Raw genomic sequence first — 57,671 nt, 5'->3', positions numbered from 1 at the left:
AGGAAAACAAATATCTGCAGCAGCCTGTTACCTGCCATTATCCGAGAATCCGTTTATCAGTAAGGAATTGGGAACGCGCCATCGTGCGGCAATCGGAATAACGGAGGTGGCCGATGCAATCTGTCTGGTTGTTTCGGAGGAGACAGGGCAAGTTTCTCTGGCGATGAATGGACAGGTAGTTCGTGATATTAAGGAAGAGTCGCTGATTGCCAAGCTGTATGAGGAATTGCGTCCGACCTCCAATCTGAGCAAAAAGAATGCATGGTCAACCTTCTGGAAACGGAAGGGGGGACGTAACAATGGATAAATGGTTTAACAACAATAACTTTGCGAAAATACTTGCACTGGCGGTAAGCCTGCTTCTCTGGTTCATGATTCATCTGGATGAGGTACCCACTACGCCAACCATCACAACGGGGATATCGAGCAAGGTTGTGGAGCGTACTGTGCCTGTTCAGCCATATGGGCTGGATAGTAATGCTTATGTTCTTACTTCACTTAGCACAGATGAGGTGCGGCTGGAGATCAAAGGACAACGTTCGATGCTGACGTCCATTTTTACCAATGATGATTATAAGGTTCTGGTTGATTTGAGTCAGGTTAAGGATGGTTCGAATACACTGCCGCTTGTCCCTGATCTGCCTTCAGGCGTTGAAGTCGTCAGTATGGAACCGTCCATGGTGACAGTGAATGTAGAGAAGTTGGGCACCAAATCGTTTAACGTGAATATTGTACCCGAAGGAGAGCCTTCGGCTGGATATACGGCTGGAACGCCTGTGGTCGAACCATCCGCTCCAGTTAAGGTAACTCTGCCGGAAGGACAGCTTGATGCCGTAGCGAGTGTTCAGGGCAGCGTCAGTATGAAAGATGCGAAGGAAGATGTCATCCAGAAAAAAGTGAAGCTTCAGGCATATGATGCTGAGGGTAAAGTGATCGAAAATGCAACCATATCACCTCAAACGGTCGAAGTTCGAGTACCAGTCAATCAGCCCTACACAAAAGTTCCCTTGAGGATCAAATATTCAGGACAGTTACCAGAGGGCCTGGTGCTCTCCTCGGTCGAGCCTAGCGTGAAAGAAGTCTCGATTTATGGGAGTGAGGGAGCACTTGCAGGTATACAGTCCTACGACCAAGCTACTCTTGATCTTGCGCAATTCACGGAGTCTGGTACCTCTACAGTTAACGTGGACTTGACGCCGCCCTCTGGTTCTGAGAAAATCGAGCCTAGTTCGATTCAGATCAAGGTAACGGTGTCCACATATGATGAGGTCGAAACAACGACCAAAGTCTTTCCCAACGTGCCGATTCATTTAACTGGTGCGGGGAACGGGCTGGAAGGTGAGTTGGTTACTCCTAAAAGTGGTGGACAGAACATTACACTAAGTGGGTCAAGAACCATGCTTGAAGGTCTCAGTGGTGATGACATCAAACTTACAGCCAATCTCCAGGGACTTGGTGTGGGCACACATGAGATTAAACTGGAAGCTGATTTGCCCAGGTTTGCCAAGCTGGATGAGGCGTCGAATAATTTAAGTGCCACGGTGAAAATCAGTGAAAAAGCCGAGGATGCGACTACTCCTCCAGAGCAAAACTCTGGTGAGGATAATCCATCGGGACCAGATCCATCACCAGCTGAAGTTGAGAATGGGCAACCCAACGCGGATCCTGTAGAAGAGCAAAACGAATCGAATACGGAACAGCAGGATCAAAGCCAGCAGGGAAGTCCTGCAACAAATCGCGGTAGTGTAAACAACGGTGCAAATAATAACAACAACGGGAGTAAATCAGGCTCTAATCCGTAATGAAGCCATTTTTTTATCTATTTTAAATTTTAAAATTATACTGATGTGCTCATATATGATGCAAATAGAAGGAGTTAGATCATGGGTAAATATTTTGGTACAGATGGTGTAAGAGGGGTTGCGAATAAAGAGTTGACGGCGGAGCTGGCGTACAGCATCGGACGCTTTGGTGGTTACGTGCTTGCAGGTGGTGTAGAAAGACCCAAAGTAGTTATTGGCATGGATACACGCATCTCCGGGCTTATGCTGGAATCAGCGCTTGTAGCGGGTCTGTTGTCTATTGGAGCGGACGTGATTCGTTTGGGTGTCGTGTCTACTCCAGGTGTCGCTTATATTACTCGTTTGCTCAAAGCGGACGCGGGTGTAATGATCTCGGCATCCCACAATCCTGTTGAGGATAACGGTATCAAATTTTTCGGTGGAGATGGCTTCAAGCTATCGGATGAGACGGAGAACCGGATCGAAGAACTGATGGATGCGGTAAAAGATGAATTGCCACGCCCCGTTGGTGCAGGTCTTGGAACCGTGACGATGGATGAGCAATCTCGCTATCGTTATCTGGATTATCTGAAAACAACTGTGTCTGAATCGTTCTCTGGTCTCAAAATTGTACTCGACTGTGCCAATGGTGCGGCATATGAACTGGCGCCAAAATTATTCCGTGAGCTTGGGGCTGAAGTTATTGCCATTGGCGCTGAGCCCAACGGTCTGAACATTAACGAACAGTGCGGTTCGACTCATCCGGAGCATCTAAAGCAAGAGGTGCTGAAACATCAAGCGGATCTTGGTCTTGCTTTTGACGGGGATGCCGATCGTCTGATTGCTATTGATGAAACGGGTGCTGAAGTCGATGGTGACTTTATTCTATGTATTTGCGGAGACGCGATGAATCGGGCAGGCAAGCTGAAAGATAGCACGGTGGTGTCTACCGTTATGAGTAATATTGGCTTCTACAAAGCAACAGAGAAACTGGCGCTGAAAACAGCCAAAACGGCTGTTGGTGACCGCTACGTAATGGAAGAAATGCGTCGTGGTGGATATAATCTGGGCGGCGAGCAGTCGGGTCACGTTATTTTCCTGGACTACAATACAACGGGAGATGGCATGCTAACGGCAATTCAACTCGTCGACACACTGAAAGCTTTAGGTAAAAAGCTGAGTGAGTTGAAAGCAATCATGACACAGTATCCGCAAGTGCTGGTTAACGTTCGCGTTGAAGACAAGAGCAAATACGAAGGCAATGTTGCCATCGGAGAGGCGATCGCCGCAGTAGAAGAAAAACTGGGGGATAATGGTCGTGTGCTTGTTCGTGCATCGGGCACCGAGTCCCTGATCCGTGTTATGGCTGAAGGGCCAGATAAGGATGAGCTGGAGCAGTTTGTATCCCAGATTGCTGATGTTGTGCAGAAAGAACTGGTATAGTCTCCGGAGAAAAGCTTGTTGTCATGCGATTTGAGTGTTATTTTTCACAAAATTGATTTCTTGGCATATGGTTATACAGAGACTGCTTTAATTCCATATATTAACGATTCATTCATTGTTCCTGCGTCCTGGCCAGATAAGACTATGGGTCTGATTATTTGGCCAGGAGCGTGGGTAAATATGCTGAAATGGTTACAGGTACTTTGCTCCATTGCAAAATGGACTTAAGGTGCATATAATGAGTGGAGTCGTCATTCAGACACGGAAAGTGAGGATTGTAAGGTTACAGTTACACAAGCGCCAGAGCTTGGAGTTGCGCGGGACGCATGTTGCTTAATGTCTCTTTTGCTAATCAGGAGAGAATATGGTCAACATGGACGGCAATCAAGCTGACGAGGTGGAGGTGTTCGGATTGTTCGGCGGGGACCTCCCGGTGATGCACCAGAGCCGTAAACCGGATTGCGGAAAATGGATGGGTGACTGTCCACACAACGCGCCGGTAGGTGCAGAGGATCAGATAAAATTAAAAATGAATGTGCGCGAAGGGCGTAAACAGTGCGCGGACGGGAAAATGATGTACATTCATGATTGCATTCGTAATAGAGCATGAACACAGCAGGGCGGCAGAAGGCCGTTCTGATCATTGATAACTGAATAGGAAATGATATTCATGATACGGTAAGCAATCTATCATTTTCCAATACGTCCACCTCTGCCTGTTTCTCTTCCAGACACAGTATTCATATACAAACGGAGGAACTAAATTATGTGCGGTATTGTTGGATATATTGGTAATAAGAACACTCAATCGGTATTGGTCGAGGGATTGAAAAAGCTCGAGTATCGTGGTTATGACTCTGCAGGGATCGCTGTATTTACACCGCAAGGTCTGCAAATTACGAAAGCTCTTGGACGTTTGGCGAACCTTGAAGCAAAGCTGGATGGTGCTCCGCTGGTAGGTAATGCCGGAATCGGACACACTCGCTGGGCTACGCATGGTAAACCATCGGACGAGAATTCCCATCCACATACGGATGGAAGCCAGAAGTTCTCCGTTGTGCATAACGGGATTATCGAGAATTATCTGGAGCTGAAGGATGAACTGATCTCCCAAGGTCACACGTTTACTTCCGAGACGGATACTGAAGTCATTTCTCACCTGGTTGCACGTGAATACAATGGTGACATTGTTAAAACTGTGCAAAAAGTGATTACGTTGTTGCGTGGTGCATTCGCACTGGGTGTATTGACAGAGCATGAGCCTGAGAAACTCGTTGCTGTGCGTCAAGCTAGCCCATTGATTATTGGTGTTGGTGAAGGCGAGAACTTCATTGGTTCCGATATCCCGGCAATTCTGGAACATACACGTAATGTGTACATTCTGAATGATGGTGAAATGGCTGTATTGACACATGATGCTGTCGAATTGATGACGATTGAGGGCAATTTTATTTCTCGGGAAATGATTCGTGTCGATTGGGACGCGGTAACCGCGGAAAAAGGCGGATTTGAGCACTTTATGTTGAAAGAGATTCATGAGCAACCAAAAGCATATCGTGATACAATGCTGGGCCGCATCGACAATGAAGGCAAGAAAGTGCAACTTCCTGAGCTCAAAATGACAGAAGAGCAAATTAAAAATATTCGTAACATTCAGATTATTGCATGTGGTACGGCGTACCATGCAGGTCTGGTTGGACGTACAGTGATTGAGCAATTGGTACGTATTCCGGTTGAAACGGATGTAGCCTCCGAGTATCGTTACCGTTCACCAATTGTAAACAAAGATACACTTGTTATTGTCGTGAGCCAATCCGGTGAAACAGCAGATACGCTGGCAGCACTGCGTGAAGCTCAATCTAACGGTGCGCATGTACTGGCGATTACAAATGTTGTGGGTAGCTCGATCGCACGTGACGCAGACGATGTAATTGCTACATTGGCTGGACCAGAGATCGCAGTGGCTTCCACTAAGGCTTACACTTCCCAGTTGATCGCGTTCAACCTGCTTGGTCTGTACCTTGCACAAGTACGTGGTACACAAACACAGGATGAGATTGCACATACTTTGGCAGCGATGCAAGCACTGCCTGAGCAAGTGGAATCCATGCTGAAGCAAGCAGATGCCATTAAAGGATATGCAGAGCAAATCTCCAAACATCAACATCTCTTCTTTATCGGTCGTGGTCTGGATTATGCGGTAGCTCAAGAAGGGTCGTTGAAACTGAAAGAGATTTCTTATATTCACTCTGAAGCATATGCTGCAGGTGAGTTGAAACACGGTACACTCGCGTTGATCGAGGACGGTATCCCTGTTATTGCCTTGGCAACACAGGAGAACGTACTGGAGAAAACGGTAAGTAACATCAAAGAAGTAAAAGCACGTGGCGCAGACGTACTGGCGATTACGTACGAAGAGCACGTAGCTCCATTGCTGAAATCCGTGGACCAAGCGTTTGCGATTCCTAAGACATTGCCACTTCTAAGCCCAGCTCTGTCTGTTGTTGCGTTGCAATTGCTGGCATATTACGCTTCCCTCGCTTTGGGTCACGATGTCGATAAACCGCGTAACTTGGCGAAAAGTGTAACGGTTGAGTAACATCCTGGCTAGAATGAACAAACAAGAGTGTCAGGATCGAAAGGTATGAACCGGTAAAAGAGATTTGATTCGTATAGTATGATAAATGGTTTTAATATCGAAAAGGGAGCCCGAGAGATTGACTCGTGGCTTCCTTTTTTAGTTCTCAAAAATACACTATACAGCCTTGATCATTCGTTGTAATGAAAATGAAAAAAGGAGACAAAGCCAGACGAAGAAGAAGCCTTCCACGTATGGAAATCGCAAGTAAATGCACTTCGTAAAATAGTTGTTAAAGCGACATCAATGTAATTTTTAAATCTGCTAATCTTTACAAAACATAAGCAAATTAAAATGAAAAGTATAACTTCTTATATTCTTCTGTTTACATAAGGTAACGAGATCAGTTTAGGACAATCATGTTAAATTTTTGTAAAGTGAAAGGATTCGGAGTTTTGATAGAGAAAATGTAGGTAATATATACCATTATTACCATTCGCGAAATTGGAAGATGACTCCTGCTTAATTCCTCGATTGATGACAAACACTACTTATTATTCCTCCTAATTGTGTTAATTTAAGGCGAAATATTAACACTTTATACTTCAAAGATCTAATTTAACCAAAATTTTACTATACATTCTTTGGAAATTTGATATAATTCTACGCAGGTCGACCTTCCAATTATGCAAAAAAATAGAATTGGTGGGTTTTTATACATACCTAGGCTATGTGCGAGAAACCAGTCCACTGGATACCCAGCAAGCCGGCATGCGAGGACCGACAATTGTAGAAAATGACAGCCGAGAATGTTTTGCTCGATGACGCCAGAAGGTTCAGAAAGAATGAAGCTAACCTTATCCCAATTACGATGGAGGATGAAGCGCGTGAGCATTTTTGAAAAGCTGGAATCTAACGTAAGATCTTACTGCAGAAGCTTTCCGGTAGTATTCGACCGGGCCAAGGAAGACCTGTTATATGCTGAGGATGGAAGAGCATATATTGACTTTTTTGCAGGTGCTGGAGCACTGAACTATGGCCATAACAACGATTATATTAAGGGTCAGATTCTCGATTACCTGACCTCTGATCGTATTATGCATGGTTTAGATATGTACACAATGGCCAAGCGCGAATTCATCCAGAGTTTCTCGGAACGGATCCTGGAGCCAAAGAAGCTGAATTACAAGCTTCAATTCTGCGGTCCGACGGGCACAAATGCGGTGGAAGCGGCACTCAAGCTTGCACGCAAGGCGAAGAAAAGAACCGGTATCTTTGCATTCATGGGCGGTTTCCACGGCATGTCACTTGGCAGCCTCTCGGCAACAAGCTCCAAGTCGATGAGGGAAGGAGCGGGGCTTCCTCTGGATGGAGTTACATTCATACCACATCCGAGTGGGGCTTTCGCAGATATAGATACACTTGGTTATATTGAAAATATTCTAACGGATTCCCACTCCGGAGTTGATAAACCGGCTGCCATTCTGCTGGAAACTGTTCAAGCTGAAGGTGGCATTCATGTCGCTGAAGCACAGTGGCTACGTGGATTGCAACAGATTTGCCGCAAGCACGATATCCTGCTCATTACCGATGAGATTCAAGTCGGTTGCGGCCGAACTGGAGAATTCTTCTCCTTTGAACGTGCGGGGATTGAGCCGGATCTGATTACACTGTCAAAGTCGATCAGCGGGTACGGCCTGCCAATGTCCCTCCTGCTCCTGAAGCCTGAACTGGATCTCTGGACGCCAGGGGAACACAATGGTACCTTCCGCGGCAACCAGCTTGCTTTTGTGGCTGCCAAGGCTGCTCTTGAGTTCCGGGATAGAACATCTTTGGAAGAACAAGTGAAGCAGAAGGAAGAGTTCGTGCGCTCTTTCCTTGATAAAGAAATCAAACCTCTACATCCATCCATCACTATCCGCGGAATCGGCCTGATCTGGGGCATTGACGTTTCGGGCTTTACGGATGAAGCAGGGGCGAAGCGGATGTCGGAGATCAGTTTCGAGAACGGACTGATTATTGAAAGGGCTGGCAGAGGGGACCTCGTCCTGAAGATTATGCCTCCGCTGACGGTTTCTATGGAGAATCTGGCTGCTGGTTGCGATATTATCAAATCTAGTATTCAGCAGGTGATCTCACAAGAGACCCAGCGTTTGCTGGTAACGACCTAAGCTTAATCAGACTGACAGCTACCCTGGCAAAGGAATAGTACTTCTGCCGGGGGCGGCGCTTAATCTCGTGTTGAAGATGAATTTTGTTCCCATAGGAATATTTCAATCGAAAATTCCTTGGCACCGTCAGGTAACAGGCGAATTCACTGCTGATTCTAGAGCTAACCCATTCATCTAATACAAAGCATTTTTGAGAGCAACATGAAACACCATCTTCACATGTAATCGCCCGGGAAAAGATCACTACCCCGCAGCCTGATCTTGACTTATCCACATTAGGACTGCGGGGAATGCACTAATCGTACATAGAGTGTATCCATGCCCTTAAACATAGGTTTCAATCAAGGCAACTCCGTTGCAAAATGCGAAGGTACGGCTGAATTCTTACTGGCCTACTGGAATCCTGCAGCACGTCTTACATCAATGGGAGGAGCCTCCCTTGTCCACCTCTAATCCCAATTCCGAATCCAAGGTTAAATTCAAGGTCCGTTTTCGGGCATCTGTATTCACAGTAAAGTTGTCACATTTTGAAAAGGCGGGGAGCATTGCTGCGGCATAGGCTCTGCCGGATTGCTTTTACCGATGAAGAGAGGGGAACGATCCAGGTGGCTTTTGAAAAAGAAACGTTGTTTTGGAACGAAAAACTCGGTAGTGATGATGATATTTTGACGCGCTTGCCTTACAGCAAAACTCAAAACCCTTTAAGTCCCATAATGACAACCGTTAGTGGTTCGCTTTCAGAGAAAGCGTCGCAACGTATCCTTCAAATGAGTAAGGGAGCTCCGCTGGCGACGTTTATGATTATGCTTGCTGGTGTTCAGTCACTTTTATATAAATATACAGGCGCTTCCGACATTTTGGTTGGTATGCCAATCGTACCGAAAAAGACGGAACAGCGCCGATCCATTAATCATACTGTCATATTAAAAAACTCGTTTTCGGCGTGCACGACTTTTAAAACACTACTGAGTGAACTCAGGACTTCCTTACCGAAAGCGATTCAGAATCAACATATTCCGTTCTCGAAAATGACGGAGAAGCTGGATCTACAATATGCGGACGGGAAGCCCATCATTCATACATCAGTCTCTCTCAAGGAGCTACATACGGATGAAATCGCACAATATGCGGTCACGGATTGTTCTTTTGAGTTCAGCATAACCGGCGGGAACATACAGCTAGACCTGTTATACAACGAGCATTTATATGATTCTAAATTCATGACTCGGGTTGTTGGTCATCTCAACAGCCTGCTAAATGTAGGTCTTCACGAGCTGGAACTGGACATCGTGAAGATTGATATGTTGTCTGAAGAAGAGAGATTTCAATTGCTCCAAAGCTTTAACGATACCAAGCGGGACTATGCCCTGGAATGGACAATTCATCAACTCGTAGAAGAACAGGTACAGCGGGTGCCAGAAGCGACGGCAGTTGTTTTTGAGAATCAGCAACTTTCCTACGCGGAGTTGAATGAACGGGCCAACCGGCTGGCGAGAACGCTACGATCCGTCGGTGTGTTACCCAATCAATTGGTCGGATTGATGGTAAGGAGATCCCTGGAGACGGTAGTTGGTATTCTGGCGGTTCTAAAAGCTGGCGGTGCTTACGTGCCCATTGATCCCGAATACCCCGAAGAACGAATCCGTTACATTCTGGAGGACTCTAACGCGCAGCTGCTGCTGACTCAAAGGGAACTGATGCACCAAGTACCTTTTAAAGGGACTGTTCTTGCACTGGATGACGAGAACTCCTATGACAACGATGGGGCGGATCTAGAGCTCGCTAGTGGCCCGAATGACCTCGCTTATGTCATCTATACGTCAGGTACAACAGGCAAACCCAAAGGGGTCATGCTGGAGCATCGGGGCTTGGTAAGCTTGAAATTGATGTTTGCGGACAGGCTTGGTATTACGGAGCGAGACCGAATTGTTCAATTCGCCAGCCTGTCATTCGATGCATCCTGCTGGGAAATGTTCAAAGCGCTTTACTTTGGTGCGACTTTGTACATTCCCACAGCCGAAACGATTCTCGACACTCGTTTGTTCGAGAATTATATGAATGAGCATGCAATTACAGCGGCGATTTTGCCGCCAACGTATAGCGCTTATTTGCAACCGGAACGGCTCCCTAGTTTAACGAAACTCGTAACGGGAGGCTCGGCGGTATCAGCCGAATTCGTGCAACAGTGGAAAACGAAGGTTCACTATTTCAATGCTTATGGCCCTACTGAAGCATCCATTGTTACGACGCTTTGGGATGCAAATGAGGAGCAACCGGAACACAGAGTGATTCCGATCGGGCGGCCACTGGCGAATCACCAGATTTTTATTTTGGATGCTCAACTGCAACTTGTACCTCCAGGAGTGGACGGCGAGTTGTGCGTGGCAGGAGTCGGGCTTGCGAGAGGTTATCTGAACCAACCAGAGCTAACGGCAGAGAAGTTCGTGGAACATCCGTTTGCACCAGGAGAACGCCTTTACCGGACGGGAGATCTGGCCCGCTGGCTTCCAGACGGAAATATGGAGTATTTGGGGCGGATCGACCATCAGGTGAAAATACGTGGATTCCGAATTGAAATTGGGGAGATTGAAGATCAACTTCTGAAGATTGACTCCGTGCAGGAGACAATCGTGATAGCTCGGGAAGGTAAAAGTGGCCAAGAACTGTGCGCATACCTGGTCGCAAGCCAACCGCTTACATTAGGTGAATTGAGAAGCACGCTGGCGCAAAACTTGCCGAATTACATGATTCCTGCACATTTCGTTCAGCTTCCACGGATGCCTCTTACACCGAACGACAAAATTGACCGCAAGGCTTTGCCTGCCCCAGAAGGAAATGCACTGATTGGAGGCGAGTACGTAGCTCCCCGAAATGAAGTGGAGCGGACTCTTGCTGATGTATGGCAGGCCGTATTGAACGCTGATCGCGTTGGGGTAACGGATCACTTCTTTGAGCTTGGTGGAGACTCGATTAAGTCCATTCAAGTATCTTCGCGTCTTCATCAAGCCGGGTACAAGCTGGAAATCCGGGATTTGTTCAAATATCCGACGATCTCACAGCTCAGTCTGCATGTGAAACCGATTGGACGTACCATCGATCAAGGAGAAGTTACGGGTGAAACAGTACTGACGCCGATCCAGCAATGGTTTTTCGAGAGCTCCTTTGTAGATTTCCATCATTTCAATCAGTCGGTGATGCTGTACCGAAAGGACCGATTCGACGAAGAAACGGTAGGACATGTACTGCAAAAGCTGGCCGAACATCATGACGCTTTGCGAATGGTATTCCGTAAGGCGGAACAAGGGTTCAGCGCCCGGAACCGAGCAATTCAGGAAGGCGGGTTGTTCACGCTGGATGTGTTCGACTTCAAGGATGAGCAACACACCGGGCAGGTTGTGGAAGCGAAGGCAACGGACATTCAAGCAGGTATTGATCTGGAGAATGGGCCTCTTATGAAAGCAGGACTGTTTCAGTGTGCGGATGGGGATCATCTGTTACTGACGATTCACCATGCCGTGGTGGACGGTGTGTCTTGGCGTATTTTGATGGAGGATTTCGCACTGGGTTACGAGCAGGCCGTCAAAAACGAGAACATTCGTTTCCCGGCGAAAACGGATGCGTACCGCACTTGGTCAGAACAATTGGCCGCTTACGCACAAAGTGCGGAGCTTGCGAAGGAGCGAGCCTACTGGCAGGACGTGGAGCTAATTGAGGTTCCGGCCATACCGAAGGATATGGAGACGGATATGACGACACAACAAGACAGCGAATCACTATTCGTCCGTTTAACTCCCGAAGAAACAGAGCTGTTACTGAAGCGGGTTCACCGAGCTTATAACACGGAAATGAATGATATTTTAATTACGGCGCTCGGCATAGCCATTCGCAAGTGGACAGGAAACGAACGTGTGCGGATCAATCTCGAAGGACATGGACGTGAATCCATCGGAACTGATATCGACATTAATCGCACAGTTGGCTGGTTTACGACCAAATTCCCAGTGGTCCTGGAGTCGGAAAGCGATCGGGATTTGGCCTACCAGATTAAGCAGGTCAAGGAACGCTTGCGCCGCATTCCTAACAAAGGTCTTGGCTATGGCGTATGCCGTTATCTCTCCAAGTTGGAGGATAGCTTGGTTTGGGGCGCAGAGCCGGAAATTAATTTTAATTACCTCGGTCAGTTCGACGATGATGTCAATCAAGATGAGATCGGCATATCTTCTTATTCCAGTGGTAGCCCGGCTAGTGATCGGCAGGCCCGCAGCTTTGTGCTGGATATTAACGGCATGGTGCTGGACGGAGCTCTATCGCTTGATCTTAGCTACAGTCGGAAGCAGTATCGGAAGGAAACGATGGAATTTTTTGCTCAAGGTCTTGAGCAAAGTCTCCGAGAGCTCATAGCGCACTGTGTAGGGAAAGAACATACCGAACTGACACCAAGCGACGTACAATTTAAGGGTTTGACCATTACAGCATTGGAGCAAATCGCTCAGCGTTCCGGTCATCTCGGGGAAATCGAAAATATTTACTCGCTTACGCCGATGCAAAAGGGTATGTGGTTCCACAGCGCGCTTGATCAGCAAACAGCCACTTACTTCGAGCAGACGCGATTTACGATGCGGGGAGCACTCAATGTCCGGCTTTTCGAAAAAAGCTGGATGGAGCTTGCGAAACGACATCTGGTGTTACGGGCGAATTTTGTGAAAGCTCCGACAGGGGAGCCGTTGCAAATTGTGTACCGTGATAAACCAGTTGGCTTCGAATATGAAGAATTGCTTCATTTGAAAATGGATGAAAAACAGGCCTATCTGGACAAAAAGGCTGAGGATGACAAACTTCGCGGCTTCGACATGGAACATGATGCACTTGTTCGCTTTACGATCCTGCGTACTGAAGAGCAAAGCTACCATGTATTGTGGAGTTTCCAGCATATTTTAATGGATGGTTGGTGTCTGTCTCAGCTGACACAGGAGCTGTTTGAGGTGTATTCTGCTTTGGTCTCTGGTGAGCAACCGGTGGTAGATCAAGGAGCAGATTACGGTACTTATATCGAATGGTTGGAGAAGCAGGACGAAAAGGCAGCATCCGATTATTGGACGGCATTCTTGGCAGGTTATGAGGGGCAAACGGTACTCCCCGGGCAAAAGGAATCAGCGCCGCATAACAGATTTAAAGCCGATCACGTCACAGCTCTGCTGGGCAAGGATTTAAGTGAACGGATGGATCAGGTAGCGAAACAGCACCTGGTTACGGTAAATACACTTTTGCAGGCTACATGGGGTGTGATGTTGCAAAAATACAACGGAACTCACGATGCCGTATTCGGTAGCGTTGTAGCCGGAAGACCGGTGGAGATTCCAGGCGTCGAGTCCATGATCGGTCTGTTTATCAATACAGTTCCGGTTCGCGTCACGAGTGAAGCCGACACCGTATTTGCCAACCTGATGGTGAAGCTTCAGGAGCGAGCGCTGGAGTCCGGGAGTTATGATTACTACCCGCTGTATGAGATTCAAGCCCTCAGCTTGCAAAAGCAGAACCTGATCAACCATATCATCGCTTTCGAGAATTATCCTGTAGATGAACAGATGGAGCAAGCGGGCGACCAGAACCATGGGGAACTGACGATCGCGGACGTTCAGATGGAGGAGCAGACGAACTATAATTTCAACGTGACCGTATCACCTGGAGCCGAGATCGAAATTCGCTTCGATTTTAATGCTGAAGTGTTCGACAAAGATAGTATCGAGCGGCTGAAGGGGCATCTCGTACATCTGCTGGAGCAGGTGACGGCTAATCCGAAAATTGCGGTGGGTGAGTTGGAACTTGTGACGGAGACTGAAAAGACGGACCTACTCGAACGTTTTAACGATACCACCACAGCGTTCCCTCGCGATAAGACGCTCATTCAATTGTTCCAGGAACAAGCGGAGCGCATCCCGGATGCAACGGCTGTCACCTTGAATGGACACGAGATGACCTACCGCGCTCTGAATGAACGTGTCAATCGCCTTGCCCGTACCTTGCGTACTCACGGGATAACCCGAGGAGGGCTAGTCGCTATTATGGCTGAGCGTTCCATTGAAATGGTAGTGGGTATGCTGGCGGCACACAAAGCCGGAGCAGGTTACGTACCAATTGATCCGGAATATCCCGAAGAGCGTATCCGTTTTCTGATCGAGGATTCGGGAGCTCAGGTCATGCTGACCCAAAGCCACTTGCGTGAACGTCTGGCGGATTCGGACTCCGTGATCTTATTGGATGATGAATTTTTCTATCACGAGGACAGCACTGATCTACATCCAGGCACGGAAGCGACAGATCTGGCATGCATTATCTATACTTCAGGAACGACGGGCAGGCCGAAAGGCAACCTTGTTACACATCGTAACATCGTGCGTATCGTGCGAAATACGAATTATATCGACATCACGGAGCACGATCATGTCCTCCAGCTTTCGAGTTATTCGTTTGACGGAGCGATCTTCGATATTTTTGGTGCTTTGACCAACGGAGCACGGTTGGTACTGGTTCCCCGTGAGACTGTGCTGGAGATTAGCCAGCTAGCGGATCTCATTCAGCGCGAGCATATCTCTGTGATGCTGATAACGACGGCTTTTTTCAACGTGCTTGTAGATGTGAACATCGACTGCTTGCGAGATGTCCGGGCAATATTGTTCGGAGGAGAGCGAGTGTCGGTTGGTCATGTGCGTAAAGCGCTCGCCCATATCGGACCGGGAAAACTTAACCACCTGTATGGCCCATCGGAAAGCACGGTGTATACCACATACCTTCCGGTCGACTTCATTGATGACGCAGCGGTTACCGTTCCCATTGGAAGACCCATAAGTAATACAACGGTATATATCGTTGACAGCCGTAACCAACTTCTGCCGATCGGTGTGGCTGGCGAACTCTGCGTTGGTGGGGAAGGTTTGGTACAGGGTTACAATAACCGCCCCGAGCTGACGGCGGAGAAATTTGTGGACAATCCTTTTGAACCGGGAGAGCGCATGTACCGGACGGGGGATTTAGCGAAATGGTTGCCGGACGGTGCGATTGAATACGTTGGACGGACGGATGACCAAGTGAAAATTCGTGGCTTCCGGATTGAACTCGGCGAGATTGAAGCTCAGCTTCAGAAAGTAGAGGGGATTCGAAAAACAACGGTATTTGCCAGGGAGAATGCTTCCGGCGAAAAGCAGCTTTGTGCTTATTATGAAGCGGACATCGAGCTTCCAGCGGCTGAGGTGAAGAGTATACTATCCCAGGAGCTGCCGTCCTATATGATTCCGTCGTACTTGATCCAGCTAGAGCAACTCCCGCTGACAACGAACGGCAAGGTTGACCGTAGGTCTCTCCCGGCACCAGAGGAGAGCTTGCAGGTAGGCGAAGATGGGACTCCACCACGGACTCCACTTGAAGCTAGCCTGGCTGATATTTGGAAAAGTGTGCTCGGACTCGCGCACATTGGCGTTCATGATAATTTCTTCGACCTTGGCGGACATTCACTTCGGGCGACAACACTGGTAAGTAAGGTGCACCAGGAGTTGAACGTTGAGTTGCCTCTGCGGGACGTATTTCGCTATTCGACAATTGAAGAGATGGCCCTAGCCATATCCCGGATCGGAGAGCAGACGTTCTCGTCGATTCCGTTGGCAGATAGAAGAGCATATTATCCACTTTCATCGGCTCAGAAGCGGTTGTATATCCTGAATCAGCTGGAAGGTGCAGATCAGAGCTACAACATGCCTGGTGTGTTACTGGTGGAAGGAACGATCGATCGGAGTCTGCTGGAAAAGGCTTTCCGCGGACTGATTGCACGGCACGAAACGCTGCGAACCGGCTTCGAGATCGTGCAAGGCGAAGCAGTACAGCGCATTTACGAGAGTGCCCACTTTGCTGTGGAGTACTGCCATGCGAACGAGGAAGAAGCGCCAGACGTTGTACAGGCCTTCATCCAGCCTTTCGATTTGGCGAAGCCTCCACTGCTGCGAGCGAAACTCGTAGAGCTGGCGACCGAACGTTATTTACTGATGTTTGACATGCACCATATCATCTCCGACGGGGTTTCGATGGATGTATTCGTCGATGAACTCGTTCGTCTATATGGCGACGAGACATTAGAGCCTTTACGCATTCAATACAAGGACTATTCGGTATGGCAGCAGTCAGACGAGCATAAGGAGCAGTTGAAACGGGAGGAAAGCTATTGGTTGGAACGTTACCAAGGCGATTTGCCGGTGCTGGAAATGCCGACGGACTATCCGCGTCCTGCCGTGCAAAGTTTTGAAGGGCAGACATTAACATCTTTCGTGGATGGGGAAACGAACGAAGGTTTGAAGCAACTGGCTGCTCAAAGAGGAACGACGCTGTATATGGTGTTACTTGCGGCATATACCGTGCTTTTGCATAAATACACAGGCCAGGACGATTTAATTGTCGGAACGTCGATTGCGGGCAGAACACATGCAGATACGCAGCCTTTAATCGGAATGTTCGTTAATACGCTGGCGCTTCGCAATTATCCGACTTCAGACAAAAGCTTCCTATCGTATTTGGAAGAAGTGAAAGAAACGACTTTGGGGGCTTACGAGCATCAGAACTATCCGTTCGAGGAGCTCGTCGATAAAGTGCAGGTTGCCCGGGATCTGAGCCGTAACCCGCTCTTTGATACCATGTTCTCCTTGCAAAACTTGGAGGATAAAAAGATAGAACTGAAAGGAATGAAGTTATCACCGTACCCTAGCGACTACGGCTCGGCCAAGTTCGATTTGAGCGTAGATGTTACAGAAGAAGACGGCGTGTTGGAGTGCAACTTTGAATTCGCAACGGCTCTTTATAAAGAAAGCACGATTCGAAGACTGCAGGCTCATTTCGGACATTTGCTTGCGGCGATCGTAAGCCGCCCGGATGCGAAGATTGCTGAGCTACATCTGTTGACCACAGCGGAAAAAGAAAAAATGATCCTTGCGTTTAATCCGGCACAACCGGAAGCAGAAACGACTCCTGCGGCTGCGTTCCACCGTCTGTTCGAGGAACAAGCCGAACGCACGCCTGAATCCGAGGCTGTCGTGTACGAAAGTGATCGGCTGACGTATGTGGAGCTGAACGAGCGGGCGAACCGTTTGGCGGCTACGCTATGTGTAAGCGGCATTGGCCGGGAATCCATCGTCGGTATTCTCGCCGAACGTTCGGTGGATTTGCTGGTAGCCGTATTGGCTGTCTGGAAAGCAGGCGGCGCATATGTACCGCTCGACCCGGATTACCCGGCAGACCGTGTGCGGTTCATGCTCGAAGACAGCGGAGCGAAGGTGCTACTCACCCAAGAGCCCCTGCGAGAATATGCCGAAGCTTGGCTCGTTGAAAAGGAGCTGGCGTTGTCGGTAGTGTTGTACCTCGACGACGAAGCATCCTACAGCGAGGAGCGGGCCAATGCGCCGATGAGTTCTGGCATGCATGATTTCCACGAAGCCCGACCGGAGGATCTGGCCTACGTAATCTATACGTCGGGAACGACAGGACAGCCCAAAGGCGTCATGATCGAGCACCGCAGTCTGGTGAATACGGCGGCAGGATACCGACGGGAATATCGATTAGATCAGTTCCCGGTGCGGCTGTTACAGCTTGCCAGCTTCTCGTTTGACGTATTCGTGGGCGATATTGCACGCACGCTGTACAACGGAGGCTCCATGGTCATTGTGCCGAAGAATGACCGGATCGATCCGTCTCGTCTGCACCATTGGATCGAGCAGGAGCGGGTGACTATTTTTGAATCAACGCCAGCGCTGATTGTGCCGTTTATGGATTATGTGCATGAAAATCAGCTGGATATGAGTCAGATGGAGCTACTCATCACAAGTTCGGATAGCTGCAGCGTGGCAGATTATCGAACCTTGCAGGAGCGGTTCGGCTCTTTATTCCGTATTATCAACGCCTATGGCGTAACGGAAGCAGCGATTGACTCCAGCTTCTACGACGAGCCGCTGGAACTGCTGCCAGAGACAGGGCATGTGCCTATCGGCAAAGCGTGGTTAAATGCGAAGTTTTACATTGTGGATGCACACCTGAATCCCGTGCCTGTAGGTGTGCTGGGCGAGTTGGTTATCGGCGGAGTTGGGGTCTCGCGCGGATATTTAAACCGTCCGGAGCTGACGGAAGAGAAGTTCATAGGCAGTCCGTTTGGCACAGGTGAACGGTTGTATCGCACAGGGGACTTGGCGCGGTGGATGGAAGACGGCAACGTGGATTTCATTGGTCGAATGGACAATCAGGCTAAAATTCGGGGCTACCGTATTGAAACAGGTGAGGTCGAAGCGAAGCTGTTGCGTGTGGAAGGCGTACGCGAAGCAACCGTTCTGGTTCGAACTGATGCGGAAGGGCAGAAGATGTTATGCGCGTATTACACACCGAGTGCAGGAACGGATCTGGCAGTAAACAATCTGCGTGGCGCGCTGGCACAGGATTTACCAGGATACATGATTCCATCGTACTTCGTGGAGATGGAGCAATTGCCTCTGACGCCGAACGGAAAGATTGACCGGAAGGCGCTACCAGCGCCGGAAGGGGAAGCAGGAAGCGGAGCAGAGTATGTTGCACCACGCAATGAGCTGGAAAGAAAATTGGCTTCGATATGGCAGGAAGTGCTGGGACTTACGAGAGAGATCGGCGTGTACGAGAATTTCTTCGACATCGGAGGTCACTCCCTGCGGGCAACGTCACTGGTCAGCAAGATTCATAAAGAGTTGAACGTGGATCTGCCACTGCGAGAGGTGTTTCGTCATTCCATGATCGAGAACATGGCGGTTGCCATTTCCCGGCTAGATGAGCAGAAATTCGTTGCTATTCCGCTGGCGGAGAGACGTGAGGTGTACCCGCAATCTTTTGCTCAAAAACGCCTCTTTATCTTGAATCAACTGGAAGGTGCGGAGCTTAGTTACAACATGCCGGAAGCCATGGTGCTAGAGGGTGCTTTAGATCGTGCAAGGTTCGAAGACGCATTCCGTAAGCTTGTGGATAGACATGAAATGTTGCGTACCGGGTTCGAGATGGTGGATGGCGAAGCATCTCAACGGATTTACCAGGACTTCAATTTTGCCGTGGAGTTCTACCCGGCGGATGAGCAAGAGGTCGAAGAGATCGTTCGTCGTTTTGTCCGTCCGTTTGACTTGGCGAAACCTCCGCTACTGAGAGTAGGCCTTGTCCAGCTTAATCCGGAACGCCATATTCTAATGTACGATATGCATCATATTATTTCCGACGGTGTTTCGATGGAGATCTTTGTTGAAGAATTCGTCCGCTTGTATGGGGGAGAACAACTGGAGTCTTTACGCATTCAGTACAAAGATTATGCCGTTTGGCTACATTCTCAGGAGCAGAAGGAACGGCTTCAGCATCAGGAAACATACTGGCTGGACATGTTCCAAGGGGAACTTCCGGTGCTTGAAATGCCAACCGATTATCCGCGTCCTGCTGTGCAGAGCTACGATGGTCACACACTGGAGTTTTTCTTAGAAGCTACTAAAACGGATGCCCTAAAGCAGTTGGCTTCAGAGACGGGCACGACACTGTTCATGGTGTTGCTTGCTGCGTATAACGTGCTTCTGCACAAATATTCAGGTCAGGAAGATGTGGTCGTTGGTACGCCAATTGCCGGAAGGAATCATGGAGATGTGCAACCGTTAATCGGGATTTTCCTGAACACACTGGCAATTCGCAGTTACCCATCTTCGGAGAAGACGTTCCTGTCATACCTGAACGAGATTAAAGAAACGACCCTCCAAGCTTTTGAGCATCAAAACTATCCGTTCGAAGAATTGGTGGACAAGGTGCAAGTCACCCGCGATTTAAGCCGTAATCCCCTTTTTGACACATTGTTTACGATGCAGAATACGGAGAACGAGGAATTCGAGTTGGAAGGGCTCCGTTTGACTTCCTATCCGAGCGCAATGGATACCGCAAAGTTTGATATCAGCTTGGATGTGGGCGAGGAGAACGGCGGCTTGGATTACAGCTTCGAATATGCGACGGCTCTTTATAAAAGGGAGACGATCAAACGTCTGGCCAAACATTACGAGCAGCTACTCGTCACGATTGTAAGCCGTCCGGATGCGAAGATAGCCGAGCTGAGCTTGTTAACGGCTGAGGAAAAAGAAATGCTCAGCGCATTTAACCCGGCGCAGCTAGAAGTGCAAGTTGCTCCCGCGGTTGCGTTCCACCGTCTGTTTGAAGAACAGGCGCAGCGCGCGCCTGAATCGGAGGCGGTTGTGTACGAGAATGACCGTCTAACGTATGCGGAGCTGAATGAGCGGTCGAATCGTTTGGCCGCTACGCTGCGCGCAAGCGGCATTGGCCGAGAATCCATCGTTGGTATTCTTGCCGAACGTTCGGTGGATTTGCTGGTAGCGGTGCTTGCTGTCTGGAAAGCAGGCGGCGCGTATGTACCGCTTGACCCGGATTACCCGGCAGATCGCGTACGGTTCATGCTGGAAGACAGCGGAGCAAAGGTGCTACTCACCCAAAAGCTACTGCGAGAGCGTGCCGAAGCTTGGCTCGCAGCAGAGGAACTGGCGTTGTCGGTAGTGTTGTATCTCGATGACGAAGCATCGTACAGCGAGAAACGGGCAAATGCGCCGATGTGTTCTGGCATGGATGATTTCCACGAAGCCCGACCAGAGGATCTGGCCTACGTGATCTATACGTCGGGAACGACAGGGAAGCCGAAGGGCGTCATGATTGAGCACCGTAGCCTCGTGAACACAGCGGCAGGGTACCGGCGGGAATATCGATTAGATCAGTTCCCGGTGCGGTTGTTGCAGCTGGCCAGCTTCTCGTTTGATGTGTTCGTGGGCGATATCGCACGCACGCTGTATAACGGGGGCACGATGGTGATTGTGCCGAAGGACGACCGGATCGATCCATCGCGTCTGCACCACTGGATTGAGCAAGAGCAGGTTACTATTTTTGAATCGACGCCAGCGCTGATTGTACCGTTTATGGAATATGTGTATGAGCAGGGGCTGGATATGAGCCACATGGAGCTACTTATCACCAGTTCGGACAGCTGCAGCGTAGCAGACTATCGAACCTTGCAGGAGCGTTTTGGATCATTATTCCGAATCATCAACGCTTATGGGGTGACGGAAGCAGCGATTGACTCCAGTTTCTACGACGAGACATTGGAAATGCTTCCGAAGACAGGGCATGTGCCTATCGGCAAAGCGTGGTTAAATGCGAAGTTTTACATTGTGGATGCACATTTGAATCCCGTGCCTGTCGGGGTGCTGGGCGAACTGGTTATCGGCGGAGTTGGGGTCTCGCGCGGATACTTGAATCGTCCAGAGCTGACAGAAGAGAAGTTCGTCGATAGTCCGTTCATCGCGGGGGAACGGTTGTATCGCACGGGAGACTTGGCGCGGTGGATGGAAGACGGCAACGTGGGCTTCGTCGGTCGGATGGATAATCAGGCGAAAATCCGGGGGTATCGGATCGAAACGGGCGAGATCGAAGCAAAGTTACTACAGGTGGAAGGCATGCGCGAAGCCGTGGTGCTGGTTCGAAATGACGCAAATGGACAGAAAGTGCTATGTGCATATTACACAGCGGATACGGGAATGGATTTGGCAGTAAACGATCTGCGCGGAGCATTGGCTCAGGAGTTGCCAGGGTACATGATCCCATCTTACTTCGTAGGGATGGAGCGTCTGCCTCTGACGCCAAACGGCAAGATTGACCGGAAGGCGTTGCCATCGCCGGAAGGGGAGGCAGGAAGCGGAACGGAGTATGTCGCACCGCGCAATGAACTGGAAATAAAGTTGGCCTCGATTTGGCAACAGGTGCTGGGGCTTACGAAGGAGATCGGCGTGTACGAGAACTTCTTTGACATCGGTGGTCACTCTCTACGGGCAACGTCACTGGCGGGCAAGGTATTTAAGAAATTAAATGTTAATCTGCCGTTGCGTGACGTGTTCCGTCACTCGACCATTGCAACGATGGCTGAGGTAATTGCGCAGATGGAGCGACGTGAACATGAGGCTATTCCTCAAGCGGATGTGAGAGAGTACTACCCTCTCTCCTCTGCACAGAAGCGATTGTACATCCAGCATACGCTGGATGGAGCAGATCAGCTTTATAATATGCCTGAACTGGTGCGGTTGGAAGGTGAGTTTGATTTAGAACGTTTTGAAGTTGCCTTGCGCAAACTGATAACACGTCATGAATCACTGCGCACAAGTTTTGAAGTTGTGAAGGGTGAAGCGGTTCAGCGCATTTACCAGCAGGTTGATTTTGCTATCGAGCACCATCAATCAGATCCAGAGGATATGGCCCAAATCGAGCAGACCATCCGCAACTTCGTTCGCCCGTTCGACCTTGGCAAGGCGCCGCTTCTGCGCGTCGGGGTCATAGAACTGGAGCGGGACATGCATATTCTCCTTTTTGATATGCATCATATTGTGTCCGACGGTGTATCGATGGCGATTGTGATGGATGAGTTCTCGAGTTTATACGCCGGTGAGGAACTGCCTCCACTACGGATTCAATACAAAGATTACGCTGTCTGGCAACAGTCTAAGGACTACCAAGACCGGATCGCGCGGCAGGAAGCGTACTGGCTGAAAACCTTTGAAGGCGAACTGCCGAGGGCCGATTTACCGATGGACTATGAACGGTCTGCGATTCGCGATTACGAGGGCATGCACCTGGATTTCGACGTTGATGCTTCTCTCTCTGAGGGGCTGCGTCAATTAGCGGCTGAGCAAGAAAGCACGCTGTACATGGTACTGCTAGCGGCATATACCGTTCTGCTGTGCAAGTACAGCGGGCAAGAAGATATCATCGTGGGTACCCCGGTTGCGGGAAGAACGAATGCCGATTTGGAGCCGGTCGTCGGAATGTTTGTCAATACGTTGGCACTCCGCAATCGTCCGTCGGGCGAAAAAACGTTTATGTCCTACCTTGAAGAAGTGAAGGAGACCGCATTGGGTGCTTTTGAGAACCAGGATTATCCGTTCGAAGAGCTCGTAGAGCGTTTGAATGTGAAGCGGGAACCGGGCCGCTTTCCATTATTCGATGCGGTTTTCGACTTGCAAAATATCGAAGAAAAAGACGTCGAACTGGAAGGGGTCAACCTGAAAAATGTTGAACTCGACCAGCTTGAAGAAGCCAAGTTTGATCTAACCCTGTTTATGTATGAAAACAACGGCTCGCTAAGCGGGGGCTTCTTCTATGCCGCCAAGCTGTTCAAAGAGACGATGATTCGCACATTGACCGAGGATTACCTGCGGGTGCTGTCTCAAATCGTGGAAAATCCGCACCTTGAGCTAAAACGGATTGAATGTCATAAACCAAAGACAGACGGAAAGAATGCAGTTGATACAATCGAGTTTGCGTTTTAACGCTGCAATCGTGCCTTTGATGTCTGGTAAAATCTGCACGCATCCCAAGTAAGATGGCGAACAACATGCAAGCCCATACATGCACAGATCCGAAAACAAACGTTTTTGGATCTGCGCGGGGCATGCGGTCACTTCATTTTAGGGGAGGTATCCATGAAATCTTTATTTGAAAAGGAAGAACGATACTGGAGCAGCAAGTTTGATGCCGGTGATAGCCTGAGCTTCCTTCCTTACAGTCAATCCTCCAAATTATCGGCAAGTGGGGAAGTCCAGGCCAAACCGGGCTTGCTTGACCGAACTCTGCCAAGCGAACTCTCGGAGAGAATTATTGGCCTAGCGAGTGGTTCCGATTTGGCGATATACATGGTTGTTTTGGCAGGAGTAAAAGGCCTGCTGTTCAAATATACAGGCCAGGGTCAAGTACTGATCGGTATGCCTTCCTATCAAGCAGAACCGGATGGGGCGAAGCCGCCGCATGAAATCCTGGTCATCAAAACGGCTGTAAGCCATCAGACGACGCTTAAAACGCTGCTTGGGGGAATCAAAACCTCTATCGGCGAGGCAATGGAGCATCAGCACCTGCCTTTTCGGAAAATGGTGGAGCCGCTCCATCTGGGTTACACGAAGGATGGCTTTCCAGTCATTAATACGGTAGTCTCCTTCGCCCCGATTCATCCCGAACCGCCGGGCAACCGGATGGTGAACGATATGACTTTTCGCTTCGACCGCGAAGACAGTTCGATCAAGTTGGAGATAAGCTATGACGGGCAGCGCTATGATCATGCGTTTGTGGAACAGGCAGCCGACCATCTGGTTCGACTACTATCCTTCCTTTTAATTCAGCCGGATCTGGAACTTGGACAAGCTGATGTACTGTCTCCAGATGAGAGGGAAACGCTCCTGAATCAATTTAATGACACCGAAACCGGATTTAATCGTGCGCAAACCATCCACGGCTTGTTTGAAGAACGGGCAGCGCTTTACCCGGACAACGTAGCCGTTGTCATGAATAATGCGCAGATGACTTACCGCGAATTAAACGAACGTTCCAACCGCCTTGCGCGGAAGCTGCGGGAGACAGGAGTCAAAGCCGACCAACTGGTCGCGATTCTAGCTGAACGCTCGATTGATATGGTTGTTGGCATCCTAGCGATTCTCAAAGCCGGCGGGGCTTATGTGCCTGTTGATCCCGATTATCCAGAGGAGCGCATCCGCTTCATGATTGAAGATTCAGGCGCACCGTTATTACTGATTCAGAAGCATTTGCATGAAAAGACCGACTTTGCAGGGACTCGGCTTGAATTAGATCATTTTGTTTGGGAAGAGAATGGGTTCAGCTCCGAAGGTACACGGGACTCTTCGAACTTAGAACCGATATCTGGATCGGGAAACTTGGCCTATGTTATCTACACGTCTGGAACGACCGGTAAACCTAAAGGAACCCTAATTGAGCATAAAAACGTCGTGCGCCTTCTGTTTAACGACAAGAACTTGTTTGACTTCGGGCCAGCCGACACATGGACACTGTTCCACTCCTTCTGCTTTGATTTCTCTGTTTGGGAAATGTACGGAGCGTTGCTGAATGGAGGTAAGCTGGTCATCGTACCACCGCTTACGGCGAAAAGTCCCGCTGATTTTCTGGCGCTGCTAAGCAGCGAACAAGTCACGATTTTGAATCAGACGCCGACGTATTTTTATCAGCTGCTCCGTAAGGTTTTGGTCGATCATGCATATCATCTACGGATTCGTAACGTCATCTTCGGAGGCGAAGCGCTCAGTCCGTTGTTACTCAAGGGTTACAAGACGAAGTATCCGGAGACAAAGCTGATCAACATGTACGGCATTACGGAAACGACCGTTCATGTGACATATAAGGAAATTACGTGGACCGAAATAGACGCGGCGAAGAGTAATATCGGCAAGCCTATTCCTACGCTTCGTGTATATGTCCTGGATGTAAACCGTCAACCCGTTCCAAAGGGTGTAGCGGGCGAAATGTTCGTGGCAGGTGAAGGCCTTGCGAGAGGATACCTGAACCGTCCGGACCTAACAGAGGAGAAGTTCGTCGATTCCCCGTTTGTGAAGGGGGAGAAACTGTACCGCACGGGTGATTTGGCAACTTGGTTGCCGGATGGCAATATCGAATATCTGGGCCGGATTGATCATCAGGTGAAAATTCGTGGGTACCGGATTGAGTTGGATGAGATCGAGAACCAGATGCTGAAGATGGAAGCTGTGCAGGAAGCCAAGGTGCTTGATCGCGAAGATGCGAACGGTAATAAGCTTCTTGTTGCTTATTACGTCGCAGAAACAAGGCTTTCGGCGCATGAACTCAAGGAGGGACTCTCCAAGCAACTTCCGGGGTATATGATTCCTTCGCACTTCGTGCAGCTTTCGCAGATGCCGCTGACCTCGAACGGGAAAATTGACCGCAAAGCATTGCCCGCGCCAGGGGAAGCCGCGGCCAGGGAAGCCGAATATGTCGCGCCGAGAACGTTGCTTGAGATGAAAATCGCCCGTGTGTGGCAAGATACGCTTGGCGTTCCGCAGGTCGGAGTAAAGGATAACTTTTTTGAGCTCGGTGGCAATTCGTTAAGCCTGATGAGGCTCGTTCAAGCTGTTTACGATGAAACAGGAATTGAGATCCCGCTGAACCGCGAGTTCCATCATTTCACCGTTGAAGCCATGGCTTTTGGAGAGGGAGATCTGGGGCTGGATCAAGGGGGAGACTCTTTCATTAAGTTGAATAAAACAGGTGATCTTAACGTATTCTGCTTCCCTCCCGGTAGCGGCTTCGGCATAGGTTACCGAGAACTCGCAAGTAGGCTCGATGGACGATTCATGCTCTACGGCATTGATTTTATCGACGATGCCACCGATTACGAGTCCATGCTAAACCGCTATGTCGATGAAATTGTTCGCATCCAGCAAGAAGGGCCTTACGTGTTACTCGGTTATTGCTTCGGAGGCAACCTGACGTTTGAGGTAGCTAAAGCGATGGAGAAAAGAGGGCATGTCGTAGCGGATGTGCTTATGGTGGACTCGTGGATTAAGGAAACGCTGACACCAGCTGAAACGTCAGAGAAAGAGGCTGAAGAAATGCTTGCTGAATTTGACGAAGAAGAGAAGGAATTAATGAGTAACTCACTCGTACGGGAGAGGGTTCATCGGAAGGTCAAAGCGACCTTGATGTATGAGGCACAGCTTATTAATTCTGGAACGATCTCAGCCCGGATTTATGAACTGATTGCGAAGGACAGCGAGGCGTTTCGTCTGGAGCACCAATTACCGTCCTGGCGGCGTGCGACAAAGCAAGCTTACACCGATTATCGTCTCGAAGGCGCGCACGAGGAATTATTAGAGCTTTCCCGTGTGGACGAAACAGCTGATGTTATCCGGGATATTTTAGAGCAAGTTAAGCGGCAGATTGAGGCGGAGGCTGGAGTACTGCATGGAAGCTGACCAGCAGCCATTTGTTCGAGAACAAGTTACCGCGGAACCTTCCAAGCGTCAAACCGCTTACGCGACATGGAAAGCGTTCCGCTGGCTGATGTCCTATGTAAGCCGTCATAAGGGCTGGATGATCGTCGGCACATTGTCCGCCATTGCTGCGGCTGTCATTGAGATATGGACGGGAAGTTTGATTGAGCAACTGACCACGCAGGCCGAGAAAGGGGCAGGGCCAATCGTACTGCAGATCGTATACGCGGTCTTTGTGGTCATCCTGATCGGTGTACCAGCGAAGTTTTTCATGAGTTTTGGCGTGGAGCGAAGCAGTGCTTCCGCGGTTCAGGATGTCCGTAACGATGTCATGCGTCATATCGGCAAACTTCGGGTCTCCGATTTGGAAAAGCAGCACTCCGGTGACATGCTGTCGCGAATCAACAATGATCTGCAACTCATCCAGCAGTTTATGATTCGGGATTTTGCCCAGTGGTTTTATCACCCGCTATTGTTTATTGGCTGTTTCGCATATTTGATCTACCTCCAATGGGAGCTGATGCTGTACAGTCTGCTGTTATTTCCGGTAGCGTTGCTGGTTTCTCAATGGATTGGCAAGCAATTGGAGCGGTTGACGGAGGAAGCTCAGACCAATATGGGTCGAATGAACGTGAACCTCCAGGATACGCTTGGGGGGATGCCTATTGTAAAAAGCTACCTGTTATCCGGGATGTTATCTCGATCCTACCAAGTGTTGTTGCAATTGACAGCTCAAAAAAAACTGGCCGTGAAAAAGCGGGAAGCCTGGGTTAACCCGTTGCTTTCTACACTGATGATCAGTCCGATCATTTTCGCAGTCAGTTACGGAAGTTATTTGATCTATCAAGGGCAGTTAGGCGCGGGAGAACTCGTTGCCTTCTTATACTTGCTGAATCTGTGTCTTGAACCGCTGGAACATATTCCCGAGCTTATCACGCGTACGTTCGAAATGGCCGGTGCCTTAAGAAGGGTTTCCGACATCGTTGAGCAGCCAACTGAAACAGAAAATGGCCGTTTCCTTCCGAAAGCGAACGCAACGCCTATTGAATTCAAGAACGTAACCTTTGGATATGAAGATCACTCTCCGATCCTGCGGAATGTGAGCTTCTCTGTACCGGAAGGCAAGACGATTGCTCTTGTCGGAGCGAGCGGTGGAGGGAAGAGCACGGTGTTTAAGCTGATTTGCTGCTTTTATCCGCTACCGGAGAAAAGCCAGGGTGAGATTCGCGTGTTCGGCAGCCGGATTGATGGTGCCGATCCGGAGCAACTGCGGTCACATTTTTCCGTGGTCACTCAGGATTCGTATTTGTTTAGCGGTACGATTGCCGAAAATATTGGCTACGGGCAGGAGGGAGCATCGATGGAAGCGATTATAGAAGCTGCCAAAGTTGCTCAGGCACATTCCTTCATTATGAAGCTCTCTGATGGATACCAAACGTATGTCGGAGAGCGCGGCGGATTTTTGTCAGGTGGGCAGCGTCAGCGTATCGCCATGGCTCGGGCTTTTCTAAAGGATGCTCCCGTGCTGTTGTTGGACGAGCCTACGTCGGCCCTTGATCCGGAGTCGGAAAGTGCGGTTCAGAAAGCACTGGGTGTATTGATGAAACAGAGAACAACGATGGTTATTGCTCACCGACTTTCTACGGTACAAAGTGTCGACGAGATTTGGGTCATGGAACAGGGAAATATTGTGGAGAAGGGCACTCATGAACAATTACTGGGGATGAATGGGCTGTATGCCCAGTCTTACTACCAGGAGTTTACCGAGTCCGCCGAACGCAGGGAGGTGGCGCACACATGAAAAAGGGCGGATGGCTCTCGCAAGTTAAAGAACTTGGCTATTTGCTGACATTTATGAACCGCAAGCAAAAAACGCAGTACGCCACTGGCCTGGCTGTAACGGCGCTCACCCAAACATTGTTTCTGATCGCATTCAGTTTGGTCGTACATAACTTGGTTGATTTCGCCGTGTCCCGAGATACGTCCCTGATGGTGAATGCTTTTATCATTTTGGGCACGGCGCTGTTTCTGGAAAATATTATTTCACCCTGGTTCATTTACTTGTACCAGCGGAGTGTTGAGTTGACTGTACTGAACATCCGAAAGCGTCTTTATGACAAGCTGTGCCGGGTCCGTCCGAGATTCCTGGAGCAAACCCACCATGGGGACTTGTTGTCACGGGTGAACAATGACGTAACGACAGTTGAGTTTACATTTTCACAGGTTTACTTCGTTTTGTTGCTACAAATTGTTTTTTGCATCGGCTCTATTGTTTCCATGGTGCTAATTGACTGGCGGTTTGCTGGCGTATCTTTCGTTATTCTACTATTGTCCTCTGCGGTCAGCCTGAAATTTGCACGAGATATTCGTGTCTTGTCCGAACAAGGATTGCAAACGCTCGGTAAAATGACTGAAAAATTCAAAGATTTCATGGGTGGCATTCAAATGGTGAAACTGTTCCGCATCCGTTCGATTTATAGCCAGTATGAGGCGTTGAACGAACAGATGACCCAGACGCTTCGGGAAACTGCGCAGAAGAACGGCATGCAGGCTGCGGTGAATCATTTTATTAGCTACGTTACGTTTTGCGGCATTATCGTCATCGGTAGTCTTCTCTATGCCTACGGACTGATGGGAATGGGGAGTGTTGCTGCCCTGGCCGTTTTGCAAGTGAATCTGACACACGCTTTGTTGAACCTGGGGATGGTTCTGTCCATGACCCAGAATTCGCTCGCGGGGGCTCACCGGATTCAAGAGGTACTAGCAGAGGAAGAGGAACCGGAGCGACTGGGATCTCCAGACAGCAAACATTTTTCGGATGCTGCGGTGGAGTTTCGCGATGTGGAATTTTCCTATCAGATGGATAAAAAGGTGCTTGAAGGCATGTCCATGAAGGTATTTCCCGGCCAAGTTGCAGCAATTGTGGGAGCCAGCGGCAGCGGCAAAAGCACGCTGATCAAGCTGTTGCTCGGTTTTTATCCGGTGGACAGCGGAGAAATCTTGCTCCAAGGCAAAGCGTTTGGCCATTACACGCTGGATGAAATCCGCAGGCAGATTGCTTACGTTCCGCAGGAACCGTTCTTGTTTACAGGCACAATCGAGGAAAATATCCGCTATGGCAAGCCGGAAGCTACGGATGAAGAAGTTGTGGAAGCTGCCAAAGCGGCATACGCTCATCATTTTATTCAGGAACTTCCTGAGCAGTATCAAACGTCGGTGGGAGAGAGAGGCGCATCGTTGTCAGGCGGACAAAGACAGCGCATTGCGATTGCGCGAGCGATTCTTAAGAATGCACCGATTCTCCTGCTGGACGAAGCAACCTCTGCACTGGATAACGAATCCCAGCATTGGGTACAGCAGGCTCTGAACGTATTGATGAAGGGACGTACGACGATTCTTATCGCGCACCGTCTCAGCACCGTGGAACATGCGGATTTGATTACGGTTATGAACCAAGGAACAGTCGTTGAGCGGGGCCGTCATCAGGATTTGCTCGCACTTGGAGGTTATTACGCCCGGCTTTACGGTTAGCTGATTTATATAAGTTGAATAATTTTTTTACACAAAAACGGAGAGGACAGAAAAAACCTGGAAAAGCGAAGCGCTCGCCTTTATCACCGGATTTTCCCGTTAGAAAAGGATCAAAAAATCTGGGGATAACAGCGATTGGAAGGTTATTCTGTCATCGGAGTGGTCTGTGTAAACCCTTTAATTCAACTTATTAACAAACAATCTCTAAAACGGGAGTGTGTCGATGTGAGAGAAAATACCAACAAGCAATACGGATTAACGCAAGCCCAGCGCCGAATATGGTTTATGGAAATTATGAATCCGGGTACGTCCATCACGAAGCTTTCTGCGACCTACCAAATCACGGGTCAGATCGACACATCAATTCTGGAGCAAGCGGCGGTAGAGATCGTCAAAACCTATGACGCATTCCGAATCCGTCTTAGTGGGGATTTACAACATCCAACACAGTGGTTTGAAGAACTGGAGAATGTGCAAGCCAGAATAAGCCACCTCGAATTAGATACGACTGAACAATTTTATACATGGGTAAACGAAATAAGCGAAAAACCGGTAAGTGTGTTTGACGAAAACCTTTACCAATTTACAATTATTCATTTTGCTAACGGGCAGGTATGGCTTAATTTGACCATAAATCATATCATTGCCGACGGTTTGTCCGTAAATGCTTTGTTGCATGCCGTGATGGAAAAATATCTGAAACTGCGTAAAGAAAAACGCAAGGAAAAAGGCAAAGAGAATGAGAATGGCAGAGATAAAGACATCTCAGGTAATGACCAGGCTCCCTCCTATTTGGATTATATTTCTGCTGAGCAAGAGTATGAGCAATCACAACGTTATCAAAAAGGCAAGGAATATTGGCTGTCAAAGTACAGCACGTTGCCTGAAACGACGGGCATCAAATCGGTGCCATCATTCTCCGTTGGCAGTGAGTCCAATAAACTCGCCATCACTTTGGATGGTTCCCGGTATGAACACATTCTGGCCTTCAGTGAGCGATATCAGGTCAGCTTATATACGTTATTTTTGTCCACCATGTACGCTCTGCTGTACAAGCTGACTGACAGCACCGATGTGCCAGTCGGCACGGTTTTCGCCAATCGTACCAGCAAAAAGGAAAAAGAAACCATAGGCATGTTCGTTAGCACCGTGGCCACACGGATTCATCTTGATCCAGACGCTCACCTGCTGTCCCTGATCCAGACCGTTTCCAAGGAAAACACGGCGGATTTGCGGTATCAGAAATATCCGTATAACCAATTGATCCAGGATTTACGTGAGCAACATGGACGCAACGATCTGTCGGAGTTGTTCCGCACATCTCTGGAATATTTGCCTCTAGAAATTGAGGAGTACGAAGAAATTAAAGTACGCCTGGAGGCTCATTTTGCCAGACATGAGATGGACGATTTGCTCTTACGCTTCGACCATATGCTGAATGAAGGACATGTTATTCTGCATGCTTCTTACCGTACTGGCCTGTTCGAAGAGGTCGAGATCGATCGGATTATGGAACAGTATGTAACTGTTCTGGATCAGTTTCTTCAGACTCCCGAATTACGGGTACGTGAACTTTCTCTGCTCAGTGATGAGGAGAGACATCGCATTCTGGACGTTTTTAATCCACCGGTGGCAGAGCTGGGCGAGGGAGAAGCGTTTCATCGATATATTGAAAAGTTTTCGCGGGAAATACCGGATCATCCGGCAGTCATCTATATGGACCAAAAGCTGACGTATGGCGAATTGAACGAGCGCGCCGAACGGCTGGCTTCTCTCCTTCGTGAACAAGGCGTGGGAAGGGAGAGCATTACAGGGATCTGGGCGGAACGTTCTGTCGAACTCCTGGTTGGTGTACTCGCTGTTTGGAAAGCGGGCGGAGCCTATGTGCCGCTAGATCCTGATTATCCGGCAGAGCGAATCGAGTATATGTTAAGTGACAGCGAAGCATCGGTGTTGCTCACACAGCGTCATTTGTTGGAGCGGGCCGGAGGTTGGCTGGCTGATGACAGGCTGAAGCTTCAAGCAGTTTATGCCATGGACGATGAGCAGATTTATATCGGAGATGAGGGTCGTATGGAATTTGGCTCTGCCGAAAGTGCTCCGCAAGACTTGGCTTATGTGATTTACACCTCGGGTACAACGGGACATCCTAAAGGTGTCATGGTTGAGCATGGTAGTCTCGTAAATACGGCGGATGCATACCGGCTTGAGTACCGATTGGATCAGTTCCCGGTACGGTTGCTACAACTGGCGAGTTTCTCGTTTGACGTATTCGTCGGAGATATCGCACGCACGCTGTACAACGGGGGTACGATGGTGATTGTGCCGAAGGATGACCGGATTGATCCAAACCGTTTATACGGCTGGATTCGGGATCAAAACATTACGGTATTTGAATCGACGCCTGCGCTCATTTTGCCGTTCATGCAACATATCTATGAAGAAAAGCTGGACGTTAGGTCCATGCAGTTGCTGATTACCAGCTCGGATGCTTGCAGTGTCAACGACTATCGATTGTTACAGGAAAGATTCGGCGGACAATTCCGCATTATTAACAGCTATGGCGTGACGGAAGCGGCGATTGACAGCAGCTTTTACGATGAGCCTCTGGACAAACTGCCGACGTCGGGCCATGTTCCAATCGGCAAAGCTTGGCTGAACGCCAGATTTTATATTGTTGATGCTGCATTAAAGCCAGTGCCTATAGGGGTTCCGGGAGAACTTGTTATTGGTGGTGCCGGGGTAGCCCGCGGGTACTGGAACCGTCCCGACTTAACCGCAGAGAAGTTTGTAGAGAGCCCGTTTGTGCCGGGCGAACGTCTGTACCGGACCGGGGACTTGGCCCGCTGGCTGGAAGACGGAAACGTGGACTTCATCGGCCGGATCGACTATCAGGTGAAAATTCGCGGGTTCCGAATCGAACTTGGAGAAATTGAAACGGCTCTGTTACGTTATCCTGGCATTAAGCAGGCTGTAGTGATCGACCGTACGGATGAGCAGGGGCAGAAGTATTTGTGTGGTTACGTGGCTGGCGACGTTTCTTTGCAGATAAGCGATCTGCTGTCTCAATTGAAGGAAGAGCTGCCTGTCCATATGATTCCGGCTCGATTTGTATCACTCGATAAGCTTCCCCTGACGCCGAACGGTAAAATTGATCGTAAAGGGTTGCCTGAACCGAGCGGTGAGGTAGAAGCAGGACATGAGTATGTAGCGCCTCGCACCTTGCTTGAAACAAGGATTGCTCTCATTTGGCAACAGGTGCTGGGTATTGCACGAGTTGGCGTTCAAGATGATTTCTTCGACCTGGGAGGGCATTCCTTGCGGGCCTCCTCGCTGGTTTCAAAAATTAGAAAGGAACTGCAAGTCGAGGTTCCGTTGCGGGACGTGTTTCGCTACACCACGATTGAACAGCTGGCCCAGAAAATCGGTAGCTTACAGCAACAGGAAACATACGAGATTACAAAGGCAACCCAGGCAGAGTACTATCCGGTTTCATCTGAACAAAAGCGTTTGTACATCCTGCGCCAGCTTGACGGAGCCGAGCGCAGCTACAATATGTCGGCGGCGCTTCTTCTCGAAGGTGCTTTGGATCATATGCGTGTCCAGCAAGCATTTCGGGCACTGATTCAGCGCCATGAGACGCTGCGCACCGGGATCGAGCAGATTCAGGGCGAGCTTGTGCAGCGCATCTATGATGAGGTTCAGTTTGCCGTGGATTATTTCCAGGCGAACGAGCAGGATTTAGATCAAGTGGTGGAGGCTTATTATCGCCCGTTTGATCTGACCAAGCCGCCACTTCTACGTATTGGCCTGATCCAAGTCGCCGAGGATCGCCACATTCTGTTGTTTGATATGCATCATATCGTCTCCGATGGCATTTCGACTGCGTTGCTTTTTGATGAGTTCAGTCGTCTGTACCGGGGAGAGGCGCTGGCACCGCTACACATTCAATACAAAGATTATGCTGTTTGGCAGCATTCCGAAGCCTATGGGCAGATGCTCCAGCCGCAGAAGAAGTACTGGCTGGAACAGTTGTCGGGTGAATTGCCTGTTTTGGAGCTACCGACGGATTACCCTCGCCCTGCGGTGCAGAGCTTTGAGGGCCGGACTGTAAAGTTTTATATCGGACAAGAACGAACGGATAAGCTGAAACAACTGGCGGCACGGACGGGAACGACGCTGTATATGGTGCTACTGTCGGCGTACTCCATCCTGATGCATAAATATTCGGGCCAGGAAGATCTGATCGTAGGAACGCCGATTGCCGGAAGAACGCAAGAAGAAGTGCAACCTATCGTGGGCATGTTCATCAACACACTGGCCATTCGTAGCCGTCCAGAGCGTTCCAAGTCGTACCTTTCGTACCTTGATGAAGTTAAGGACATCACACTCGGGGCTTTTGAAAATCAAAATTATTTATTTGAGGACTTGGTGGAAAGTCTGCACATTGCGCGCGCGACTGGCCGGAATCCGCTCTTTGATACGTTCTTCTCCCTGCAAAATACGGAGAACGAGCGCATTGTCATCGAGGGGCTGGAGCAATCGTTTTATCCGCTGGAAAACCGGACATCCAAGTTCGAGCTGCTGCTTGATATTTCGGAGTTGGACGGTCAGCTTGAATGTCGGTTGGAGTACGCTACGGCTTTGTACAAACAGGAAACTGCGGAGCGATTCGCCAGACATTATGGCAAGTTGCTCGAAACCATCGTAGCGGAACCGGACGGGGACATTGCATCACTGGAGATGCTTACGGGGGAGGAAGTCCACGAGCTGATGCACGGGTTTAACGATTCGGAAGCGGGCTACCCACGCCAGCAAACCATTCACGGACTGTTCGAAGAACAGGCAGAACTCTATCCGAATAATGTGGCTGCTGTCATGAATGAGAAGCAATTGACCTACCGCGAGTTAAATGAACAATCGAACCGCCTCGCACGAAAACTGCGGGAAACCGGAGTCGAAGCAGATCAGTTGGTGGCCATTCTGGCCGAACGTTCCATTGATATGGTCGTCGGCATTCTGGCGATTCTCAAAGCGGGCGGAGCTTATGTACCTGTCGATCCCGACTATCCGGAAGAGCGTATTCGTTTCATGATCGAAGATTCCGGCGCATCATTATTGCTGATCCAAAAGCATCTGCATGAGAAGACGGACTTTGCTGGAACTCGGCTTGAATTGCATGATTATGTTTGGGAAGATGTCAAGGCAGACTTGGGGAATGCGCTGGATGTTTCGAACTTGGAACCAATATCCGGCCCGGACAATCTGGCCTATGTCATCTACACATCGGGAACGACGGGTAAACCGAAAGGAACGTTGATCGAGCATAAAAACGTTGTGCGCCTCCTGTTTAATGACAAAAACCTGTTCGACTTTGGGCCGTCTGATACGTGGACGCTGTTCCATTCGTTCTGCTTTGACTTCTCTGTTTGGGAAATGTACGGAGCACTATTGTACGGAGGTAAGCTGGTCATTGTACCACCGCTCACAGCGAAAAATCCAGCCGATTTTCTGGCACTGTTAGGCCGCGAACAAGTCACCATTCTGAACCAGACGCCAACGTACTTTTATCAACTGTTGCGGGAGGTCTTGGCAGATCATGTATACGATCTGCGGATTCGCAACGTCATTTTTGGGGGAGAAGCGCTCAGTCCTTTGCTGCTCAAGGGCTTCAAGACGAAATACCCTGATACGAAGCTGATCAACATGTATGGTATTACGGAGACAACGGTTCATGTGACATATAAGGAAATTACGTGGGTCGAGATAGAGGCAGCCAAAAGTAATATCGGTAAACCGATTCCGACACTGAGCGTATACGTTCTGGATGAAAACCGCCGTCCTGTGCCGATTGGTGTGGCGGGCGAAATGTATGTGGCCGGGGAAGGATTGGCCAGAGGATATCTGAACCGTCCGGATCTGACAGCGGAGAAGTTCGTCGATTCCCCTTTTGCGGAGGGGGAGAAACTGTATCGCTCGGGTGACTTGGCCGCCTGGCTGCCGGATGGCAACATCGAATATCTGGGACGGATCGACCATCAGGTGAAAATCCGTGGTTACCGGATCGAGCTGGACGAAATCGAGACTCAGCTTCTAAATGTTAAAGGAGTGGAAGAGGCAGTAGTGCTTGCTCGTGAGGACAGCGGAGGCGAGAAGGCGCTTGTCGCTTACTTTGTGGCGGATCGTACGCTGACAGTCAGTGAAATGAGAACTTCGCTGGCTCAGGAAATGCCGGGTTATATGATCCCGTCATACTTCGTGCAGCTGGAGCGTATGCCGCTGACGTCCAACGGTAAAGTCGATCGCAAAGCACTGCCTGAGCCGCAAGGTGGCATGGACACAGGCGTTGAATACGTAGCACCGCGTAACCATTTGGAGGCTCAACTCGTGAAAATTTGGGAGGAAGTGCTGGGTTTTTCCGGCATTGGAGTCTTGAACAATTTCTTCGAGCTCGGAGGGCACTCCTTGCGGGCAACAAACCTTGTCAGCAAAATTCGGAAGGAAATGAACGCCGAACTCCCGCTACGCGATGTATTCCTCTATATGACGGTAGAGTCGATGGCCGAGGTTATTGCCAGCTTAGGAGAAACGAAACATGCCTCCATTCCAAAAGCAGAGGAAAAAGCATACTATCCGGTTTCTTCTGCGCAAAAAAGGCTGTATGTCCTGAATCAACTGGATAGCTTGGAGTTGAATTACAACCTCCCAAGCGCCTTGCGATTGGAAGGTGCTTTGGATGAGACCAAAGTGGAACGCGCACTGGACACTTTGATAGCCCGTCATGATATGCTGCGCACCGGTTTTGAAATCGTAGATGGAGAGCCAGTTCAACGGATCCATCCACATGCAGGTTTCAAGATCGAGAAGCTTCAAGCAAGTGAAGATCAGATTGCGTCCATTCTTGAAGGCTTTATTCAGCCTTTTGACTTGAGCGCGCCGCCTTTGCTACGTGCCCTGCTGATCCAACTCGGTGAAGAAAAATTCCTGCTCGCACTGGATATTCATCATATTGGTTCCGACGGCCTTTCCATGGACGTACTACTGCGTGAGTTCGTGCGGCTTTACAATGGGGAAGAGTTACCGGAGATGTATATACAATACAAGGATTATTCCGTTTGGCAACAATCCGAGGAGCAGCGACGGCGCGTTGAGCAACAGAAGGAATACTGGCGTGGGGTATTTAATTCCGAGGTTCCGGTTCTTGAGCTACCATCTGACTTCTCGCGTCCAGCTGTTCAACAGTTTGACGGTCAAACGCTCACGTTTACACTGGATGTAGCCAAAAGTGAAGATCTTAAACGTCTTGCAGATAATACGGGATCGACGCTGTACATGCTTTTGCTGGCCGCATACTCCGTATTGCTTCATAAATATGCGGGCCAGGAGGATATCGTGGTCGGCACGCCAATTGCCGCCCGTTCACATGCGGACCTGCAACCGATTATCGGCATGTTTGTCAACACGCTGGCTCTTCGTTTGGGTCCGGCGGCAGAGCGAACGTTCATGGAATACTTGCAGGAAGTGAAGGAAACGACGCTTGGAGCCTATGAGCATCAGGACTATCCGTTTGAGGAACTGGTGGAAACACTTCAGGTGAACCGGGATTTAAGCCGGAATCCGCTGTTTGATACGATGTTTTCTTTACAAAAGCACGAGAGCCTGGATTTAACGATGGAAGGTTTGCAATGGTCGTTGTTTGATATCGAGGAAAAGACAGCAAAGTTTGATCTTAGCTTGGATATTGTGGAAGCGGGGAGAGAGTTGGTTTGCAAGATTGAGTATGCCACCTCGTTATTCAGACCGGAAACGATCGTACGGCTCGCAGGGCATTACGAGCATCTTCTGGAGTCGATCCTGGCTCAGCCGGGAGCGCGGATTGCCGATCTGGATTTCCTGACGGATAACGAAAAGCATGATTTGCTGGTTGGGTTTGACGTGTCGTCTCTGGCTCTCGCGAAACAATCCTCCGAAGAGGAAGAGAGTACGGGCTTGGAATCGCATGAAGCATGGAGGGAGAGAACGTTCCACGAGCAATTTGAGCAACAGGTGGAGCGTACGCCAGAAGTGCTGGCCGTTGTCGACGAAGACAGCAAGCTGACGTATGCGGAGCTGAACGCCAAAGCAAATCGTTTGGCGTATATACTACGGACGCACGGAGTGAAGCCTGAGCAGGTGGTTGGTATTCTGGCTGGCCGTTCCACGGAGCTATTGATTGGGGTGCTTGCCGTATGGAAGGCAGGCGGCGCTTATGTACCGCTTGACCCGGATTACCCTGCGGAACGGATCGAGTATATGCTCGCGGACAGTGGTGCATCTGTCCTGCTCACGCAGACTTGCCTGCTGGAGCAAGCAGAAGTTTGGCGTACTGATGCAGATCTGATGCTGCAAACGGTGCTTGCGCTTGACGACGCGACAACGTACGAACTTGGAGGGAAAGAAGGGACTGTAGGTACACAAACTTGGGATGAAACAGGCACTGAAGAGGGCGCTATGGTACAGGCGGAAGTGAAATTAGCTGTTGCCGAAACCTCTGCCACAGCAGAAGCCGAGAAGAGCACACAAGCGGCAGATCCGATATCCAATCCTGCAAATGTGAACAAGGCGGGTGATTTGGCTTACGTCATTTACACCTCAGGTACAACGGGCCGGCCGAAGGGCGTGGCAGTGGAACATCGCAGCTTGGTGAACACGGCATCTGGTTACCGGCGGGAATACCGTCTGGATCAGTTTCCGGTCCGGTTATTACAGCTCGCCAGCTTTTCGTTCGACGTGTTTGTCGGTGATATTGCGCGCACGCTGTACAATGGCGGCACCATGGTCATCGTACCGAAGGATGACCGAATTGATCCAAACCGGCTGTACGGCTGGATTCGTAACTATGCCATAACGGTGTTTGAATCGACTCCGGCGTTAATCATACCGTTCATGGAACATGTGTATGCCGAAGGTCTCGATGTCAGTTCGATGCAGTTACTGATCACCAGTTCCGATGCGTGTAGCGTAGCAGATTACCGCACCTTGCAGGAGCGCTTCGGATCGCAGTTCCGTATTATTAACAGCTACGGCGTAACGGAAGCCGCGATTGACTCCAGCTTCTATGATGAGCCGATGGAGAAACTGCCGAAGACGGGTAGTGTGCCGATCGGCATGGCGTGGCTGAATGCCAAGTTCTATATCGTGGATGCGAATTTGAAACCGGTGCCGATCGGCGTACTCGGGGAGCTTGTTATTGGCGGCGTGGGTGTGGCCCGCGGTTATTTAAACCGCCCGGATTTGACGGCGGAGAAATTCGTAGATAGCCCGTTCACCGCTGGGGAGCGGTTGTACCGGACGGGTGACCTGGCCCGCTGGATGCCGGATGGCAATGTAGATTTCATCGGTCGGATCGACAACCAGGTGAAAATTCGCGGCTATCGGATCGAGCTTGGCGAAATCGAAGCCGCTATGAATAATGTGGCTGGTGTGCGTCAAGCGCTTGTCATGGATCGGATGGATGAGCGAGGACAGAAATACTTGTGCGCGTATGTCGTAGCGGATTCAAGCTTTGATCTGGAAGGGCTGGTGGCTCATCTGGACACAGCCCTGCCTTCCCATATGGTGCCTGCGCGCATGATGCGTCTGGATCAGATGCCGCTTACGCCGAACGGGAAGGTAGACCGAAAAGCGTTACCTGTACCGGAAGGAAGTGTTCGCGCCGAGGTTGCATACACGGCGCCTCGTACTGCTGCCGAGCAAGCTCTTGCGTTAGTCTGGCAGTCTGTACTTGGTGTGGATCAGGTCGGCACAAAGGACAATTTCTTTGCGCTTGGCGGCGATTCGATTAAGGCTTTGCAGGTATCGTCCCGTCTTTTGCAAACGGGCTACAAGCTGGTCATGAAAGATTTGTTCCATTACCCGACCATTTCCGCCCTTAGTTTAAGATTGCAAACGGTGGAAAAAACGGCTAGCCAGGCCGAAGTGACGGGTGAGGTTATTTTGACCCCGATTCAGCGCTGGTTCTTTGAGCAAAATCCGGCTGATGTGCATCATAGCAACCAGGCGTTTATGCAATTTTCCAAGCAAGGTTTTGATGAAGAAGTTTTACGCCAAGCGATGCATCAGGTGGTTGTGCATCATGATGCTCTCCGCACGGTTTACCGCCAAAGCGAGAACGGTTATACAGCTTGGAACCGTGGCGTCATGGAGAATGAAGCGTTGTTCGATCTGGAAGTTGTCGATCTCAAGGGAGTCCGCGACGTGAAAGAAACGGTAGAGGCTAAGGCGAATGACATTCAAGCTAGCATCGATCTGGAAAACGGCCCCTTGGTGAAACTCGGTTTGTTCCGCTGTGACGACGGCGACCATCTGCTTATTGCCATTCATCATCTGGTTGTAGATGGCGTATCCTGGCGAATTTTGCTTGAGGATTTGGCTACTGGCTATGAGCAGGCGTTGCAAGGACAACACATTCGTCTACCGCTCAAAACGGATTCATTCCAAACGTGGGCAAAACAGCTTGCTGATTATGCCAACAGCCCGGCAATAGAAAGCGAACGAGCGTATTGGCAACAAGTCGAGCAATTGACCTATGAATCACTTCCGAAAGATTTTGAACAAGGCAGATCCAAGCTGAAGGACAGCGGGCTTGTGACGGTTCGCTGGTCAGCAGAGGAAACGGAACAGCTGTTGAAGCAGGCACACCGTGCATACCATACGGAAATGAATGATCTGCTGCTGACCGCGCTTGGCCTTGCGGTACAAGCTTGGAGCGGTCAGAAACGTGTGCTGGTGAATCTCGAAGGCCACGGCCGGGAAGAACTTTTGCCAGATGTGGATATTACCCGTACAGTAGGCTGGTTTACAAGTCAATTCCCTGTTGTACTGGAGCTGAGTCATGTTCAGGCTCTCGGTCATCAGGTGAAACAGGTGAAGGAAGGCTTGCGCCGGATTCCAAACAAAGGAATCGGTTATGGCATTCTGCGTTATTTGTCGATGCCGCGTGAAGGTGAATTCTTCGCTTTGGAACCAGAGATCAGCTTTAACTATTTGGGGCAGTTCGACCAGGATGTCGAAAGCAACGGCATGCAATCTTCTCCGTTCAGTGCAGGCGAGGATTCAAGCCCGAATGCAGTGATGGATTTTGTCCTCGATATCAATGGTATGGTGTCAGAAGGCACGCTGGAATTCACGATCCGTTACGGAGAGACCCAGTATAAACGGGAAACGATAGAGAAATTAGGCACCTTGCTTCAATCGAGTTTACGCGAAGTCATCCGTCATTGTGTTTCGATAGAGCGACCAGAGCTTACACCTAGTGATGTACTGCTTCAAGATGTGACCGTGGAGGAATTGGATCAGTTAGCTGAACAGGTGGCGGCGATTGGAGAACTGGAGAATGTGTATACCTTGACTCCGCTACAAAAAGGGATGTTGTTCCACAGCCTGCTGGATGCTGATTCGGAGGCTTATTTCGAACAGGTGACCTTCGATCTGCACGGAAGCTTGAATGTCGAAGCTTTTGCTAAAGGATTGGATACGTTGGTGCAACGGAATGAGGCGCTGCGAACCAACTTTATTACAGGCTGGAGAGACGAGCCAATTCAAGTGGTATTCCGTGAGCGAAAGTGTGAAGTGTACTTTGAAGATATTCGCTCGGTAAGCGGTGAAGACCTGGAGAAAACCATGGCCGATTTCGTTAGCGCGGATAAAGCGAACAAGTTCGATTTGGCTCAAGGCTCTTTGATGCGAGTAACCGTATTGCGTACAGGCGACGAGTCCTACCATGTGATCTGGAGTCACCATCATATTTTGATGGACGGCTGGTGCATGTCTTTTATGATCAAGGAAGTGTTCGACACCTACTTCGCGTTGCAAGAGAATCGGGAGTTGGAGCTTCCACCGGTTACTTCGTACTCACGGTATATCGAATGGCTGGAAACGCAAGATGTTGCACAAGCTTCACATTACTGGTCCGAGTATTTGGCGGGTTACGACGAGCAGACCAGACTGCCTCAGGAAAAAATGAAGCTGAAACAGCATGCTTTTGAGATGGCAGAAATGGATGTGGAGCTCAGCAAGGAATTGACCAGGGAAATTGAACGGGTGTCACGCCAGCAACAGGTGACGCTTAATACATTCATGCAAACCGTATGGGGACTGGTTCTGCAAATATACAACAACAGTGAGGATATCGTATTCGGCTCGGTCGTATCCGGGCGTCCGGCTGACATTCCAGGCATCGAAAGTATGATTGGCTTATTTATTAACACCATTCCGGTTCGTATTCAAAGCAAAGCATCGGAAACGGTAGCTGATATTTTGAGAAAAACTCAGGATCAGGCACTGACATCGGGACCTTATGAGACATATCCGTTGTTCGAAATTCAGTCGCTGAGTAAGCAAAAGCGCGACTTGATCAACCATATCATGGTCTTTGAAAACTATCCGATGGAAGAACAGATCGAGCAGGTCGTTGGCGGAGACAAAGAAGCATTGAAAATCGCCAATATCCAGTCACCTGAGCAAACAAACTACGACCTGGACATTACCGTCATTCCAGAAGAACATATTTGGCTACGATTCACGTACAATGCACTGACCTTCAGAGAAGAAGATATCAGGTCGATCCACGGTCATTTTGCCCAGGCACTGGAGCAGGTTGCAGCTAATCCAAATATCCGTGTGAATCAGTTGGAACTGTTGACTGCGGCGGAAAAAGAGCAAATTCTCGGTGGCTTTAATCCTGCACAACCGGAAGCAGAAACGGCTCCTGAGCTTGCATTCCACCGATTGTTTGAGGAACAGGCGCAGCGCGCGCCTGACTCGGAGGCCGTCGTGTACGAGAACGAACGTCTAACGTATGCGGAGCTGAATGAGCAGGCGAACCGTTTGGCAGCTACACTGCGCGCAAGTAGCATTGGCCGAGAATCCATCGTCGGCATTCTTGCCGAACGTTCGGTGGATTTGCTGGTAGCTGTGCTAGCTGTCTGGAAAGCAGGCGGCGCGTATGTACCACTCGATCCGGATTACCCGGCAGACCGCGTGCGGTTCATGCTCGAAGATAGCGGAGCGAAGGTACTATTAACGCAAACGCCACTGCGAGAGCGTGCCGAAGCTTGGCTGGACGAAGAGGTCCTGGCGCTGGGTGCGGTGTTGTACCTCGATGATGAAGCATCCTACAGCGGGGAGTCAGCCAATGCACCGATTGGCTCTGGTATGCCATCGGGCTTCGACTCCGGCAAGCTGTTAGGTGCTGTGGACGGTGGTGATGTAGGCCATCCGAATGGTGTTGGCATGGATGATTTCCACGAAGCCCATCCGGAGGATCTGGCCTACGTAATCTACACGTCGGGAACGACAGGACAGCCTAAAGGCGTCATGATCGAGCATCGTAGTCTGGTGAATACGGCGGCAGCATACCGACGGGAATACCGATTAGATCAGTTCCCGGTACGGTTGCTACAGCTTGCCAGCTTCTCGTTTGACGTGTTCGTGGGGGATATTGCGCGCACGCTGTACAACGGAGGCATGATGGTGATTGTGCCGAAGGATGACCGGATCGATCCGTCGCGTCTGCACCACTGGATTGAGCAAGAGCGGGTAACTATTTTTGAATCGACGCCAGCGCTGATCGTGCCGTTTATGGAATATGTGCATGAGCATAAGCTGGATATGAGCCAGATGGAGCTACTCATCACAAGTTCGGATAGCTGCAGCGTGGCAGATTATCGAACCTTGCAGGAACGCTTCGGATCATTATTCCGAATCATCAACGCTTATGGGGTGACGGAAGCGGCAATTGACTCCAGTTTCTACGACGAGTCACTGGAAATGTTGCCAGAGACAGGACATGTGCCTATCGGCAAGGCGTGGTTAAATGCGAAGTTTTACATTGTGGATGCCCACCTGAATCCGGTGCCTGTCGGGGTGCTGGGCGAACTGGTTATCGGCGGGATTGGGGTCGCGCGCGGATACTTGAACCGTCCAGAGTTGACGGAAGAGAAGTTCGTAGATAGCCCGTTCGCCTTAGGTGAGCGCTTGTATCGCACGGGAGACTTGGCGAGATGGACGAAAGACGGCAACGTGGATTTCATTGGCCGAATGGACAACCAGGCTAAGATTCGAGGATACAGGATTGAAACAGGCGAAGTCGAAGCGAAATTACTGGGTGTAAGTGGCATGAAGGAAGTCATCGTCGTTGTAAGGGAAGATCAAGAAGGCCAGAAAGCGTTGTGTGCCTATTATACTGCCGAAGAAGGCTTGACCGTGGCAGATCTGAAACGGGCTATCTCAAGCGAGTTACCAGGATACATGATTCCGTCGTACTTCGTAGAACTGGAGCATCTGCCTCTGACGCCGAATGGGAAAATCGACCGGAAGGCGCTGCCGGCACCGGAAGCGGGTGAAGGTCGTGTATATGTGGCTCCGCGAACCGAACTGGAGGCCAAGCTGGCTGTTATCTGGCAAGATGTTCTTGTTCGGGAGAAGGCAGTGGGTGTAACTGACAATTTCTTCGATCTGGGTGGACACTCCCTGCGGGCGACAACGCTAGTCAGCAAAATGCATAAAGAGCTGGGCGTGCAATTCCCACTTCGCGACGTATTCCGCTATTCCACGGTCGAGGAAATGGCCACGGCTATGGAGCAGCTGGAAAACAGCTCGTTCACAGCTATTCCGGTTGCGGAACCGAGCGCGTATTATCCGCTCTCTTCCGCCCAGAAACGTCTTTATATTTTGAACCAGCTGGAAGGAGCCGAGCTGAGTTACAACATACCGGGAGCTATGTTGCTCGAAGGTGAGCTTGACCGACAGCGGTTTGAAGAAGCGTTCCGTGGACTCATAGCTCGTCATGAAACGCTACGTACTGGCTTTGAAGTGGTGAAAGGCGAAGCGATTCAGCGGATTCATGATGAAGTTGTTTTCCAGGTGGAATATGTGCAGATCAACGCGGAGCAAGCGGAAGAAACGGTACGCCGATTCGTTCGTCCGTTTGATCTTGCGAAGCCGCCACTGTTGCGTGTAGGCCTTGCTGAACTGGCGCCGAACCGGCATATTCTGATGTTTGATACGCATCATATCGTATCTGACGGCGTTTCCATAGACGTATTAATTGAAGAATTCGTGCATTTGTACAGCGGTAAGTCGCTCGATCCACTCCGTATTCAATACAAAGATTATGCGGTATGGCAGCAATCGGGCGAGCAGAAGACGCAGCTTGCCAAACAGGAAGATTACTGGCTGGGCATGTTCCGCGGAGAGCTGCCGGTTTTGGAATTGCCGACAGACTATCCGCGCCCGGCAATGCAAAGTTACGAGGGCCGCACGCTTCAATTGTTTATGAATAACGAACAAAGTGAGGGTCTAAAACGGCTTGCATCCGAGAACGGCGCAACACTTTACATGGTTCTACTTGCTGGTTATACGATATTGTTGCAGAAATACACAGGACAAGAAGACGTGGTAGTCGGTACGCCGATTGCGGGAAGAAACCACAGTGACGTTCAGCCATTGATCGGCATGTTCGTCAATACTTTGGCTATTCGCAGTTATCCGGCTGCCGATAAAACGTTCCTTGACTACTTGGAGGAAATCAAGGAGACAACGCTGGGAGCTTTTGAACATCAGAATTATCCGTTTGAAGAACTGGTGGATAAGGTGGGCGTGGCTCGTGATCTAAGCCGTAATCCGTTGTTTGATACGATGTTTGCTTTGCAGAATACAGAGAACGTGGAAATCCGGCTTCCTGGACTTCGTTTATCGACGTATGACAGCGAAGAGATTGTTTCTAAATTCGATCTAAGTTTAGACGTTACGGAGATGGAGGAAGGGCTGGAATATCTGTTTGAATATGCCACGGCTCTTTATAAAACCGAAACGGTGGAAATTTTGGCATCTCATTACTTGCAACTGCTCGAATCCATTCTTCGTAACCCGTCAGGGACCATTGCTGAATTGGATATCTTAACAACTGTGGAAAAAGAACAAATTCTCGGTGGCTTTAATCCTGCACAACCGGAAGCAGAAACGGCTCCTGCGCTTGCATTTCAACGATTGTTTGAGGAACAGGCGCAACGCGTGGCTGAATCGGAGGCCGTCGTGTACGAAAACGACCGACTAACGTATATGGAGCTGAACGAGCGGGCGAACCGTTTGGCGGCTACACTTCGCACAACTGGCATCGGTCGGGAATCCATCGTCGGCATTCTTGCCGAACGTTCGGTGGATTTGCTGGTAGCTGTGCTGGCCGTCTGGAAAGCAGGCGGCGCGTATGTACCACTCGATCCGGATTACCCGGCAGACCGTGTGAGGTTCATGCTCGAAGACAGTGGAGCGAAGGTACTATTAACGCAAACGCCACTGCGAGAGCGTGCCGAAGCTTGGCTGGGTGAGGAGGAACTGGCGTTGGCGGATGTGTTGTTTCTCGATGACGAAGCATCGTACAGCGAGGAGCGGGCCAATGCGCCGATGAGTTCTGGCATGGATGATTTCCACGAAGCCCGACCAGAGGATCTGGCCTACGTGATTTACACGTCGGGAACGACAGGACAACCCAAAGGCGTCATGATCGAGCATCGTAGTCTGGTCAATACGGCGGCAGCATACCGACGGGAATACCGATTAGATCGGTTCCCGGTACGGTTGCTACAGCTTGCCAGCTTTTCGTTTGACGTGTTCGTGGGCGATATTGCGCGCACGCTGTATAACGGAGGCACGATGGTGATTGTGCCGAAGGATGACCGGATCGATCCATCGCGTCTGCACCACTGGATTGAACAAGAGCGGGTAACTATTTTTGAATCGACGCCAGCGCTGATTGTACCGTTTATGGAATATGTGCATGAGCATCGGCTGGATATGAGCCAGATGGAGCTACTCATCACAAGTTCGGATAGCTGCAGCGTGGCAGATTATCGAACCTTGCAGGAACGCTTTGGCTCGCAATTCCGAATTATCAATGCTTATGGTGTAACGGAAGCAGCCATTGACTCCAGTTTCTACGACGAGCGACTGGAAATGTTGCCAGAGACAGGACATGTGCCTATCGGCAAGGCGTGGTTAAATGCGAAGTTTTACATTGTGGATGCCCACCTGAATCCGGTGCCCGTCGGGGTGCTAGGCGAGTTGGTTATTGGCGGGATTGGGGTCGCGCGCGGATACTTGAACCGTCCAGAGCTGACGGAAGAAAAGTTCGTAGACAGCCCGTTCGCTTTAGGTGAGCGGTTGTATCGCACGGGTGACTTGGCGAGATGGACGAAAGACGGCAACGTGGACTTTATCGGTCGGATGGACAACCAGGCAAAAATCCGGGGCTACCGAATCGAAACAGGCGAAGTCGAAGCGAAGTTGCTACAGGTGGAAGGTGTGCGCGAAACCGTGGTGCTGGTTCGAGATGACGCAAATGGACAGAAAGTTCTATGTGCATATTACACAGCGGATACGGGAATGGATCTAGTAGTGAAAGATCTGCGTAGCGCGCTGGCCCAGGAGTTGCCGGGGTATATGATCCCATCGTACTTTGTAGAACTGGAAAACTTGCCACTAACGCCGAATGGGAAAGTTGACCGGAAGACATTGCCAGAGCCAGAAGAAGGAGCTGGAGGAGGACGTGAATACGTGGCGCCGCGCACTGAGCTAGAGGCGAAACTGGTCGCCATCTGGCAGGACGTGCTCGGACCAATAACAATGGGTGTGACGGATAACTTCTTTGATCTTGGCGGGCACTCCTTACGGGCGACAATGCTGGTTAGCAAGGTGCACAAGGAGTTGAGTGTAGACTTGCCGCTGCGCGAAGTGTTCCGGCACTCGACGATTGAATCGATGGCTGATATCATCAGTCAATTGGAGTGGCAGGAATATCGCTCCATTCCGGTGCTGGACCATAAGGATTACTATCCGCTTTCCTCCGTGCAAAAACGGTTGTACATCCAGCAACAGATGGAGGGCGCGGAGCTTAGTTACAACATGTCCGGCATGACGGTTCTCGTCGGGCGTCTGGAACGGAATCAATTCGAGTCCGCACTCCAAGGATTAATCGCTCGTCATGAAGTTTTGCGAACTGGCTTCGAAATGGTGGACGGTGAACCCGTACAACGAATTTATCCGAACTTGGAGTTTGCCGTCGAGTATACGAAAGCAACAGAAAGTGAAACGAAAAATATCGCAGATGGATTTGTGCGAGTCTTTGATTTGGAGCGGCCGCCGCTGCTACGTGTGGGCTTAGTTGAATGGGAAGCGGAACGGCACTTGTTTATGCTGGACATCCATCATATCATCACGGATGGCATGTCGATGGGCATCTTCGTCGAAGAGCTGTTGCGCTTGTATAACGGTGAGACTCTTGAACCGCTTCGGATTCAATACAAGGAATATGCCGCTTGGCAACAGTCTGAGCCTGTAACAGAACAGCTGAAACGACAGGAAGCCTATTGGCTGGACGTGCTGGAAGGCGAGTTGCCAATACTTGAACTGCCTACGGACTTTGTCAGACCTGCTACTCGCAGCTTTGAGGGAGATGTGCTTTCTTTCCATATCGACCAGCAGATGACGGAAAGCTTGGAACGCATCGCCAATCAGAACGGTGCTACTCTTTATATGGTGTTATCGGCGGCCTATTCCATCCTGCTGAGCAAGTACTCGGGGCAAGAAGACTTCATTGTAGGCACACCGGTTTCGGGTCGCACGCATATCGACTTGGAGCCACTGATCGGAATGTTTGTCAACACGTTGGCCATTCGCCATTATCCTTCGGGGGAGAAGACATTCCTTGCTTACTTGAACGAAGTCAAAGAAACGATGCTCGGGGCTTACGATCACCAGGATTATCCGTTTGAGGAGCTTGTGAAGAAACTTCAGGTACCGCGGGACCTAAGCCGCAATCCTGTATTCGATGTCATGTTTGCTCTGGAAACGAAGGAAGATAACGTTCACAGCTTCGGAAAGATCCAGATCGAATCGTATCCGGAAAAGCATACGGTTGCTCAATTCGATCTGACCTTGGTTATTTCGATGCTGGATGAGGGAATGACCGGGCAGTTTGAATATGCGACCAAGTTGTTTACACGCAATCTGATCGATAATTTCGCTCAGGATCTGCTCTTCATCATCAGCCAGATTGGTGAACAGCCTTCGATGTTGCTGAAGGATATTTCCCTGAACGGACAATCCGAACAGGAACAAGATGAGCTAGAGGCCATTGATATTATGTTCTAAATCTCTTACCCGGCTTGGGTGTATGCCGTATTTTTTCGGTATGCGCCCAAGCCGGGTATTTTTTTATTAGCATTAAATACACTCCAGCAAATTCAAATAATATTGTCTCAACGATTCCTTCAACATCTCAGGCTCAACAATTCTAATGGAAGTACCGTAACCTGCAAGGTAGCTCACAATGAACTCCAGTTCATGAGGTTCATAGGTTCCGACGAGCAGATAGAATCCGTCATGTTCTTCAAGGCGCATGGATGGGTAGTGATTTTGTTGAAATTGCTCCATGCCCAAATCGCTGATCTTACATTGAAACGAGATAGCTTGTTCGGAAGGTTTCCATAGGGATTGGAGATGTTCACTATGTATTTCAGCAAGTTGATTGACAGGTTCCATATCCGTCAGCACAGCCGAAATGATTCGATCACAGCGAAATACACGATACGCTTTTTTCTCCAGATCGTACGCCTGGCAGTACCAGTACCCTTTACTGGCATATAGCGCAATGGGCTGTATAACACGGGTGCTGGTTTTTGTTTTGGAAACGGCTTCTGACGGATCAGGAGTAACTTCCAGATTCTCTTTCGTAGGCTCCTTGTTCTTAAACGAAACGGTGACTTTATTCCGCTCCGTCGCGCTCCTGATTTTTTCAGGATACTCGATCTGAATAACCATTTGCTGTACCGCGGCCTTCAATAGAAGCTCCAGATGAACACTGTCTTTGATCTGTTCGGTATGTTTAAAGGTGACACGTTGTTGCATGTGATGAATATTCTCTCGTTGTCGATCGGATAATGCGGCCATAAATTTCTCGTGCACAGAGTCAAATGTCGTCTGAAAAGGCAGGCTGGTGAAGCTGCGAAGGGCCTGCATGGCGAAGTACAGGGCATGGAGCTCATCGGTATTAAAAGAGATCGGAGGCAGCTGCATCTGCTGAAGCAGCCGGTAGCCGCCATAACGTCCATATTCGACATAGATGGGCGCGCCCATCTCTTCTAAGGACGCAATGTCTCGCAATGCGGTGCGTTTCGATATATGAAACTCTTGCATCAATTCAGTCAGGGTGAAATATTGTTTTTGATTGATGAAGCGAAGCATATGGTGTAAACGTTCAGTCTTTTTCATCTGTTCACCACTCCCTCCTCTCAATGGTGCCGTTTATTGGCACCTTTACTCGTTATAGTGATAAGTGTAAGGCAAACGAATAGAGGAGGCAAACAGAATGAATATGGAAGTGATTCCCTTTCTCTCGATGAACGGAGAAGCGGCTAAAGCCATTACATTTTACGAAAAAACGTTGGGTGCAAAGGTGTTGTTCCGAAAAAGCTACAAAGAAATGAAGCAAATGAGTCCCGGTTTCACATATCCTGCCGGTCAGGATGAGTACATTACACATTCGGTGCTGGAAATCGGAGCAAACAAAATCATGATCGCAGAGGATGCAATTGATGCGGAGAGACCCTGGGAACTGGGGAACAGTACATCGCTGTGCATTCAATCCCAGGATCAAGGCCAAATGGATCGACTGTACGAGGTGTTGGCACAACATGAGGGTGTGAAGGTACTTGTGCCCTACGAACGGAATGAATTCAGCCCCGGATATGGGATCGTCCGTGATCCGTTTGGCGTTGTCATTCAGTTATGTGTAACGGTACATGATTTCTAAGTTTTTTTTCAACTTATATAGAATAAAGTCGCCAAAAAAAAGCAAGTTATGATACCCATAACTTGCTTTTTATGTTGCTCTATATCCCCACAGATCGTGAATTATGACCCAGAGTATGAAGGTTGTATGTACACACAAAAATATTTTTTGGGATTCGTGCAATTTAGTGATCCAAAAGTCCCGAATTCGGGTATCATTACTAGGAGTCAACGCATCGCATGAATGCATCTATCATGAACGGCATGAAGTAATTAAATGCAACACTTTATTGACTATGGGACGGATTGTGGGGGATTTGGATGTCTTTATTGGAGACTGGGCGGCAAGATCAGGTGACGGACGATTTAGTGGTCAAGGCAATGGAGAAAAGTTTGGCGATTATTCGCTTCGACTTAAACCGCAGGGTTACATACGTGAACGATGTATTTGCTTCAAGAATGGGGTATACCAAGGAAGAGATGTATGGAATGCAGCATCGGCAATTATGCTTTGCAATATTTACAGATAGTCCGGCATATGAGGAGTTCTGGAGAAGTATTTTGGCTGGAAACAGCTTTCAGGACAAAATTGAGCGTATGGATGCTAAAGGCCAATCGATATGGCTCGAAGCTACATATATGCCCGTGTTTGATGCGTCGAATCAGAAGGTGCTTGGCGTTTGCAAGATGGCTACGGATATTACGAACCGACAAAATAACATTACAACCGTCGTTCAGGAATTGAAGGCATTATCTCAAGAGCTGAATGAGCAGGCGGATGCAGGAATTGGTCGGAGTCATGAACTAATGTCCAGCGTTTCTTACATCTCGGAAGTATCTACAGCTAACCAGTCTACTCTAACGCATCTGCAAGAACAGGCTGGCTCCATTCAAGGAGTGGTGCGAACCATTCGTGAAATCTCTTCTCAGACACAACTACTCGCGCTAAATGCAGCGATTGAGGCTGCACATGCAGGAGAGTTCGGCCGAGGATTCGATATTGTGGCGAAGGAAGTACGCAAGCTGTCAGCCATGGTGGAGAATTCAATTAACGAGATTCGAGACAGCGTAACCGGCATTACCAAAGAGATTACCAATATTACAAATGGTACGAAAAAGGTAGAGGACTACGTGCAACAGAGTCACGAAAGAATTGAGATTGCGTTAAATGATTTCAAAACGATCGCGGCCGCGGCTCATTTACTGGATGATAAGGCACAGCATGTAACCCGAATTGTGTAAGCGAAAATAAATATGGTATGAATTCCAGAACGATTCTGTGCTCATGACAGGGTCGTTTTTTTGCTGTTTGCATCATAATCCCCGTAAGTCAAACGTGGTCGTTAACCATCAGACAAGAAAGTGTTCCATTGCATTTCCTGCCAAAATCACGGAATTTTTATGGGTAAACAGGACACAATAAGCCGGGAATACCTGTGGTTTGATTTTACCAGAAGGAAGGAGGGATGGAGGGTGTGGTCAACGATTTTATCTTATGTACCGAAATGGACCATCTGGGCACAGGCACTTATGGTGTTCATCGTACCGATTATTCTATATTTCACGACCAATTGGTTCCATATGGCGATCAAGCGGGGGAGCTTCTCACGCAAAAATAAAATGACTTCTTCTCCGAAGGACATTTCACCAGCGGAAGCCGGCATCGGGCCAGGGACGGAAACGGGGCACTATGCCAACATTAAGTTAACTGGAATACACACGACAGACCTGATTACGGTTCGAGAGACGTTTGGCAAAAATGCAGATGTACATATTCGAGAGTTCACCATTCGGGGAACGAACACGAGAGCAGCGATTATGTATACCGAAGGGCTTACGGATACAGATCTGATCGACCAATATTTAATCAAACCTTTAATGATCGAGGGTATACCTGAGCTCAAACAGGAAAGCTTCCTTCATCCTGAACAAGAAGACTTCCTGTCCACGTATCTGAAAACTCAAATTCTTCCCGTAAGTGAAATTCAGGAGACACAATCTCTTCAAGAACTTGCATCGGGTGTATTGGTGGGGAAAAACGGTTTGTTAGTGGATGGCCTGCCGGGAGCTATGCTAATCGGAACTTCCAGATTGAAGACGCGCGGGGTGGATGAACCCTTATCGGAAGGATTGCTACGCGGACCGCGTATCGGTTTTACAGAGGAGCTTAGTGATAACACGGGGATTTTAAGACGTTATGGAAGCGATCAGAGTTTATTTATAGAAAAGCTTGAAGTGGGTAGCCGGATTAAAAAGGACTTGGCTATTGCTTATTTTCAGGATATTGCCGACCCTAAACTCGTAACCGAGGTTATGAAACGTGTGAAAAGTATTGATATGGACGCGATGCTGGAGTCCGGTTACGTAGAACAACTGATCGAAGATGATGCCCTGAGCCCTTTTCAGCAGATTCTGAATACGGAAAGGCCTGATCGCGTAATCGGTGCTTTATTGGAAGGGCGCGTCGCTATTTTGCTGGACGGAACCCCGTTTGTTCTGGTTGTGCCGGTTACGTTCAGCATGCTGCTCCAATCTCCAGAAGACTACTATGAACGCTGGATTCCAAGTACATTCCTTCGAATTCTACGTTTTATGGCAGCTATGCTAGCCCTGCTAGCTCCGGCGCTTTATATCTCTTTCATTTCGTTTCATCCAGGTCTGATTCCAACGAAACTGGTGCTGACGATTATTGAAACCCGTTCGGGTGTGCCCTTTCCTTCGATTATCGAAGCTTTGATTATGGAGCTTTCCATTGAGATTCTAAGGGAAGCCGGCATTCGTCTGCCCAAACCGATCGGACCTGCAATGGGAATCGTTGGGGGTCTGATCATCGGGCAGGCAGCAGTACAGGCAGGCATTATCAGCCAGTTTCTGGTCATTGTCGTGGCGGTCACAGCGATTTCGTCCTTCACCATCCCAGTGTATAGTGCGGGATTGACGCTCCGTTTGCTCCGTTTTGCCGCTATGTTCAGTGCTGCGGTAATGGGGTTGTACGGTGTGGTCATGTTCTTCCTGCTCATGTGCACACATCTGGCCCGACTCTCCAGCTTCGGGGTGCCTTATATTGCACCAGCGGTTCCGTACCACTTGAGTGATTGGAAGGATTTTGTCATTCGTGCCCCGCTGAATATGATGAGAAGACGTCCTGACATGATGAATCCGACCGATGAAGATCGGAAGAAATAATGTTTGTTCGAAGTGAAGTTCCGTGCAGAGAGGTTCTGAGCAGTTCAGTATGATTGCGTACATTTCACAGATGGCAGGAGGTGCTAAAAAAAGTGAATGACTCCCAAGTAAAAATAAGCACGACACAAGCTGCCGTCATTATCGTCAATTATATGCTTGGTGCAGGCATATTGACACTCCCCCGGACAACGGGCAAAGCGGTTGGAACACCTGACGTTTGGATTTCGATCATCCTTTCAGGGCTTATCATTACGGGGGTTGGTATTATAATGGTGACCTTGTGTCGAAGATTCCCGGATAAAACCGTTTTTCAATTCACCCGGGAGATCACGGGGAGCTGGTTTGCTTACATACTCGGCTGTGCCAACATTCTTTATTTTATGGTGATAGCCGCCTTCGAAATCCGGGTGATGGCTGAGGTTACCGGAATGTATCTGCTGGAGCGTACACCTACTTGGGCCATTGTGATGGTGTTTATGTGGATTGGAATCTATCTGATCTCCGGCGGACTTCCAGTCATCGTGCGTGTGTTTGAGATCATTTTGCCGATTACTTTGGTCATATTTGTGATGGAAATTTTGCTTAGTAATCAGTTGTTCGAGATTGGTAATCTCAGACCTGTACTCGGAGAGGGCATCACGCCTGTTGTTAAAGGTTTGAAGCCTTCCTTGCTCTCATACACAGGTTATGAAGTGATGCTGGTCATTACGGCATATATGCAAAATCCGAAGAAAAGCAATAAGGCCATGACTTGGGGAATCGGGATATCCACAGCCATCTATTTAATTACAGTCGTAATGGTCGTGGGCAGCTTGTCTCTGGATGGAATCAAAACGAGAACATGGCCAACGCTCGATCTGGTTCGAAGTTTTGAGATTCAGGGTCTAATCTTTGAACGCTTCGAGTCGTTATTGCTGGTCATCTGGATTTTGCAGATTTTCTCTACCTTCGCCATCACTCATTATTGCGCTTCTGTGGGAATTCGTGATCTGTTTAAAGCTAAAAAGATGCGCACCATTATGTACTGTCTTCTGCCGTTTATTTATTTGGCAGCCGCAATTCCGAAAAATATTTATGAAACATTTGCACTGGGAGACATGCTGGGTAATGCATCTGTCGTTTTGTTTGCCATTATGCCTTTGGTATTGCTGCTACTTAGCATTATTCGAAAAAAGGGAGGTAAACACGCATGATTCCTATTCGGTGGTTGCGTATCACCTGTGCGTTACTGATTCTTAGCCTCATCTCGGGATGCTGGAGTAGCCGGGAGATTGAGGATTTAAGTCTATATGTTGCTCTTGGCATTGATGTTGGTCATGAAACTGAATTCGAGAAAAATATATCAGCCCAAGGAGGGCATTACCCCAAAGAAAACAACGTAACTGCAACGGTACAGATCGCCCCCGGAAAATCAAGTAGCCAGCAGAGTGATCAAGGCGGTTCACCTTCTTCTGGCAAATCATCCTACTCCAACGAACAACTTAGCGGGGATTCGATGCTTCAAATTTTTCGTCAATTCGCCCTTCGCCGAGATCGTCCATTGATTGGTCACCATTTGAAAGTGATTGTCATTTCCAAGGATGTTGCCAAAAAGTACGGATTACAACAGTTGCTTGATTTTGTGCTACGGGATAACGATATTCGACCCAATTGCCTTGTACTAATCAGCCATCACCGTGCGGTGGATGTGCTTACTTCTAGAGATCCTTCCCGGATTCCAGCCTTCTATCTTACGGGTATTACAAATAATTCGTATATATCCAATAAGATTATGGAGCCTGTTTCCCTTGCCAAACTGGATGCAGAGATGCAGTCTGGCTCCAGCTTTTTGCTTCAAAATGTGTTGAATGCATATGGCGAGGATAAATTTTCAGGGGGGAGCATCTTTAAAGCCAAAACAACGAAATTTATCGGGGAGCTTAGCCAAACCGACCTGGAAGCATTATCTTGGATTAAGCCTGAGGAAAAGGCAGGCGGGGTTATCAAAACATATAGTAAGGAAGGCTTCACGATTCTCTATGAGATCAAGAAAAAAACTATAAAAATTATTCCGAAGGTAGTTCATGGAGACATCTCATTCCACGTCAAGGCAGAGTCAGAAGGTTGGCTAATGGAGGATTGGCGCGCGCCTGAAAAAGAAGAAAAAGGAGCCTATCTAAAGGAACTGGAGCAGGATTTTGCCAAAATCGTAGATCAACAGATTGATCAGATGCTCTACAAACTCCAGCATACCTATAAAGCCGACGTTGCCGGTTTTCGGGACAGCCTCCGAATCCATTATCCAAAAATCTGGAAAAAGGTAAAAGATAACTGGGATGAAGTGTTTGCGACCGTACCTATTACCTATGAGATCAAAACGAGCATTGTGAATCCGGGCTCTTCGACAGAGTAGCTTACTATACTCCCCAGCCGAGATGCTTAATATATTAATTTTGGCAACGAGGAGATTGAAAGCTATGCTTGGGTCGCACGTAGTCTTTATTTAAATGTTGACACATTTGACAACAGTCGATATAGTTATACAAAATCATTTTCTTATCCAGAGAGGTGGAGGGACTGGCCCTTAGAAACCTCAGCAACAGATCTGAAGGATACTGTGCTAATTCCAGCGGGTGAAAGCCTGATAGATAGGAGCGTTTGTTTTTATTTGTCAGTTGCGGCGCACTCTTGGGGAAGAGTGGGTCTTTTTTGTTTGTTCTGGATGAAGAAGCAGGGAGCAGGTTATATGGAGAACAGTAACGAAAAGGGTCAATTTCAGCGAAAAATGCAAACGAGGCATGTGGTCATGCTTTCTCTTGGCGGCGTCATCGGAACAGGACTGTTCCTTAGCTCAGGGTATACCATTCAACAAGCGGGACCGCTCGGTACGATTTTGTCCTATCTGATCGGTGCGTTGGTGGTGTATCTGGTGATGCTCTGTCTTGGCGAACTATCTGTGCATATGCCGGAGACAGGTGCATTCCATAGTTATGCGGCTAAATACATTGGACCAGCAACAGGTTACACGGTGGCTTGGCTGTACTGGCTGACTTGGACCGTAGCGCTTGGATCGGAATTCACAGCCGCGGGACTGCTTATGCAGCGCTGGTTTCCGTCTGTGAACGTCTGGATCTGGAGTGCGCTGTTCGCGCTGATGATCTTCCTGTTTAATGCGTTCACGGTAAAACTTTTTGCCGAATCCGAATTTTGGTTTTCCTTGGTGAAAGTGATGACGATTGTTATCTTTATTATTCTTGGTGGCGCCGCTATGTTTGGTATTATTCCGATGGCAAATGCTGAACCG

The 57,671-nt window shown here is 49.2% G+C and carries 18 protein-coding genes and 1 riboswitch (2 of these 19 cut by a window edge); of the genes, 17 read left to right on the top strand and 1 reads right to left on the bottom strand.

What is annotated here, in order from left to right; all coding sequences use genetic code 11:
- The 11 genes from cdaA to Q9R46_RS23615 all read left to right on the top strand — a co-directional run.
- Window positions 1-307 carry the final stretch of a diadenylate cyclase CdaA gene (gene cdaA / locus Q9R46_RS23665; RefSeq protein ID WP_090924354.1) on the top strand. Its footprint begins 533 nt before the window's first position, so the window shows 307 of its 840 coding nt (coding positions 534-840); its start codon lies off the left edge, out of view; it ends in the stop codon at window positions 305-307.
- The gene (locus Q9R46_RS23660) at window positions 300-1,802 is read left to right on the top strand and encodes a CdaR family protein (protein WP_311282026.1); all 1,503 of its coding nucleotides are present in this window, start codon (window positions 300-302) and stop codon (window positions 1,800-1,802) included. Before cdaA ends, Q9R46_RS23660 begins: the two co-directional genes overlap by 8 nt.
- Window positions 1,803-1,883: 81 nt before the next feature.
- Window positions 1,884-3,224 carry a phosphoglucosamine mutase gene (gene glmM, locus Q9R46_RS23655; protein ID WP_311282025.1) on the top strand — a complete coding sequence of 447 codons (1,341 nt, stop codon included), beginning with the start codon at window positions 1,884-1,886 and terminating at the stop codon, window positions 3,222-3,224.
- Between the two features lie 373 nt (window positions 3,225-3,597).
- Window positions 3,598-3,834 carry a hypothetical protein gene (locus Q9R46_RS23650; RefSeq protein ID WP_311282024.1) on the top strand — a complete coding sequence of 79 codons (237 nt, stop codon included), beginning with the start codon at window positions 3,598-3,600 and terminating at the stop codon, window positions 3,832-3,834.
- Between the two features lie 156 nt (window positions 3,835-3,990).
- Window positions 3,991-5,823: a glutamine--fructose-6-phosphate transaminase (isomerizing) gene (gene glmS / locus Q9R46_RS23645; RefSeq protein ID WP_145334662.1), complete on the top strand. Its 1,833-nt coding sequence runs from the start codon at window positions 3,991-3,993 to the stop codon at window positions 5,821-5,823.
- A gap of 866 nt (window positions 5,824-6,689) precedes the next feature.
- Window positions 6,690-7,973, top strand: a complete 1,284-nt coding sequence (gene ectB / locus Q9R46_RS23640; protein WP_311282023.1) for a diaminobutyrate--2-oxoglutarate transaminase — start codon at window positions 6,690-6,692, stop codon at window positions 7,971-7,973.
- Between the two features lie 545 nt (window positions 7,974-8,518).
- Complete coding sequence (locus Q9R46_RS23635; RefSeq protein WP_311282022.1) at window positions 8,519-23,365, top strand: non-ribosomal peptide synthetase; 14,847 nt, start codon at window positions 8,519-8,521, stop codon at window positions 23,363-23,365.
- A 153-nt stretch (window positions 23,366-23,518) separates the two neighbouring features.
- Window positions 23,519-26,827, top strand: a complete 3,309-nt coding sequence (locus Q9R46_RS23630; protein ID WP_311282021.1) for a non-ribosomal peptide synthetase — start codon at window positions 23,519-23,521, stop codon at window positions 26,825-26,827.
- Complete coding sequence (locus Q9R46_RS23625; protein ID WP_311282020.1) at window positions 26,817-28,646, top strand: ABC transporter ATP-binding protein; 1,830 nt, start codon at window positions 26,817-26,819, stop codon at window positions 28,644-28,646. Before Q9R46_RS23630 ends, Q9R46_RS23625 begins: the two co-directional genes overlap by 11 nt.
- Window positions 28,643-30,376 (top strand): ABC transporter ATP-binding protein, encoded by a 1,734-nt coding sequence (locus Q9R46_RS23620; protein WP_311282019.1) that lies wholly within the window; start codon window positions 28,643-28,645, stop codon window positions 30,374-30,376. Before Q9R46_RS23625 ends, Q9R46_RS23620 begins: the two co-directional genes overlap by 4 nt.
- 225 nt (window positions 30,377-30,601) lie before the next feature.
- Window positions 30,602-49,564: a non-ribosomal peptide synthetase gene (locus tag Q9R46_RS23615; RefSeq protein WP_311282018.1), complete on the top strand. Its 18,963-nt coding sequence runs from the start codon at window positions 30,602-30,604 to the stop codon at window positions 49,562-49,564.
- 72 nt (window positions 49,565-49,636) lie between these two features.
- Here the strand turns inward: Q9R46_RS23615 and Q9R46_RS23610 are convergent, their stop codons facing one another.
- Window positions 49,637-50,683: a helix-turn-helix transcriptional regulator gene (locus Q9R46_RS23610; RefSeq protein WP_311282017.1), complete on the bottom strand. Its 1,047-nt coding sequence runs from the start codon at window positions 50,681-50,683 to the stop codon at window positions 49,637-49,639.
- Window positions 50,684-50,780: 97 nt separating this feature from the next.
- Between Q9R46_RS23610 and Q9R46_RS23605 the strand changes: the two genes are divergently transcribed.
- The 6 genes from Q9R46_RS23605 to mmuP all read left to right on the top strand — a co-directional run.
- The gene (locus Q9R46_RS23605; RefSeq protein WP_311282016.1) at window positions 50,781-51,224 is read left to right on the top strand and encodes a VOC family protein; all 444 of its coding nucleotides are present in this window, start codon (window positions 50,781-50,783) and stop codon (window positions 51,222-51,224) included.
- Window positions 51,225-51,523: 299 nt separating this feature from the next.
- Window positions 51,524-52,444, top strand: coding sequence for a methyl-accepting chemotaxis protein (locus tag Q9R46_RS23600; RefSeq protein ID WP_311282015.1), 921 nt, complete (start codon window positions 51,524-51,526; stop codon window positions 52,442-52,444).
- A 231-nt stretch (window positions 52,445-52,675) separates the two neighbouring features.
- A complete protein-coding gene (locus tag Q9R46_RS23595) occupies window positions 52,676-54,388 on the top strand; it encodes a spore germination protein (protein ID WP_311282014.1) in 1,713 nt (570 codons plus the stop codon).
- A gap of 92 nt (window positions 54,389-54,480) precedes the next feature.
- A complete protein-coding gene (locus tag Q9R46_RS23590) occupies window positions 54,481-55,581 on the top strand; it encodes a GerAB/ArcD/ProY family transporter (RefSeq protein WP_311282013.1) in 1,101 nt (366 codons plus the stop codon).
- The gene (locus Q9R46_RS23585) at window positions 55,578-56,780 is read left to right on the top strand and encodes a Ger(x)C family spore germination protein (RefSeq protein ID WP_311282012.1); all 1,203 of its coding nucleotides are present in this window, start codon (window positions 55,578-55,580) and stop codon (window positions 56,778-56,780) included. Before Q9R46_RS23590 ends, Q9R46_RS23585 begins: the two co-directional genes overlap by 4 nt.
- A gap of 140 nt (window positions 56,781-56,920) precedes the next feature.
- A riboswitch (SAM riboswitch) is annotated at window positions 56,921-57,022 on the top strand.
- Between the two features lie 91 nt (window positions 57,023-57,113).
- Window positions 57,114-57,671: the 5' portion of an S-methylmethionine permease gene (gene mmuP, locus Q9R46_RS23580; protein ID WP_311282011.1), read on the top strand. Its footprint extends 837 nt past the window's final position; only the first 558 of its 1,395 coding nucleotides appear in the window; the start codon lies at window positions 57,114-57,116; the stop codon falls past the right edge of the window.

It is taken from the genome of Paenibacillus sp. RRE4 (assembly GCF_031844205.1).
Taxonomy (GTDB): domain Bacteria; phylum Bacillota; class Bacilli; order Paenibacillales; family Paenibacillaceae; genus Paenibacillus; species Paenibacillus xylanexedens_B.
Note: the sequence above shows the minus strand (reverse complement) of the source record. Positions and strands in the feature narration are given on the sequence as shown.

Excerpts from the sequence above, each read along its gene's own strand:
- Q9R46_RS23585 (WP_311282012.1), top strand. The coding sequence starts at position 55,578 with ATGATTCCTATTCGGTGGTTGCGTATCACCTGTGCGTTACTGATTCTT.
- Q9R46_RS23605 (WP_311282016.1), top strand. The coding sequence starts at position 50,781 with ATGAATATGGAAGTGATTCCCTTTCTCTCGATGAACGGAGAAGCGGCT.
- Q9R46_RS23660 (WP_311282026.1), top strand. The coding sequence starts at position 300 with ATGGATAAATGGTTTAACAACAATAACTTTGCGAAAATACTTGCACTG.
- glmS (WP_145334662.1), top strand. The coding sequence starts at position 3,991 with ATGTGCGGTATTGTTGGATATATTGGTAATAAGAACACTCAATCGGTA.
- Q9R46_RS23620 (WP_311282019.1), top strand. The coding sequence starts at position 28,643 with ATGAAAAAGGGCGGATGGCTCTCGCAAGTTAAAGAACTTGGCTATTTG.
- Q9R46_RS23600 (WP_311282015.1), top strand. The coding sequence starts at position 51,524 with ATGTCTTTATTGGAGACTGGGCGGCAAGATCAGGTGACGGACGATTTA.
- glmM (WP_311282025.1), top strand. The coding sequence starts at position 1,884 with ATGGGTAAATATTTTGGTACAGATGGTGTAAGAGGGGTTGCGAATAAA.
- Q9R46_RS23630 (WP_311282021.1), top strand. The coding sequence starts at position 23,519 with ATGAAATCTTTATTTGAAAAGGAAGAACGATACTGGAGCAGCAAGTTT.
- Q9R46_RS23625 (WP_311282020.1), top strand. The coding sequence starts at position 26,817 with ATGGAAGCTGACCAGCAGCCATTTGTTCGAGAACAAGTTACCGCGGAA.
- Q9R46_RS23610 (WP_311282017.1), bottom strand. The coding sequence starts at position 50,683 with ATGAAAAAGACTGAACGTTTACACCATATGCTTCGCTTCATCAATCAA.
- Q9R46_RS23650 (WP_311282024.1), top strand. The coding sequence starts at position 3,598 with ATGGACGGCAATCAAGCTGACGAGGTGGAGGTGTTCGGATTGTTCGGC.